Source organism: Pantoea sp. MT58, assembly GCF_014495885.1.
GTDB lineage: Bacteria > Pseudomonadota > Gammaproteobacteria > Enterobacterales > Enterobacteriaceae > Pantoea > Pantoea eucalypti.
The window spans coordinates 2,345,197-2,402,867 of sequence record NZ_CP061083.1 but is presented as its reverse complement, the minus strand read 5'-3'; the positions used below and the strand labels follow the sequence as shown (position 1 = coordinate 2,402,867).

Annotated in this window: 51 protein-coding genes (2 of these 51 only partly in view); 35 read left to right on the top strand and 16 right to left on the bottom strand. The window is 56.8% G+C overall.

The window, feature by feature from the left end:
* From IAI47_RS11370 to IAI47_RS11315, 12 genes are all read left to right on the top strand, one after another.
* Positions 1-479: the 3' end of a hypothetical protein gene (locus IAI47_RS11370; RefSeq protein ID WP_008926140.1), read on the top strand. 484 nt of this gene lie to the left of the window's left edge; the window shows 479 of its 963 coding nt (coding positions 485-963); its start codon lies off the left edge, out of view; it ends in the stop codon at positions 477-479.
* On the top strand, positions 479-1,060 hold the full coding sequence (locus IAI47_RS11365) for a hypothetical protein (protein ID WP_008926141.1): 582 nt from the start codon (positions 479-481) through the stop codon (positions 1,058-1,060). Before IAI47_RS11370 ends, IAI47_RS11365 begins: the two co-directional genes overlap by 1 nt.
* Positions 1,061-1,538: 478 nt before the next feature.
* Positions 1,539-1,751, top strand: a complete 213-nt coding sequence (locus IAI47_RS11360; RefSeq protein ID WP_008926142.1) for a hypothetical protein — start codon at positions 1,539-1,541, stop codon at positions 1,749-1,751.
* Between the two features lie 340 nt (positions 1,752-2,091).
* On the top strand, positions 2,092-3,099 hold the full coding sequence (dgcN, locus tag IAI47_RS11355; RefSeq protein WP_008926143.1) for an N-acetyltransferase DgcN: 1,008 nt from the start codon (positions 2,092-2,094) through the stop codon (positions 3,097-3,099).
* Between the two features lies 1 nt (position 3,100).
* A complete protein-coding gene (gene dgcA / locus IAI47_RS11350; RefSeq protein ID WP_008926144.1) occupies positions 3,101-4,066 on the top strand; it encodes an N-acetyl-D-Glu racemase DgcA in 966 nt (321 codons plus the stop codon).
* Positions 4,067-4,081: 15 nt separating this feature from the next.
* A complete protein-coding gene (locus IAI47_RS11345) occupies positions 4,082-5,944 on the top strand; it encodes an ABC transporter ATP-binding protein (protein ID WP_008926145.1) in 1,863 nt (620 codons plus the stop codon).
* 25 nt (positions 5,945-5,969) lie between these two features.
* Complete coding sequence (locus IAI47_RS11340; protein WP_008926146.1) at positions 5,970-7,511, top strand: glutathione ABC transporter substrate-binding protein; 1,542 nt, start codon at positions 5,970-5,972, stop codon at positions 7,509-7,511.
* A 79-nt stretch (positions 7,512-7,590) separates the two neighbouring features.
* Positions 7,591-8,523 (top strand): ABC transporter permease, encoded by a 933-nt coding sequence (locus tag IAI47_RS11335; protein WP_008926147.1) that lies wholly within the window; start codon positions 7,591-7,593, stop codon positions 8,521-8,523.
* Positions 8,520-9,404: an ABC transporter permease subunit gene (locus IAI47_RS11330; protein WP_008926148.1), complete on the top strand. Its 885-nt coding sequence runs from the start codon at positions 8,520-8,522 to the stop codon at positions 9,402-9,404. Before IAI47_RS11335 ends, IAI47_RS11330 begins: the two co-directional genes overlap by 4 nt.
* Positions 9,405-9,406: 2 nt before the next feature.
* Positions 9,407-10,450 (top strand): P1 family peptidase, encoded by a 1,044-nt coding sequence (locus IAI47_RS11325; RefSeq protein ID WP_008926149.1) that lies wholly within the window; start codon positions 9,407-9,409, stop codon positions 10,448-10,450.
* Positions 10,447-11,268, top strand: coding sequence for a M55 family metallopeptidase (locus IAI47_RS11320; protein ID WP_008926150.1), 822 nt, complete (start codon positions 10,447-10,449; stop codon positions 11,266-11,268). Before IAI47_RS11325 ends, IAI47_RS11320 begins: the two co-directional genes overlap by 4 nt.
* Positions 11,269-11,400: 132 nt before the next feature.
* A complete protein-coding gene (locus tag IAI47_RS11315) occupies positions 11,401-12,309 on the top strand; it encodes a LysR family transcriptional regulator (RefSeq protein ID WP_008926151.1) in 909 nt (302 codons plus the stop codon).
* A 247-nt stretch (positions 12,310-12,556) separates the two neighbouring features.
* On the opposite strand, the gene ychF is transcribed toward IAI47_RS11315, so the two are convergent.
* Positions 12,557-13,648 (bottom strand): redox-regulated ATPase YchF, encoded by a 1,092-nt coding sequence (gene ychF, locus IAI47_RS11310; protein WP_003850816.1) that lies wholly within the window; start codon positions 13,646-13,648, stop codon positions 12,557-12,559.
* Between the two features lie 108 nt (positions 13,649-13,756).
* Positions 13,757-14,344 carry an aminoacyl-tRNA hydrolase gene (gene pth, locus IAI47_RS11305; RefSeq protein WP_003850818.1) on the bottom strand — a complete coding sequence of 196 codons (588 nt, stop codon included), beginning with the start codon at positions 14,342-14,344 and terminating at the stop codon, positions 13,757-13,759.
* A gap of 255 nt (positions 14,345-14,599) precedes the next feature.
* Here pth and ychH point away from each other — a divergent pair, with 255 nt between their 5' ends.
* A complete protein-coding gene (ychH, locus tag IAI47_RS11300; RefSeq protein WP_008926152.1) occupies positions 14,600-14,875 on the top strand; it encodes a stress-induced protein YchH in 276 nt (91 codons plus the stop codon).
* Here ychH and IAI47_RS11295 read toward each other — a convergent pair.
* The 4 genes from IAI47_RS11295 to lolB all read right to left on the bottom strand — a co-directional run bounded on the left by IAI47_RS11295 (position 14,872) and on the right by lolB (position 18,799).
* Entirely contained in the window at positions 14,872-16,023 is a 1,152-nt protein-coding gene (locus IAI47_RS11295) for a GGDEF domain-containing protein (RefSeq protein ID WP_003850823.1), read from the bottom strand. The genes ychH and IAI47_RS11295 overlap by 4 nt on opposite strands.
* A 214-nt stretch (positions 16,024-16,237) precedes the next feature.
* Complete coding sequence (gene prs / locus IAI47_RS11290; protein ID WP_003850825.1) at positions 16,238-17,185, bottom strand: ribose-phosphate diphosphokinase; 948 nt, start codon at positions 17,183-17,185, stop codon at positions 16,238-16,240.
* A gap of 136 nt (positions 17,186-17,321) precedes the next feature.
* Complete coding sequence (ispE, locus tag IAI47_RS11285) at positions 17,322-18,179, bottom strand: 4-(cytidine 5'-diphospho)-2-C-methyl-D-erythritol kinase (protein ID WP_008926154.1); 858 nt, start codon at positions 18,177-18,179, stop codon at positions 17,322-17,324.
* Positions 18,176-18,799, bottom strand: coding sequence for a lipoprotein insertase outer membrane protein LolB (lolB, locus tag IAI47_RS11280; protein ID WP_008926155.1), 624 nt, complete (start codon positions 18,797-18,799; stop codon positions 18,176-18,178). The genes ispE and lolB overlap by 4 nt, the downstream gene beginning before the upstream one ends.
* 216 nt (positions 18,800-19,015) lie before the next feature.
* On the opposite strand from lolB, the gene hemA reads away from it, so the two are divergent.
* Genes hemA through kdsA form a run of 6 tightly spaced genes read left to right on the top strand, consistent with a single transcriptional unit; the run spans position 19,016 to position 24,337 of the window.
* Positions 19,016-20,272: a glutamyl-tRNA reductase gene (gene hemA, locus IAI47_RS11275; protein ID WP_003850831.1), complete on the top strand. Its 1,257-nt coding sequence runs from the start codon at positions 19,016-19,018 to the stop codon at positions 20,270-20,272.
* Positions 20,273-20,314: 42 nt separating this feature from the next.
* On the top strand, positions 20,315-21,397 hold the full coding sequence (prfA, locus tag IAI47_RS11270; protein ID WP_003850832.1) for a peptide chain release factor 1: 1,083 nt from the start codon (positions 20,315-20,317) through the stop codon (positions 21,395-21,397).
* Positions 21,397-22,227 (top strand): peptide chain release factor N(5)-glutamine methyltransferase, encoded by an 831-nt coding sequence (gene prmC / locus IAI47_RS11265; protein WP_003850834.1) that lies wholly within the window; start codon positions 21,397-21,399, stop codon positions 22,225-22,227. Before prfA ends, prmC begins: the two co-directional genes overlap by 1 nt.
* A 26-nt stretch (positions 22,228-22,253) precedes the next feature.
* The gene (locus IAI47_RS11260) at positions 22,254-22,646 is read left to right on the top strand and encodes a SirB2 family protein (RefSeq protein WP_003850837.1); all 393 of its coding nucleotides are present in this window, start codon (positions 22,254-22,256) and stop codon (positions 22,644-22,646) included.
* Between the two features lies 1 nt (position 22,647).
* Positions 22,648-23,457, top strand: coding sequence for an invasion regulator SirB1 (sirB1, locus tag IAI47_RS11255; RefSeq protein WP_003850839.1), 810 nt, complete (start codon positions 22,648-22,650; stop codon positions 23,455-23,457).
* 25 nt (positions 23,458-23,482) lie between these two features.
* Positions 23,483-24,337 (top strand): 3-deoxy-8-phosphooctulonate synthase, encoded by an 855-nt coding sequence (kdsA, locus tag IAI47_RS11250; RefSeq protein WP_008926157.1) that lies wholly within the window; start codon positions 23,483-23,485, stop codon positions 24,335-24,337.
* Positions 24,338-24,397: 60 nt separating this feature from the next.
* Here the strand turns inward: kdsA and chaA are convergent, their stop codons facing one another.
* On the bottom strand, positions 24,398-25,489 hold the full coding sequence (gene chaA / locus IAI47_RS11245) for a sodium-potassium/proton antiporter ChaA (RefSeq protein ID WP_003850842.1): 1,092 nt from the start codon (positions 25,487-25,489) through the stop codon (positions 24,398-24,400).
* A gap of 386 nt (positions 25,490-25,875) precedes the next feature.
* Between chaA and chaB the strand changes: the two genes are divergently transcribed.
* Positions 25,876-26,106, top strand: a complete 231-nt coding sequence (chaB, locus tag IAI47_RS11240; RefSeq protein WP_003850845.1) for a putative cation transport regulator ChaB — start codon at positions 25,876-25,878, stop codon at positions 26,104-26,106.
* A gap of 226 nt (positions 26,107-26,332) precedes the next feature.
* Positions 26,333-27,007, top strand: a complete 675-nt coding sequence (locus IAI47_RS11235; RefSeq protein ID WP_003850848.1) for a gamma-glutamylcyclotransferase — start codon at positions 26,333-26,335, stop codon at positions 27,005-27,007.
* Positions 27,008-27,092: 85 nt separating this feature from the next.
* Here the strand turns inward: IAI47_RS11235 and IAI47_RS11230 are convergent, their stop codons facing one another.
* The 8 genes from IAI47_RS11230 to IAI47_RS11195 all read right to left on the bottom strand — a co-directional run bounded on the left by IAI47_RS11230 (position 27,093) and on the right by IAI47_RS11195 (position 36,102).
* Positions 27,093-28,523 (bottom strand): serine/threonine-protein kinase, encoded by a 1,431-nt coding sequence (locus tag IAI47_RS11230; protein ID WP_008926159.1) that lies wholly within the window; start codon positions 28,521-28,523, stop codon positions 27,093-27,095.
* 44 nt (positions 28,524-28,567) lie between these two features.
* Positions 28,568-29,521, bottom strand: a complete 954-nt coding sequence (locus tag IAI47_RS11225) for a hypothetical protein (RefSeq protein WP_003853126.1) — start codon at positions 29,519-29,521, stop codon at positions 28,568-28,570.
* A 14-nt stretch (positions 29,522-29,535) separates the two neighbouring features.
* Positions 29,536-30,312: a PP2C family serine/threonine-protein phosphatase gene (locus tag IAI47_RS11220; protein WP_003853125.1), complete on the bottom strand. Its 777-nt coding sequence runs from the start codon at positions 30,310-30,312 to the stop codon at positions 29,536-29,538.
* Complete coding sequence (tagH, locus tag IAI47_RS11215; protein WP_003853124.1) at positions 30,309-31,445, bottom strand: type VI secretion system-associated FHA domain protein TagH; 1,137 nt, start codon at positions 31,443-31,445, stop codon at positions 30,309-30,311. The genes IAI47_RS11220 and tagH overlap by 4 nt, the downstream gene beginning before the upstream one ends.
* A gap of 36 nt (positions 31,446-31,481) precedes the next feature.
* Positions 31,482-32,180: a type VI secretion system-associated protein TagF gene (gene tagF / locus IAI47_RS11210; RefSeq protein WP_003853123.1), complete on the bottom strand. Its 699-nt coding sequence runs from the start codon at positions 32,178-32,180 to the stop codon at positions 31,482-31,484.
* A 13-nt stretch (positions 32,181-32,193) separates the two neighbouring features.
* Entirely contained in the window at positions 32,194-34,308 is a 2,115-nt protein-coding gene (tssM, locus tag IAI47_RS11205; RefSeq protein WP_003853121.1) for a type VI secretion system membrane subunit TssM, read from the bottom strand.
* Complete coding sequence (gene icmH / locus IAI47_RS11200; protein ID WP_003853120.1) at positions 34,308-35,525, bottom strand: type IVB secretion system protein IcmH/DotU; 1,218 nt, start codon at positions 35,523-35,525, stop codon at positions 34,308-34,310. Before icmH ends, tssM begins: the two co-directional genes overlap by 1 nt.
* An 85-nt stretch (positions 35,526-35,610) precedes the next feature.
* The gene (locus IAI47_RS11195) at positions 35,611-36,102 is read right to left on the bottom strand and encodes an SH3 domain-containing protein (protein WP_181162208.1); all 492 of its coding nucleotides are present in this window, start codon (positions 36,100-36,102) and stop codon (positions 35,611-35,613) included.
* A 488-nt stretch (positions 36,103-36,590) separates the two neighbouring features.
* Between IAI47_RS11195 and IAI47_RS11190 the strand changes: the two genes are divergently transcribed.
* From IAI47_RS11190 to cobA, 7 genes are all read left to right on the top strand, one after another.
* Positions 36,591-37,805, top strand: coding sequence for a nitrate regulatory protein (locus tag IAI47_RS11190; RefSeq protein WP_008926160.1), 1,215 nt, complete (start codon positions 36,591-36,593; stop codon positions 37,803-37,805).
* Between the two features lie 262 nt (positions 37,806-38,067).
* Positions 38,068-39,318 (top strand): CmpA/NrtA family ABC transporter substrate-binding protein, encoded by a 1,251-nt coding sequence (locus tag IAI47_RS11185; RefSeq protein ID WP_033743252.1) that lies wholly within the window; start codon positions 38,068-38,070, stop codon positions 39,316-39,318.
* 11 nt (positions 39,319-39,329) lie between these two features.
* The gene (gene ntrB / locus IAI47_RS11180) at positions 39,330-40,202 is read left to right on the top strand and encodes a nitrate ABC transporter permease (protein WP_008926162.1); all 873 of its coding nucleotides are present in this window, start codon (positions 39,330-39,332) and stop codon (positions 40,200-40,202) included.
* A gap of 10 nt (positions 40,203-40,212) precedes the next feature.
* Positions 40,213-41,004 carry an ABC transporter ATP-binding protein gene (locus IAI47_RS11175; protein ID WP_008926163.1) on the top strand — a complete coding sequence of 264 codons (792 nt, stop codon included), beginning with the start codon at positions 40,213-40,215 and terminating at the stop codon, positions 41,002-41,004.
* Positions 41,005-41,014: 10 nt separating this feature from the next.
* On the top strand, positions 41,015-45,079 hold the full coding sequence (gene nirB, locus IAI47_RS11170) for a nitrite reductase large subunit NirB (protein WP_008926164.1): 4,065 nt from the start codon (positions 41,015-41,017) through the stop codon (positions 45,077-45,079).
* The gene (locus IAI47_RS11165; protein WP_008926165.1) at positions 45,076-47,694 is read left to right on the top strand and encodes a nitrate reductase; all 2,619 of its coding nucleotides are present in this window, start codon (positions 45,076-45,078) and stop codon (positions 47,692-47,694) included. Before nirB ends, IAI47_RS11165 begins: the two co-directional genes overlap by 4 nt.
* Positions 47,694-48,533 (top strand): uroporphyrinogen-III C-methyltransferase, encoded by an 840-nt coding sequence (gene cobA / locus IAI47_RS11160; RefSeq protein ID WP_008926166.1) that lies wholly within the window; start codon positions 47,694-47,696, stop codon positions 48,531-48,533. Before IAI47_RS11165 ends, cobA begins: the two co-directional genes overlap by 1 nt.
* A gap of 696 nt (positions 48,534-49,229) precedes the next feature.
* Here the strand turns inward: cobA and IAI47_RS11155 are convergent.
* A complete protein-coding gene (locus IAI47_RS11155) occupies positions 49,230-50,042 on the bottom strand; it encodes a DeoR/GlpR family DNA-binding transcription regulator (protein ID WP_008926167.1) in 813 nt (270 codons plus the stop codon).
* 352 nt (positions 50,043-50,394) lie between these two features.
* On the opposite strand from IAI47_RS11155, the gene IAI47_RS11150 reads away from it, so the two are divergent.
* The 7 genes from IAI47_RS11150 to IAI47_RS11120 all read left to right on the top strand — a co-directional run.
* A complete protein-coding gene (locus IAI47_RS11150) occupies positions 50,395-51,192 on the top strand; it encodes a GolD/DthD family dehydrogenase (RefSeq protein WP_003848378.1) in 798 nt (265 codons plus the stop codon).
* A gap of 55 nt (positions 51,193-51,247) precedes the next feature.
* On the top strand, positions 51,248-52,183 hold the full coding sequence (locus IAI47_RS11145; protein WP_003848377.1) for a D-ribose ABC transporter substrate-binding protein: 936 nt from the start codon (positions 51,248-51,250) through the stop codon (positions 52,181-52,183).
* Positions 52,184-52,228: 45 nt separating this feature from the next.
* Complete coding sequence (locus IAI47_RS11140) at positions 52,229-52,840, top strand: DUF2291 family protein (RefSeq protein WP_003848375.1); 612 nt, start codon at positions 52,229-52,231, stop codon at positions 52,838-52,840.
* A gap of 10 nt (positions 52,841-52,850) precedes the next feature.
* On the top strand, positions 52,851-54,383 hold the full coding sequence (locus IAI47_RS11135) for a sugar ABC transporter ATP-binding protein (protein ID WP_003848372.1): 1,533 nt from the start codon (positions 52,851-52,853) through the stop codon (positions 54,381-54,383).
* Positions 54,384-54,535: 152 nt separating this feature from the next.
* The gene (locus IAI47_RS11130) at positions 54,536-55,603 is read left to right on the top strand and encodes an ABC transporter permease (RefSeq protein ID WP_008926168.1); all 1,068 of its coding nucleotides are present in this window, start codon (positions 54,536-54,538) and stop codon (positions 55,601-55,603) included.
* Between the two features lie 11 nt (positions 55,604-55,614).
* The gene (locus IAI47_RS11125; RefSeq protein WP_003848368.1) at positions 55,615-56,412 is read left to right on the top strand and encodes an SDR family oxidoreductase; all 798 of its coding nucleotides are present in this window, start codon (positions 55,615-55,617) and stop codon (positions 56,410-56,412) included.
* Between the two features lie 174 nt (positions 56,413-56,586).
* Positions 56,587-57,671 carry the 5' portion of a YchO/YchP family invasin gene (locus tag IAI47_RS11120; protein WP_181405298.1) on the top strand. The gene runs 349 nt beyond the window's last position, so the window shows 1,085 of its 1,434 coding nt (coding positions 1-1,085); it begins with the start codon at positions 56,587-56,589; its stop codon lies beyond the right edge, outside the window.

The following is a 57,671-nucleotide window of genomic DNA, read 5'->3' as shown; positions in this document are numbered from 1 at the left end:
GGGTTTATGATCTCGTCGAAAACGGTGGTGAAAACGTCGCGTGGCTGGACTCTCAGGAGTGGTACGTTGCCACTTCAACGTCTCTTGACCTTATTTCACTTGCCAGTGTGGGCGGTGCATTAAAAGAAGCCCTGGCAACATGGCGAGCGATGAAATCGGTCTCTTCTTTAAAAGCTACGGAGTGGCTCAGGAACTATCCAAGGCAGGACAGGGCGCGGCTTACTGAATTAATCATCAAGGCACAAAACCCGGGTATAACTAATAAAGAGCTCAAAGCCGCCATCCGTGCAGGACTTTATCCAAAACGTTTCCCTGTAGAGCCGGTGCAAAAAGAACTTGTTAAGCAACTCGCACAGGTCGTCACCAGTGCAGCGGCTGTGGCTGGCAGTGCTGTCAGTGGTATCATTGCTGCTCCAGGTAACGTCCCGCGCACCGGACGCTACATCGTGGGAACAATCCAGTCACTGGCGGTAATTTAATGCAATTTTTATCATGGCTTATTGGACGTAATATCACTGAACTCCTGCAACAGGGGCGCGAAATAGATCAGGCAATCGCACGGCAGGATGATTCCATACTTGCCCGATCTACTTCAGAGCTTGAGCGCTATTTTAAACAGCCTTCTGAGGCGCTGCCCCGGCAAAATGGCTTCCCCGTTGCAATTGTGCTGATGCTGTTACTGGTTGCATTTGCATTTAATCTGCTGACATTTCTGCACGCTTTACCTCCTCTGAGTCCACAGATACACGCGTTGAGTTTTTTTGTTCCCTCAATTGTTGTTATTGGCGCGATACTCACGTCCAGTTACCTGCTTGCGCGAGGCCATACAGCGGGTGTGGCGGGACTGGCTTATGTCTGTGCAATGTTGCTTATATCGACTGTTTTACTCCTGAGCTACAGCGTTGTTACTGCTAGCCACTCGGGCCTGTGGCTGATTCTGGCACTCGCTGCTTTAGTGGGTGCTCGCTGGGTACTGAATGGGCAGGGTTTCGTCCTGTTTGCCATTTACTGCCGGACACAACGCCTTGCCAGCGTCGCCCGGCAGCGTCGCATGAAATAACCCATACGGGTCTGTAGGGCTGTTATCGCGGAATACCCCTTCCGCGAATCTTTTCTTTTTTTCTATCAGACCTGTCGTTGATAGATTTCGATAATGAGGATTGCCATGCAAAATTCAGGTTTCTTCGGCGCGACTTCGATTACAGTAACGTCCTGAGCCTTGAAAATCGTGATGATATACGTTCAGCCAGACATGATAGAAATACGATAACGGCAGTTGGTTATTGTCGCAGGAAGGTGCGCAGGCAGTTAAGGAACAACGACTCTGGTATAGCGCAGGCAACCCGCTGAATTGCGAGTCCACCCAGCGAAAATCAGTAGTTCAGCAGAACCTGCGTATTCTATATGGCATGAGACGGGTGCAAATAATTTTTGGCCGCCTGGCGTATATACTTTTGGGTGAATTCCAGATGAAATTATAGATCACAAAGTCAGTAAATGAATTTTTTATTAATATAGTTTAAAGAAAGGAGTAAATGATGGGAAAGACTATATTTAGTGGCTACGGCATGTTTATTACCCAAGAGGATGGAAAGTATTTTATCAACTATGATGCTGGTGGGATTTCTAATAAAGATGTTAAGTCTGAGATAAGCGAAGAAGAGTTTAATAAAGCCAGGCTATGCGAACAAGACGCTTATGAAGTAATCATTCGCACTCAAGTTAGAGATAAAATAAACTGCCAGCAGTGAGCTGATTATTTTGTGATTTCACTAACTCCAAAGGCGGCAAAACTATGTTTCTGTAGTTCGACTTTTCAAATCTACCAGTGGCATTAAGTGCTGGATAAACCATTTCCTCCCCTTGCCCATATCCATCCCTTCTCCCCGAATACAATCTTTTTCCTATGACCCACCCCTTGCTTGAACCCATTCCCTGTGCCAAACCCCCTGAAAAACCCACCCATCATCACTATTCCCTCTGGCTATAACCTGCTGTTATACCCTCCTGCTAAACAAGCATTCGTCACCTTTCAGAACGCATGAAATAGTGGTTTCAGAACCTGATCTTTTGGCTGAAACGAGAGACAACATGCTAATCCCACAACCCTATTTACTCTTTCTTGGCGATGTTACCGATCCCCTCGCGGCAAAAACGGCGCGCGGTATTCATATCTGGCGGCCGGAGCAGTGCGTTGGCGAAATTAAACTGCCGGGCTGCACGGTCAGTCTGGGTCTGGATGAACTGGATATTCCCGGCGCCAAAGCACGTGGCGCGAAAACGCTGGTACTAGGCACAGCTAATGCCGGCGGCTATCTGCCTGCACACTGGCTGGAAACGATTAAAAGTGCCATTCAGGCAGGCATGAATGTGGCCAGTGGTCTGCACCATCGGCTGGTGGACGAACCGGAACTGGTCGCGCTTGCGCAGGTTGCTGGTGTTGCGCTGTTTGACCTGCGTCATATGCGTCCGGCGCTCAGTGTGGGCAGCGGTAAGAAGCGTTCAGGTAAGCGGATACTGACGGTGGGTACGGACTGCTCAGTGGGCAAGATGTACACCTCTCTGGCGCTGGAAGCGGCGATGCGCGCGCGCGGTATGAAAGCCGATTTCCGTGCCACGGGGCAGACCGGTATTCTGGTCGCAGGGGAGGGTATTGCTGTGGATGCGGTCATCGCTGACTTTATTGCCGGTGCCGCAGAAGCGCTGTCACCGGCGAATGACGAGGACCACTGGGATATCGTTGAAGGGCAGGGCTCATTGTTCCATCCCTCCTATGCGGGCGTGAGTATGGGGCTGATGCACGGTGCGCAACCACACTGGCTGGTGATGTGTCATGAAATGGGACGTCCCCATATGCGTCATTTGCCACACCAGCCCATGGTCAGCCTGCAGGCGTGCGTGGAAGCCAATCTGCGTGCCGCGCAGGTGACCAGTGAGTCGGTTCAGCTCGCTGGCTTTGCAATCAACACCTCCAATTACAGTGAAGAAGAGGCGCTCGCTTATTGCGCCGAAATCAGCGCTGAGTTCGGCTTACCGGCCACGGATCCGGTGCGCTTTGGTATTGATGAGATCGCCGCACTGCTTCAGGAGCGTGGCTGAAATGCGACAGTTGCAGATTGAGGTGGTGGAGCTGCCGCTGGCGCGACCCTTTGCTATCGCACGCGGTACCCGAACCGCCGTGACGGTCATCCGGGTCACACTGGAGCAGGAGGGTTTCATCGGGCAGGGCGAATGTACCCCGACGGCGCGTTACGATGAGTCGCCGGAGAGCGTTCAGGCCATGCTCGAAGCCGTTCGTACTGAGGTAGAGTCGGGCCTGAGCCGTCATGATCTGCAACACCGTTTACCCGCCGGTTCAGCGCGCAACGTGCTGGACTGTGCGCTGTGGCGACTGGATGCCGCCCGGGCGAATCAGACGCTGTGGAAAATGAGTGCGTGCTCTCAGCCTGAGTCAGTCATTACGGCAGAAACCCTTAGCCTGGATACGCAGGAAAATATGGCTCTCGCGGCGGCGGATGCCGTGTTACGTGGCGCCATCCTGCTCAAAATTAAGCTCGACCGCAGTGAGATTCTGGAAAAAGTGGCGGCGATTCGTGCGGCGGCACCGCATGCCACGCTCATTATCGATGCCAATGAAGCCTGGTCGGGGCTGGACCTTGAAAGCCTGCTGGTGGCATTGAAGGCCTTCAATATTGCGATGGTCGAGCAACCCCTTCCCGCTGGACAGGATCATGACCTGCAACGCTTTAAGCATCCCATACCGGTCTGTGCCGATGAAAACTGCCATACGCGGGCGGATATTGCCGGATTACGCGATCGTTACGAAATGATCAACATCAAGCTGGATAAGTGCGGTGGCCTGACGGAAGCGCTGGCGATGGCGGATGAAGCCCGGACGCTGAATATGCGCATCATGGTCGGTTGCATGCTGGGCTCGTCACTGGCCATGGAAGCGGCATTGCCCGTCGCGGTTAACGCAGAGTTCGTCGATCTGGATGGCCCCATCTGGCTTGCCGCCGACAGTTCTCCTTTTTTGAGCTACTCCGAAGGCCGCATCTGGCTATAACTCTGCGAGGCGACGATGACGGACACACAACGTACTTCTCCTGCAACCCGCGCTGCCTTGCCATCCCCCGTGCTGGCGATTCAGGATCTCAGCGTCTCGTTTCATGGACGCAGTGGTGAAAATCAGGCACTCAAAGGCATCAGTTTTGCCATTCATCCGGGTGAAATTGTCGCTGTCGTGGGCGAAAGCGGCTCCGGTAAATCGGTCACGTCGCTGGCTGTGATGGGCCTGCTGGCAAATAACGGCTGTATCGATCGCGGCAGTATGCAGTTTTGCGACCGGAGCGGAAACGTGCATGCCTTAGAAACGCTGGATGACGCTCAGCGCCGCACACTGCGTGGCCGTGAAATGGCGATGATCTTTCAGGAGCCCATGACGTCGCTGAATCCGGTGCTGCGCGTTGATGATCAGCTTACAGAGGCATTACGCGATCACCATCTGTGTGACAAAAAGCAGGCCCATGCGCGCGTGCGTGAACTGCTGCGACAGGTGCGAATCGCCGATGTGGATCGCGTCATGAAAAGCTATCCGCACTCGCTGTCAGGCGGCATGCGGCAGCGTGTGATGATTGCGCAGGCCCTTGCCTGTGACCCGCAACTCCTGATTGCTGATGAGCCGACCACTGCGCTGGATGTCACCGTTCAGGCGCGCATTCTTCATATTCTGCGTGACCTGCAACGCGAGAAACAGATGGCGGTGCTGTTTATCACCCATGATATGGGCGTGGTAGCGGAAATCGCCGATCGCGTGGTGGTCATGCTGCGTGGCGAAGTGGTTGAACAGGGAACCGTATCTGAGATTTTTGCCGGCCCAAAGCACGCTTATACTCAGGCGTTACTGGCGGCAGTGCCAAAACTCGGCGATATGCGGGAACACGTGTGGCCGCAACGCTTTCCTCTGCCGGGTGCGCGCGAGGCTGTGCAAAGCGAACAGCAAACCGCTCGCTATGACGTTGCGCCGCTGCTGGATGTGCGCGGCCTGAAAGTCTATTACCCGATCCGCAGCGGCATCTTTTCAAGCCTTACGCATCATGTGCATGCAGTGGAACAGATTGATTTCAGTCTGTGGCCCGGTGAAACCCTGGCCATCGTGGGTGAAAGCGGCTGCGGCAAATCGACCACCGGACGGGCGCTGATGCGCCTCATCAACAGTGAAGCTGAAAGCATTCATTTTGAAGGAAAGGAAATCTCTGACCTGAAAGAGGCCGCGTTCCAGCCGCTGCGCCGTGAAATCCAGATGGTGTTTCAGGATCCTTATGCCTCACTGAATCCCCGCCTGACAGTGGGTTTTACCATTGCCGAGCCGTTACTGTTACATGGCATGGTCTCTTCACTGGAACAGGCTTCCCCACAGATTGATGCGTTGCTGAAGAGCGTCGGTCTCCTGCCAGAGCATGCACGTCGTTATCCGCACGAATTCTCGGGTGGTCAGCGTCAGCGTATTGCCATTGCCCGCGCTATGGCGCTGAAACCGAAAGTGATTATTGCGGATGAGGCGGTATCGGCGCTGGATGTCTCAATTCAGGCGCAGGTGGTCAATCTGATGATGGACCTGCAGCAGCAAACGGGCGTGGCATGGATTTTCATCTCTCACGATATGGCGGTCGTGGAGCGTATTGCGAATCGCGTCGCGGTGATGTACCTCGGCCAGATTGTGGAGCTGGGACCACGTCAGTCGGTCTTTAATCAGCCGCAACATCCCTATACCCAACGTCTGCTGGCCTCCGTGCCGGTTGCCGATCCAGAGAACCGTCAGCCCCGTCTTTTCGATGACAGCGAAATTCCCTCGCCGTTGCGTAAGGTGGGTGAAACGGTCACTAAACCCCGTTATCGCCAGGTTGCGCCCCAGCACTGGGTCGCTGACGGCATTGCATTGTAATTATCCTCAACGACCAGGAGAATCTATGAAAACGCTGTTTCGCCGTACTTCGCTAGCCCTCGCATTGACGACGACGCTGGTCATGACTGCGCAGGCACAGGATCTGCGCATTTCAATGTATGCCGATATCACGGGGCTGGATCCACATGACACCTCAGATAATGTCAGCTACTCGGTGCAGAGCGGCATCTTTGAGCGGTTGTTTCAGTTTGATCCCACGATGAAGCTGCAGCCCTGGCTGGCGACCGGTTATACCTCTAATGACAGTGCAACCGAATTTACGCTGACGCTGCGCAAAGGTGTCACTTTCCAGGACGGTACCCCGTTGGATGCCGAAGCCGTCAAAGCGAACCTTGATCGTCTGGCAGATCAGAAAAAAGGGCTGAAGCGTAATAGCCTCTACAAAATGATCGATAAGGTCACGGTAATGGCACCCGACCAGGTAAAAATCGATCTGAATCAGTCGTTCGGGGCCTTTATCAACACGCTGGCGCATCCTTCGGCGGTGATGTGGAGTCCATCCATTCTTAAGCAATACCCGGACGAAGCGCAGTTGCGACTGCATCCGGTCGGCACCGGTCCGTTTAAATTTGTTAACTGGACACCGGGCAAAGCGGTCACGCTGGCGAAGTATGACGGTTACTGGCAGAAGGGATGGCCTAAAGTTGACCATGTCATCTTCTCGCCGAGTCCGGAAGATGCGACACGCGTCGCCGCATTAAAATCGGGGCAGGTGGATGCCATCTGGCCACTGCCTTCAGACCTGATCGCCGCCGTGAAACAGGACAGCCATCTCTCCATTCAGCGCGATCCGAGCATTTATCTCTATTACATGGCGATCAACACGCAGCACAAGCCGCTGGCGGATGTTCGGGTGCGTCAGGCCATCAACTATGCGATTGACCGTAATCTGTGGCTGAAAGTGGCCTTTGCCGGTCTGGGTAAACCTGCCACATCCGCTATACCGGAAGGCGTACAGTTCTACCAGAAACAAACCGATCCTGAGTACAGTTATGCGCCGGACAAGGCCAAAGCTTTGCTGAAAGCGGCAGGCTATCCGAATGGTCTTGATCTTAAGCTCTGGGTGACCAATGCCACGGCCAGCGTGCGTGCCGCTCAGGTGCTGAAAGCGCAACTGACCACGGCAGGCATTCGGGCCACGGTGACGCCGATGGATTCCGGCACGCGCAACGCTAAGTTGTGGGGTGTACAGGACCCGAAAAAGGCCGAGTTTGACCTCTATTATGGTGGCTGGTCGACCTCAACAGGCGATGCCGACTGGGCGCTGCGTCCGCTGTTTGCCACCGAATCCTGGGTGCCGACCTCCTATAACGTCTCCTACTTCAGTAATCCTGACGCAGACAAAGCGATTGCAGCCGGGCTGGCGACGGCCGATCCGGCAAAGCGCGGCATTGCCTATGCACAGGCGCAAAAGGTCTTGTGGAAAGAAGCGCCGGTGGCGTTCCTTGGTACGCCAGATAACCTGGTGGGCAAGCGTAGCACCCTGAGCGGCGTTTCAATGCTGCCTGATGGCAATTTCCTGTTCACTCAGGCGTCCTTTAAATAAGACGGTTCTTCTCTCGTCACCACTCTGGATCGGGGCGGAGACGTGAGGAGGCCAGTCACACCTCATTTCAGGGAATGGCATGTTTGCATACATCATTCGCCGATTACTGGAGATGATCCCGGTTTTGCTGGTGGTCTCGTTGCTGGTATTCGGTTTTATCAAGCTCATGCCGGGCGACCCGGCGCGCGCTTATGCCGGACCGGATGCGCCCATCGAGGCCATCGAGGCGGCGCGTCAGCATCTCGGGCTTAACGATCCGCTGCCGCAGCAGTACCTCCACTGGATCGGCAGCCTGTTGCAGGGCGATCTGGGCACCACCTATCGCACTCAGCAACCGGTGCGGGAGGTGATTCGACAGGGCTTTATGCCGACGCTGTGGCTGGCCTTAGCAGGTTTTACCTGGTCCGTTATTCTCGGGTTGTTATTCGGCGTGATGGCGGCCCTGAAACGGGGAAGATGGCAGGACTGGACGCTGATGAGCGTGGCGGTAGGCGTTATTTCGATGCCCGCCTTCTGGCTGGGGCTGTTGCTTATTCAGTTCGTCGCGATGCCTTTTGGGCTGTTTTCGGTCAGCGGTTTTAACCAGGCCAGCGATATTGTCCTGCCCGCCATCACGCTGGGTTCGTCGGTTGCGGCGGTCATGGCGCGCTTTACCCGTTCGGCCTTTCTTGAGGTGGCGCAGGAAGATTACGTGCGCACCGCCAAAGCCAAAGGACTGCGTAACCGGCTGGTAACGTGGAAGCATGTGATGCGCAATGCGCTCATTCCGGTGATTACCATGCTGGGTCTGCAGTTCGGTTTTCTGCTGGGTGGCTCCATCGTCGTCGAGAGTGTTTTCAACTGGCCAGGGTTAGGCTGGTTATTGATTGAGTCGATCAAAGCGCAGGATCAGCCGGTGATTCAGGCACTCGTGATGTTGTTCGTGTTTGAATTTATTGTGATTAATCTGCTGGTCGATCTGCTTTACGCGGTAGTTAACCCAGCCATTCGCCTGCGACAGGAGCCGAAATGAGTAGTCAATTGCTGACTGACAACCCGCCTCAGATCATTCGTTCGCCGTGGCGTGATTTCCTGCATGCCTTCGTGCGTAACCCTCTGGCACTGGTCTCAGGCGGCTTTGTGCTGCTGTTGATTGTGGTGGCGATCTTTGCGCCCTGGCTGGCGCCCTGGGATCCTATGGCCCCGGACTGGATGGCGTTATCGTCACCGCCAACGGCGGCACACTGGATGGGGACCGATGAACTGGGGCGCGACCTGCTTAGTCGCATTATCTATGGCGCGCGTATTTCGCTCTATATCGGCGTGCTGTCGGTGACGATCGGCATGCTGGTCGGGGTCATGTTCGGGTTACTGGCGGGCTATTACGGCGGTTGGGTTGATATGTTGATCATGCGCGGTGCCGACGTCTTATTCGCGTTTCCCGGCATGTTGCTGGCCATTGCGGTGGTGGCGCTGCTGGGGACGGGCCTTAACAATGTCATTATCGCGGTCGCGGTATTCAGCGTGCCGGTATTTGCCCGCATCGTGCGGGCATCGACGCTCTCTCTGAAGCAGGCTGCCTATGTTGAAGCCGTACGCTGTGCCGGTGCGCCAGACCGCGTGATTATTCTGCGGCATATTCTGCCCGGCACGCTCTCCAGCGTAATTGTCTATTTTACCATGCGCATTGGTACCAGTATTCTGACTGCGGCGGGCCTGAGTTTTATCGGACTGGGTCCGGAGCCAGACGTGCCGGAATGGGGCAATATTCTGGCGATGAGCCGCAGCATGATGATGGCCGGATCCTGGCACATGAGCGTATTTCCAGGGCTGGCGATTTTTATCACCGTGCTGGCATTCAATCTGCTTGGCGACGCGTTGCGCGATACACTCGATCCCAAACTCAAAGGCTGACGATGGATTACCAACAACTACAGCGCGATCTGCTGCTTGATCGCTGGCGTAACCTGCGTCAGCTTGGGCAGCCACGAAGCGCCTGCGGACCCACTAATCGCATCAGCGATGTTGCGGGCGTGCGTGTCGGACATTACACGCTGAATGAAGGCGAAAAGCAGACTGGCGTCACCGCTATCCTGCCGCCGGGCGATAATCTGTTTCTCACACCGCTGCCGTGTGGGGCTGAGGTGCTGAACGGCTTTGCGAAACCCGTCGGACTGGTTCAGATAGAGGAACTTGGCGTGCTTCAGACGCCGATTCTGCTCAGTAACACGCTGGCGGTTGGCACGCTGTTTACCGCGCTGGTGCGCGATGCCATCCGTTGTAACCCGGAACTGGGTAGGACGTTGCCCACGGTGAACCCACTGGTGCTGGAGTGCAACGATGGCTGGCTGAATGATATCCAGGCGCTGGCAATCAGTGAGGATATGGCTAAGGCGGCGCTGCAGACGGCCTCCGCAGACTTCGCGCGTGGCAGCGTCGGCGCGGGACGCGGGATGAGCTGTTTCAGTCTGAAAGGGGGCATCGGAACCGCCTCACGGGTAATTCCTTCACTCAACGCCACGCTTGGCGTGCTGGTATTGGCCAATTTCGGCGCGCTGGAGGCACTCACACTGGATGGCGTCCGGGCGGGCGAGATGATTGCGCCGCTGCTCGCCGGAGAGGCGCCGCAGCGTGATGCCGGCTCTGTCATCATCATCATGGCAACAGATGCCCCGCTGGACACACGGCAGCTAAAGCGCATCGCGAAGCGAGCCGGTGCCGGTCTTGGAAGGCTGGGCAGTTACTGGGGACACGGCTCGGGCGATATTGCCGTGGCGTTTTCCACGCAACCGCTGCCACTGCCGCCACAGGACGACACGCTGGAGCCGCTGTTTGCTGCCGCAGCGGATGCAACGGAACAGGCTGTACTCGATGCCTTGTTGAGCGCAGAGGCTGTTACTGGCTTTCGCGGTCATCATCGTCCCTCACTGACGCAGATTCTGGATAAATTAACCTCATGAAAATTTTTATCTCGGCCGACATTGAAGGTATCGCGGGGGTCATGCGCCCGGAGCAATGTTCACCCGGCCACCCGGAGCATCAGATCGCCCGTGGTCTGATGGAGCAGGAAGTGAATGCCGCGATTGCGGGTGCGTTTGCGGGTGGGGCAACCGAAGTGGTGGTTGCAGACAGCCATGCTCAGATGACCAATTTGCGTGCGGAAAATATCGATCCCCGCGCCCGACTGGTGCAGGGCAAACCCCGCTGCCTGTCGATGGTGGAGGGGATAGAACAGCAGACGTTCGACGGGCTGTTTCTGGTGGGATTTCACAGCGCAGCAGGTGAATCTGGCGTACTGGCGCATACCATTAACGGTCGGGCATTCTGGCGTATCCATATTAATGATGTGGTGATGGGCGAAACCGATATTTATGCGGCTGCCGCTGCTGAACAGGGCACGCCATTGCTGCTGGTCACGGGTGACGATCAGTTACAGAGCTGGATAGCGGAATATTACCCAGCGGTCGATTACGTCTGTGTAAAGCGCGCCATTTCGCATACCTGCGCGGAATCGGTCAGTCCGCAGGCGGCACAGCATGCGATCGCTGCCGCGGCAAGTGCCGCACTGCAACATCTCCATCAGGTGAGCACAACCCGCCTGACGGCACCTTACACGATGCGGCTTCAGGCCACTAAACCTGTACTGGCCGATCTGTTCAGTCTTATCCCCGGCGTCACGCGCCTTGATGCCGTTACCGTGGCGTATCAGGCGGAGAAAATGGAAACGTTGATCAGCTTACTCAGTGCATTCTCCTATCTGGCGAGTACGCAGTCGTAGCAACTTTATGCCGGGGCTGCACTGATTTTGCGGTACAGTTTTTGCTGCAGGATAATGATTGCTCTCACTCTCCGCCGGTACAGCTGGTTGAAGAGGCCTCCGTGTCCGGTATTCCATCCAGGGTAAATCATCATGCGGCTCCGCCATATAGAAGTCTTTCAGGCCATCGTACAGACCGGCAGCATCAGCGCAGCGGCGCGCCTGCTGAATGTGTCGCAGCCGAATATCAGCCGTGTGCTGAATCACGCTGAACAGCAGCTGGGATTTGCGCTGTTTGAGCGACGGCTACAGGGAATGAGTGTGACGGCAGAAGGGCGACGTCTGCTGCCTGAAATAGAGGATCTCTGCCAGCGCCTGCAATCCATTACCCAGCTCACCGAACAGCTAAGGCGTGGCGAAGGGCAACTCGTTCGCGTTGGCGCCGCTCACGCGTTTGGTCAGATGGTGATGGCTCCCGCGCTGGTCACCTGGCGGCAACAGATGGCCTCGGTCAGTGTGGAACTGGTCACCGAGCACTTCAGTACCTTATGCCAGATGATTCTGGAGAATCAGCTCGATTTTGCGCTGGTTTTTGGTCAGCAGGTCGATGCGGATCTCCTGGCCGAGCCTCTGTTTCAGTCCTCCATGGTGGCGCTGCTACCGCTCAATCATCACTGGCATGAACCCGTTACGCTGGAGTGGTTGTGCAACAATAATTTACTGATGATGCAGGCTCAGGATCCGCTTGGACGCGTACTTCACCGTGCGCTGCGCGATAAGAAACTGAACCCCGCTGTGTCATTGTCGATTAAAACCTATTCGGTCATTGCAGATATGGTGCTGGCAGGCGGCGGCACGGGCGTCGTGGATCTTTTCACCGCCTGCCGCTATGCCGAACAGTTAAAGCTGCTGCCCATAGCACAACCTCTGCCGTTTGAAGTGATGCTGATCAGCCGCCGTGACCAGCCGCAGTCGCAGTCCACTCTGCAACTTAAGCAGGTCATCCGTAACAGGCTGTGGGAGATCGCCCGGCAGTGTGAGGCGCAGTTTATCCGTGGCTGAACAGGTGCCGTTTCAGGTGAAGAGAAGGGGAAGAGGGTGCGCTCAGGTAGCTTTAGATTCTTTTGGCGGGTTTTGCAGAAGAAGGAGAGGCGCTAAAGCAGTAAACTTTTAGGTCATGATTCCAGCGTTGCGGGAATCTGCTGACAGACACTACTGTGAGAGCGTTAAAAAGAAAAACCCACGCTATTGCGTAGGTTTTAGCGAGTCTGTCAGGTTTTATGGGGTTGCTAAAACCGCATGAAAAAAATCAGACGTTGAACAGGAAGTTCATCACATCGCCATCTTTCACGATGTACTCTTTACCTTCTGAACGCATCTTGCCGGCTTCTTTCGCACCTTGCTCGCCTTTATAGGCGATAAAGTCTTCAAACGCGATGGTCTGGGCGCGGATAAAACCTTTCTCAAAGTCGGTATGGATTTTACCGGCTGCCTGTGGGGCTGTTGCGCCAACCGGGATGGTCCATGCACGCACTTCTTTCACGCCAGCGGTGAAGTAGGTCTGCAGGTTCAGCAGCGAGTAACCGGCGCGGATCACGCGGTTCAGGCCCGGCTCTTCCAGTCCCAGTTCGGCCATGAACTCGTCACGGTCTTCATCTTCCAGCTCAGCAATGTCAGACTCAACAGCGGCACACACAGGCACCACCACAGAACCTTCTGCTTCGGCGATAGCGCGCACCTGATCCAGGTACGGGTTGTTCTCGAAACCATCTTCATTGACGTTAGCAATGTACATGGTGGGTTTCAGGGTCAGGAAGCTCAGATAGCGGATGGCCGCTTTGTCGTCTGCATCCAGATCCAGTGAACGCAGCATGCCTGCTTCAGAAAGATGCGGCAGGCATTTTTCCAGTGCAGCCAGCTCGGCTTTGGCATCTTTGTCGCCGCCTTTGGCTTTCTTCTGCACACGCTGAATCGCACGTTCACAGGTCTCAAGATCGGACAGGGCCAGTTCGGTGTTGATCACATCAATATCTTCAGCCGGGTTCACTTTACCCGCCACGTGGATGATGTTGTCGTTTTCAAAGCAGCGCACCACGTGGCCGATCGCTTCGGTTTCGCGGATGTTGGTCAGGAACTGGTTGCCCAGGCCTTCACCTTTTGACGCGCCTTTCACCAGGCCCGCGATATCGACGAATTCCATGGTAGTCGGCACCACGCGCTGTGGCTTAACAATCTCAGAAAGCTGGTCGAGACGCAGGTCAGGCATTGGCACCACACCGGTGTTTGGCTCAATGGTGCAGAAAGGGAAGTTAGCCGCTTCGATGCCCGCTTTGGTCAGCGCGTTGAACAGAGTGGATTTACCGACGTTCGGCAGGCCCACGATACCGCATTTGAATCCCATGGTTTGATACCCTTTATAACTGGATGGACAGTGCGTCAGGCGACGGACTGTCGGAGACGAATAGAAAAATTTCGCGCATTATACACGGAATCACGACGATTCGGGCGTTTAAGCAGGCTTGAAGGCGTGCAGCCGATTCATCGCCTTGATGCGATCCTCTTTCAGCCACAGTTCGGTGCAGCGCACCGCTTCATCAATGGCATCATCAATCAGCTTCTGCTCACTGGCAGGCGGCTTGCCCAGTACAAATCCGGTTACCTTATTACGATCGCCGGGATGCCCGATGCCGATGCGGAGCCGATGAAAATTGTTGTTGTTGCCCAGTTTGCTGATGATGTCTTTCAGACCGTTGTGACCGCCATGCCCGCCGCCTTGTTTAAACTTGGCTACGCCGGGTGGCAGATCAAGTTCATCGTGTGCCACCAGAATCTCTTCCGGCGCGATGCGATAAAAGGTCGCCATCGCCGCAACCGCTTTACCGCTCAGGTTCATAAAGGTGGTCGGCACCAGCAGGCGCACATCCTCTCCGGCGATCATCAGGCGGGCGGTGTAGCCATAGAATTTGCCTTCCTCTTTCAGTGACTGATTGTGGCGCTCAGCCAGTAAATCCAGATACCAGGCACCCGCATTGTGGCGCGTGGCGGCATATTCAGCGCCCGGATTGGCAAGGCCCACAATCAGTTTAATGCTGCTCACAATGATTATCCTGCTGTTATTGCGAAAGGGCGTTAGTTTACTTCGCCACAGCCAGGATGACAAAGCACAAGCGCCGAAATGGTTCAGTGAAGTGATTAATCATTTTCTATCTAAATCAACAGGCTGGACTCAGGGCCAGGGAATGCTTTATGACTGATGTGTGATCCAGTCCGCAACGTAATCTTTACCCATTGCCTAAACTTATGGCACTTAACATTGTGTGCGGTCATTTTCTCATAAGGATGGGGGTGCAGCATGAAATACCAACACTGCCGTGTAGCAGGTAACAGCTTGATGGTACTGGGATTAGTGACAATGGTGCTGGGCGTCGGCTTCTCAATTATTAATCAGCTCCCCTCACTTGATCTGCCACAACTTCTGGCTCAGGGGGCGATTTTAGGCATCTTTATTGGTGCGCTGCTATGGCTGGTGGGCGCCGGTCTGAGTGGTCGTGAAAAGGTAGAAGATCGTTATTACTGGCTGCGTCACTATGACAAACGCTGCCGCAGATCGCACAACTCACATCATTAAGTGAGTGCAGCCGGGACCGGATGCTGCGCAGTGCAGTTCCGGCCACTGGCTTTCGCGTGATAAAGCGCCGCATCTGCCAGTGCCAGTAAATCCTCAAAGCCCTGATGCGGTTGGGTCAGCGTTGCGAATCCAATGCTGACTGAATAGGTAATCTCATTGGGCTGTGACTTACAAACCGCCAGTCGTGTCGCTTCACACCAGGCTTCCGTCTCCTTTGCTCCGGCCGGGATTATCGCCGCAAACTCCTCTCCACCCAGCCTTGCAAAGCGCCCGTCAGCAGGCATCAGCTCTCTGACAATGCCGCAAAAGTGGATCAAAATCTGGTCACCCTGCTGATGCCCATACCGATCATTAATGCTCTTGAAGTGATCAAGATCGAACAGGATTGCACTATAAGGCCGGTTCTGACGGCGGCAATGCGCCACAATTTTTTCTGCTTCGTTAAATAAAGCACGGCGATTCCAGGCGCTGGTCAGCGGATCGTGCAGGGAAGTGTGTTTCAACACGCTCTGCATCCGCTCATTCACCATGGCCAGAATGGTAAATGTCAGGCCAATGACAAACAGAATGGACTCCAGAATCACGTAAACCGAGAAGTCCGATCCGCCAATGGCACCATGCCTGGTACTGGCAATGGCGCTATCCAGAAAAATGCGCGCCAGATGAAACAGCAGGTGAATCCACAGCAGCAACTGTGCAGGCCAGAAAGTCGATTTTAGCGAGTCACGAGCCAGCCAGACCAGTTGAATAAATGCTGCGGTATAGGCCATACAGGCGATACACAGCACAAATACTCGCCTGGGCAAGCTGTAATAGAAGGCCGGAAAGCAGCAGAGGAGTGCCCAGAGCAGCGCGCCCAGCAGCCAGTGGGTACCGATGGGTTTGCCACTCAAGCGCCGCAACGCATTTAACAATCCGCCATAAGCCAGCATCACTAAAACATTGCCCACCGCAATCGGCAGAAAATGCAGACCACTGCTGCGCAGGCTACTTAAGAACACGGAAATCAGGGTAAATATCAGCGACAGGCAGGTGAAGCCCAGAACGCGGTCATACTGCGATCCAATCCAGGCAAAGACCATGATGATGCTCAGAAACCCCAGTACATAAAGCTCGCAAATAAATAAGGTATAGATATCGAGGTTCATGAGGGCCGGGTTCTTATTAAAATTGCGTTGCAAATTACCACTTAACGGCATCGGGCAGAAGCGGGGAACGCAGCGTTTTACTAAAAGAGTGAGTGGCGTTGAAAATAGGGGATAGTGGGGAAATTTATCGCGGAAAAATCAGAAAAAGAAGTGCGTTAGTCGGGCGACTGGCTGGCTTAAAAAAACCGGGCACAGGGCCCGGTTCCGCGAAGAATTAATGCTCGAACATCGCCGAGATCGATTCTTCGTTACTGATGCGGCGAATCGCTTCGGCCAGCATGCCAGATAAAGTCAGCGTGCGCACATTCGGCAGTGACTTAATCTCGTCAGACAGTGGGATGGTATCGCAGACGATCACCTGGTCCAGAACGGATTTACGCAGGTTTTCAACCGCATTGCCGGAGAAGATCGGGTGCGTCGCGTAAGCAAACACGCGTTTAGCACCACGCTCTTTCAGCGCTTCAGCCGCTTTGCACAGCGTGCCGCCGGTGTCGATCATGTCGTCGACCAGCACACAGTCGCGGCCAGCAACGTCACCAATAATGTGCATCACCTGAGAAACGTTCGCGCGAGGGCGGCGTTTATCAATGATAGCCATATCGGTGTCGTTCAGCAGTTTAGCGATAGCACGGGCACGTACTACGCCACCAATATCGGGAGAAACAACAATCGGGTTTTCCAGACCGATCTGCATCATATCTTCCAGCAGGATCGGACTGCCAAATACGTTATCAACCGGGACGTCGAAGAAGCCCTGGATCTGCTCGGCGTGCAGGTCAACCGTCAGAACACGGTCAACACCGACGCTGGAAAGGAAGTCTGCCACTACTTTTGCGGTGATTGGCACACGCGCGGAACGCACGCGGCGATCCTGACGGGCATAACCAAAGTAGGGAATGACTGCGGTAATACGACCAGCAGAAGCACGACGCAGCGCGTCGACCATCACAACCAGTTCCATCAGATTATCGTTGGTGGGGGCACAGGTGGACTGGATGATGAAAATATCACCACCGCGTACATTTTCGTTAATCTGTACGCTCACTTCACCATCACTGAAACGTCCTACAGCGGCGTCTCCCAGGCTGGTGTAAAGGCGGTTGGCAATACGTTGTGCTAGTTCCGGGGTGGCGTTACCAGCAAATAGCTTCATATCAGGCACGAGAAGAACCTCAGGCTTTGCGTCCAGAGAATGAACGGCATGACAGTAACCGGCGCGTACAGTCATGTGCGTTCACACGGGTGTGTTGATGCGAAACGTGCAGTGTCTGGAACGTGGTGACACTGTCACGCAATCGCTAATCGCCTCGCAGGGTACGCTGTAGCGGCGAAACATTTACGCCCCGGGCTACAAATCCGCGCACCCCATTCGGGGCAAGCTCCAGCACCTGACGGGCAGCAGACTCAGTGTCGAATTCAGCAAACACACAAGCGCCCGTGCCAGTCAGGCGTGACGGCGCGTATTCTAGCAGCCAGGAAACAAGCTCATCAACCTTACGAAAACGTTTTCTTACCACTGCTTCACAATCATTGGTGAAGGGTGCAGCTAAAAGCGTCGATAAACTGCGCGATGGGGTATCACGCGTCAGTTCGGGGTCGTTGAATACCACTGGTGTGCTGATGTTCACGCCGGGATGAGCGACAAGATACCACTTTTCTTCCGGCTCTGCGGGCTGAAGTTGTTCACCCACTCCCTGCGCAAAAGCCGCGAAGCCGTGCACAAACACCGGCACATCCGCGCCCAGTTTCACGCCAATTGCTGCCAGCTCATCCGGTGTGAAGCCGGTTTGCCACAGATGATTCAGCGCCACCAGTACGGTAGCAGCATCCGATGAACCTCCACCGAGGCCGCCCCCCATGGGCAGATGCTTCTCAATGGCGATCTGTGCGCCAGCACGAGCAGGCAGGCAATGCTTATTCAGGGCTGCCTGTTTCAGCCTATTTGCGGCGCGCACAATCAGGTTATCTGCATCCGCGACGCCTGCCACCGGCGTTAACAGCTTAATGGAATCGCTGTCATCAACGGTAATCTGCAACTGGTCACCGTAATCCAGAAACTGAAACAGCGTCTGCAGGTTGTGATAGCCGTCGGGACGACGGCCAGTGATGTAGAGAAAAAGATTCAGTTTTGCCGGGGCAGGCCAGTGGGTGATCATTGAACGGTCCAGCCGTCCATACGCAGTTTAATTCGCTGATCACCCTCTTTCAGCTCCAGGCTGGACGGCAGCGGTGGGGTAACTTTGCTATCGTAACCCGCAATAGACACCTGCCAGTTCTGGCCGTCGCGGCTGTAGTTCAGGCTGCTTAGCTGATAGTTCTCGTTAAGCTGATAATCGGTGGCATCGCCAGGCAGACCCATCATCCACTGGCGCAGGTTTGCCAGCGGAATGTTCATGCCAGTAAGTTGCGAAATCATCTTCTGTGCATCATTGCTGACGTAACGCTTGCCTTTGTTATCGACGATCTGCACCACCGAGCCCTGTGCATCAAGCTGCAGTTCGGTACTGCCCAGTGGATTGGTCAGCAGCAGGCGATAGCGATCAGGCGCGGTCTGTTGCCAGTTGAAGCGGGCATAGACTTTCTGCTTGTCAGAGAGGTAGGCAAAGGCACCGCGGGTCTGATAGTGCGTAACCTTTGAGACCGCCTGCTGATGCTGTTGCCACTGTGGCGCGGTAACGCTGGGGCCCGGGCCTTGCGGTTTGTTGACGCTACAGGCCGCCAGCAGGACGCTGGCAAGGGGCAAAAGGCGCAACAGATTGCGTGGTGTATTAAGCATCAAGTGGTCATCTCCTCGGACACATGTATTTTTCGTAACGGATAACGCTAACCGTCCCGGTTTTAACCGTCAATGCTGTTATGCAGCAAATTGCGCACGATCGGGTTAATCTTATTACAGTCATAGCCTTTGTATGGCTTTTCTTGATCTGCCGCATCTTGTAGAATGCGCATCACAAAACCCTGACATTATTGGGACATCCCAACTAAAACCGCCATGACGCTGCTCGCTCTCGGAATCAATCACAAGACAGCCCCCATTGCTCTGCGCGAACGCGTCTCGTTCGGGCCGGAGACGCTTGAGCAGGCGTTAAACAGCCTGTTATCACAGCCCATGGTGCAGAGCGGCGTGGTGTTGTCCACCTGTAACCGGACTGAACTTTACCTGAGTGTAGAGCAACAGGCCGACTTACAGGCGCGTCTGGTGAGCTGGTTATGTAATTATCATCAGCTGGATGAAGAGGATGTACGCAACAGCCTCTACTGGCATCAGGATAACGAGGCGGTCAGCCATCTGATGCGCGTCGCCAGCGGACTCGACTCCCTGGTACTCGGTGAACCCCAGATCCTCGGTCAGGTAAAAAAAGCGTTTGCTGACTCCTCGCGCGGTCAGGCACTGAGCAGTGAACTGGAGCGCATGTTCCAGAAAACCTTCTCTGTGGCCAAACGCGTGCGCACAGAAACCGATATCGGTGCTAACGCGGTCTCGGTGGCGTTTGCCGCCTGTACGCTGGCCCGCCAGATCTTCGAATCTCTCTCTTCCGTCAATGTACTGCTGGTCGGCGCAGGCGAAACCATTGAGCTGGTGGCGCGTCATCTGCGTGAGCATCAGGTCAAAAATCTCATCATCGCCAACCGTACCCGCGAGCGCGCTGAAACGCTGGCGGCGGAAGTGGGTGCGGAAGTGATCACGCTGGCGGAGATCGATGCCCGTCTGGCTGAAGCCGACATCATTATTTCGTCAACCTCCAGTCCGTTACCGATTATCGGCAAGGGAATGATGGAGCGCGCCCTGAAAGCGCGCCGCAACAAACCGATGCTGCTGGTCGATATTGCGGTGCCGCGCGACGTAGAGCCGGAGGTGGGCGATCTGCCTAACGCTTATCTCTACAGCGTGGATGACCTGCAGGCGATCATCGAACAGAACCTGGCGCAGCGCAAAGCGGCCGCGGTTCAGGCCGAAAGCATCGTGGTTCAGGAAAGCAGCGAATTCATGGCGTGGCTGCGCTCACAGGGCGCGGTGAATACGATCCGTGAATATCGTTCTCAGGCGGATGAAATCCGCGCTGAGCTGGAAGGCCGTGCGCTGCAGGCGCTGCAGCAGGGTGCCGATCCGCAGAAAGTCATGCAGGAACTGGCGCACAAGCTGACCAACCGTTTAATACATGCTCCAACCAAATCACTTCAGCAGGCCGCCCGCGATGGCGATAATGAACGCCTGCAGATTTTACGCGACAGCCTGGGTCTCGATTAGGTACACCGCTGTCGCCACCTGTTACGGGAATCCCACATTTAAATGAAGACCTCTATAGTTGCCAAACTGGAAGCCCTGCAGGAGCGCCACGAAGAAGTGGAAGCGATGCTGGGCGATGCTGGCGTGATCGCCGATCAGGAGCGTTTCCGTGCGCTGTCACGCGAATATGCCCAACTGACCGATGTGACCCGTTGCTTCCGCGACTGGCAGCAGGTACAGGAAGATATCGAAACGGCGCAGCAGATGCTCGACGACCCTGAAATGCGTGATATGGCGCAGGAAGAGTTGCAGGAAGCGCGTGAGAAAAATGACGTGCTGGAGCAGCAGTTGCAGGTTCTGTTACTGCCGAAAGATCCCGATGATGAGCGCGCCTGCTTTATTGAAGTGCGCGCCGGCACCGGCGGCGACGAAGCCGCGATCTTCGCCGGCGATCTGTTCCGTATGTACAGCCGCTATGCCGAAGCGCGTCGCTGGCGCGTGGAGATCATCAGCGCCAACGAAGGCGAGCATGGCGGTTACAAAGAAGTCATTGCTCGCGTGACCGGCGACGGTGCCTATGGGCGCCTGAAGTTTGAGTCAGGCGGCCACCGTGTGCAGCGTGTACCGGAGACCGAATCTCAGGGCCGTATCCATACCTCAGCCTGTACCGTTGCCGTGATGCCGGAAATCCCGGAAGCGGAACTGCCGGAGATCAATGCCGGTGACCTGAAAATCGATACTTTCCGTTCTTCTGGTGCAGGCGGTCAGCACGTTAACACCACCGACTCCGCGATTCGTATTACCCACCTGCCCACCGGCATCGTGGTGGAGTGCCAGGACGAACGTTCACAGCATAAAAACAAAGCTAAAGCGCTGGCGGTGCTGGGTTCGCGTATTCACGCGGCAGAGATGGCCCGCCGTCACGCCGCTGAAGCCAGCACCCGCCGCAACCTGCTGGGCAGCGGCGATCGCTCTGACCGCAACCGTACCTATAACTTCCCGCAGGGCCGCGTGACCGATCACCGTATCAACCTGACGATCTACCGTCTGGATGAAGTGATGGAAGGCAAACTTGACAGCCTGATCGAGCCGATTGTGCAGGAATACCAGGCGGATCAGCTGGCGGCGCTGGCTGGTCAGGATTAATGGATTTTCGTCACTGGCTGAAACAGGCGGTTGCCACGCTATGTGGTGGTGACAGTCCGAAGCGTGACGCTGAGATCCTGTTGGGTTACGTGACCGGCAAGTCACGCAGCTGGTTAATTGCCTTTGATGAAACGGTGCTCAGCGATGAACAGCTGGCGCAGCTGAATAGCCTGCTGGCGCGTCGTGCCCGGGGTGAACCGGTGGCGCATCTGGTGGGAGAGCGCGAGTTCTGGTCGCTGCCCTTGCGCGTCACTGACGCCACGCTGATTCCGCGTCCGGATACCGAACTGCTGGTTGAACAGGCGCTGGCGCATCTGCCCGCGACACCTTCGACCATTCTGGATATGGGCACCGGCACCGGAGCGATTGCGCTGGCGCTGGCCAGCGAGCGGCCCGACTGTCAGGTGACCGGCGTGGATCGCATTCAGGCCGCCGTTGAGCTGGCAGGCAGTAATGCGCAGCAGCTCAGCCTCAGCAACACTCGCTTTCTGCTCAGTCACTGGTTCCAGGCTCTCACGCCGCAGCGCTTTAGTCTCATCGTCAGCAATCCGCCCTATATTGATGCCAGCGATAGTCATCTGGAGCAGGGTGACGTGCGTTTCGAACCGCGCAGCGCGCTGGTGGCCGATGAGGCGGGACTGGCGGATCTGCGCACGCTGATCGAGCAGGCACCTGCGTGGCTGCTACCCGGCGGCTGGCTGCTGCTGGAGCATGGCTGGCAGCAGGGCGAAGCGGTGGCTACGCTGATGCGGCAGAATGGCTATCACGCCGTTGAAACCGTCAACGATTACGGTGGCAATCCACGAGTCACCTTAGGTCAGTTCCCCTAATAAAAGCGCTTTAAAAAGGATTTATAATGGTCGCCTTTTATCCTCTGATTAAAAATCTGCACATCTTAACCGTCGTGCTGACCGTGACGCTGTTCCTGCTGCGGTTTTACTGGCTGCGCTGTGGTTCGGCAATGATGACGAAACGCTGGGTCCGCATTCTGCCGCACATTAATGACACGCTGTTACTGGTGACCGGCGTCTCGCTGGTGATGATTACTCACTTCTATCCCTTCACGCCGCAAGGAAGCTGGCTGACGGAGAAGCTTTTAGCGGTTATCATCTACATCGCCTTAGGATTTGTGGCATTGAGTCGCCGTCCACGCACTGATCGCACCCGCTGGATCGCTTTTCTGGTGGCGTTACTCGCCCTGGTGACCATCATTACGCTGGCGCTGACTAAAATGCCGTTATGGGGATAGTATGACCTCGACCGAACAATTAGATTTCAGCCAGACACCGCTGTGTGAAGCGGTGATTGGCGCTACGCTTGCCATCCGCGCCGATTTTCCGGCGTTGTCGGTGGAAGCGCAGCTTGCGGCGTTAGTCGCCGAAGCGCGTGACTATGTCAGCCACGCTGAAGATGCGGATATGCAGCTGGAAAAGCTGCTTGAGCTGTTTTATCGCCAGTGGGGATTTCGCGGCGCCAGCGGTGTCTACAAGCTTTCTGATGCGCTCTGGATCGACAATGTGCTGAAGACGCGTCAGGGCACGGCAGTGTCACTGGGCGTTATCCTGCTACATATTGCCGCCGAGCTGGAACTGCCGCTGATGCCGGTGATTTTCCCGACGCAGTTGATTCTGCGTGCGGACTGGATTGATGGCGACAAGTGGATGATCAATCCGTTCAATGGCGAAACCCTTGACCGGCACACGCTGGAAGTGTGGCTCAAAGGCAACATCAGCCCGACCGCGCGTCTGTATGATGATGACCTCGACGAAGCGAAGACCGTCACCGTGATGCGCAAAATGCTCGACACGCTGAAAGCGGCATTGATGGAAGAGCAGAAGATGGAACTGGCACTGAACGTCAGTCAGGTGCTGTTGCGTATCGATCCGGATGATCCCTATGAAATTCGCGACCGCGGTTTGATCTACGCGCAGCTGGAGTGCGAACATATCGCGCTGAATGATTTAACTTACTTCGTTGAGCAGTGTCCTGAAGACCCGGTCAGCGAAATGATCAAAGTTCAGATTCACGCAATCGAACAAAAACAGGTCACGCTGCACTAAGCGGACCCACTGAAAAGGAAAGGGCATGACACAGAAAGTCGTGAGTATTGGCGATATCAACGTCGCAAACGATCTGCCATTTGTACTGTTTGGCGGGATGAACGTGCTGGAGTCACGCGACCTGGCGATGCGCATCTGCGAACACTACGTCAACGTCACCACGAAACTCGGTATCCCTTACGTCTTTAAGGCGTCGTTTGATAAAGCGAACCGCTCCTCAATTCACTCTTATCGTGGCCCGGGCCTGGAAGAAGGGATGAAGATTTTCCAGGAGCTGAAGCAGGCTTTCGGCGTGAAGATCATCACCGATGTTCATGAAGCGTCACAGGCGCAGCCCGTGTCTGAAGTGGTGGATGTGATTCAGTTGCCAGCTTTCCTGGCGCGTCAGACTGATCTGGTAGAAGCGATGGCAAAAACCGGCGCAGTTATCAACGTTAAGAAGCCACAGTTTGTCAGCCCGGGTCAGATGGGCAACATCGTTGATAAGTTCGCTGAAGGTGGCAACGAGCAGGTTATCCTGTGCGATCGCGGCAGCAACTTTGGCTATGACAATCTGGTTGTCGATATGCTCGGCTTTAACGTGATGAAGAAAGTCACCAAAAACAGCCCGGTGATTTTCGATGTGACCCATGCGCTGCAGACGCGCGATCCGTTCGGTGCAGCATCAGGCGGTCGTCGTGCTCAGGTGGCTGAGCTGGCGCGTGCCGGTATGGCGGTCGGCATTGCCGGTCTGTTTATCGAAGCGCATCCGGATCCGGAACACGCCCTGTGTGATGGCCCATCCGCGTTGCCGCTGGATAAGCTGGAGCCATTCCTGGTGCAGATGAAAGCGATTGACGATCTGGTGAAAAGCTTCCCGGAACTCGATACCAGCAAATAAGTTTGCTGAAAAAAAAAGAGCGATTACTCGCTCTTTTTTTTCGTCTGAAGCCCGCTGCCGTTACAGCATGATGGTCATCAGATATCCGATAAACAACGCCAGATGGGCGGCACCGTTCAATACATTGGTGCGTCCGGTCGAGAAGGAGAGCTGACAGAGAATCAGCGACGCCATCATAATCACCATCTGTGGCGGCTCCAGACCGAATATCAGCTCCTGTCCGGTCAGGGTGGCGATAATGGTTACTGCCGGTACCGTCAGGGAGATAGTCGCCAGCACCGAACCAAAGAACAGGTTCATGGCGCGCTGTACCTGATTCATCAGCACAGCCTTAATTGCGCCGAGCCCTTCCGGCGAGAGGATAAGCAACGCCACCAGGAAGCCGGTAAACTGTGCCGGTGCATTCAGGTCTGTCAGCAGGCTTTCCAGCGTATTGGCGTTCATCTTGGTCACGGCAATGACCGCAATCAAATGCACGATCAGCCAGATAGTGTGCCAGACGCTGCTGTGCGCCGAAGGTTTACCATGATGCGGATCCCCATCGTCACTCTCATCTTCATGCTCATAAACAAACAGGCTCTGGTGGGTTTTGGTCTGAATCAGCAGGAAAACGCCATACATTGCGGCTGAAATTGCCGCGATGAGCAGGGCCTGGGTGACAGAGAAATTACCGCCCGGCAGCGCGTTGGGAAATACCAGCACCAGAATCGCGAGGGGAAAGATAGCGATCAGATATTGTTTCACGCCCGCCAGATTGACGTACTGCGTCGCAAACTTATTACCGCCCAGCAGCAGCGCAAAGCCGACCAGCCCGCCGGTCACAATCATCACAATCGAATAAAGCGTATCGCGCATCAGGCCGGGTGCGGCATCGCCTGTCGCCATCAGCGCCGAGATCAGACTCACTTCCAGAATGACGACAGAGAGGCTCAGAATCAGTGAGCCATAGGGTTCGCCCAGCCGGTGGGCCAGCACATCTGCATGTCTCACCACGCTAAACGCGCTGCTCAGAATGGCAATCAATGCCACTAAGTTGATACCGACGACAACGGGAAATGCGGTGTTAGCACCAAAAAAATAGAGTATACCCAGCGTGATAAGGGGAAATATCAGCGAGAATTCCTTGTGACGAGTTTTTTCATGTGAAGGCATTCACCATCCTCTCTGGTTAATGATTATCCGGACACAGCGGGGGCTGCTGTTAGAAATATAATCAGTTTTAGGGCAGTGCGCAGTTTATCTTTTCACCGGCCCTGACAGGAGAAATTTACTGGTTTTTACTTAAGTGCAATAACCTTTTGAAATGATATTAACCTGATGTTATCTGGAATATTGCAATATTAATCAGGATACAACAAGTTTGACCTATGCACCTATCCTGACGATATATGTCACAAAAATGGCATTTTAATCTAAATTTCAGGGATGGGCTCATATTTTTAAACTGAAGTGACGATAAGTACAGGTTTGCGTTTTTTTACTGTTGCGCCAGGCTTAACCAGAAACACTAAACCGCGACGATAAACAGAGGAAAAATTATGCCTTACGATAAACGAACCGACTTACCCGACAACGTTAAGCACGTGCTTCCTGCGCATGCGCAGGATATCTATCAGCAGGCATTTAACAGTGCGTGGGATCAATATAAAGAGGCGGAAGATCGACGCGGCGATGATTCGCGGGAAGAAGTGGCGCATAAGGTCGCCTGGTCAGCCGTGAAAAAAGAGTATGAAAAAGGGAATGACGATAAGTGGCATCCTAAAGCGTAATCGCCTTGCTAGTCTGTTCACGTCAAAGGGCCAGGATTATCCAGCCCTTTTTTTCGACTTCGCTATCAGGTTTATCTGGTTTTTTTTAACCTGCGACCGGAATCACGCTTGAAACCCCGCGCGTAAATAGATTAATGTCAATTTAATGAACGAAACGCAGCGCCGTTTTGGAGATCATGTTACAGGAGCACTTTCGCAGGACGCCGATGACGTTGAGGAGGTCGCATTGCTTACCCGGGAATTTCTATTAAAAGCGGATTGTAAAACATCATTCGGGGATATCGATGAGACGCTACTCTGGAGTTGCGAGCAGCGCGCCGCCTCGCTGGCCGCCACGCTGGCCTGCCGTCCCGATCACAGCCCTGTCTGGATCTTTGGTTACGGCTCACTGATGTGGAACCCGATTTTTGAGGCGGATGAAGTTGCATCCGGTTCGCTGGAGGGCTGGCATCGTGCTTTCTGCCTGCGGCTGATCGCGGGACGTGGCACTGCCACGCATCCGGGGCGCATGCTGGCGCTGAAACAGGGTGGCCGCACAACCGGACTGGCATTTCGTCTGCCGGAAGCGCGCTTACATGAAGAGCTGGCGCTGCTGTGGAAGCGTGAGATGATCACCGGCTGCTATTTACCGACCTGGTGCGAATTACAGCTGGAGGATGGCCGCAGCGTGACTGCGCTGACCTTTATTATGGATCCACGTCATCCGCTTTATGAATCGGACTCCTGCCCGGAGGCGATTGCGCCGCTCATTGCTGCGGCCAGCGGCCCGCTGGGTTCGAATGCGCAGTATCTGTTTGCACTGGAAGAGGAACTCACCCGTCGTGGCATGGAGGAAGAGAGCCTGAGCCGGCTGGCGCATCAGGTGCGGACGCTGCAGCAATCCTGTCTCAAACAGGCCTGAATCAGGCCACAGGCGAATCAGCAGCGCAGAAGCCGCATAGAAAAGGGCGCGACACTGTCGCGCCCTTTTACGATCGATCCGGGGATTACTTGCCCGGATTGATAAGCCAGGTTCCAGGCTTATCAATGGTCAGGGATTGGGTATGCGTCTCACTGCCATTTTGAACGTCTATTTTGTACTGCCCGGCCGCCAGATTCAGCGCGGCAAATCCGCTGCTGCCAGGCTTCACCTCGACCTGCTGTCCGTTGAGCACTACGCTTTCACCGCTTTCCAGCTTCAGATAGACCGTCGCCAGCGCGGCAGGAACGGCTGCGGCTGGCGGCGTCGATGCAGGTGCCGGGTGCGTCACGGCTGAGCTGTTGCTGACCACATCTGGCATTGCCGTGTGGCGATTAGCCAGCCAGATGGCGACGACCACTGCCAGGATAGCCACGGCCGCCAGACTCAGCAAGACAGGTGACAATTTGCGCACCGCACGCGGGGTAACAGGCTCCGCTGCGGCTGCAGCATGATTCATCGCCATCACAACCGGCGGAGTCGCCTCAACGACCTCTTCGATCGGCATAACCGGCGGCTCGCCCGGCACCGGGAAACTGTTGACCACGGCCTCAACATCACTGACCGGCAGATCAATCAGCGCGGCAAAGGCGTCGATGGTTTGCGGGCGATCGCCAGGTTTCATTGCCAGCGCGCAGTCAATGGCGTGCAGCAGCGGCAGCGAGTAGCCTTCCGGCTGGCGTTCCACCAGCGGCTGATAATTATCTTCAATGCAGCGCACCACGCTCACCGGCGGGGGATTACCGGTAATCAGGCTATGCAGCACCGCGCCCAGGGCGTAGATATCCGTCCAGGGTCCCTGTTCAACCTCACCCTCTTCGCTGTACTGTTCGATGGGCGCAAAGCCAGGCTTAAGCATGATCTCCGTTTCGTCAGAGAGGTTGCCGATCTCCTTACGCGCCGAGCCGAAGTCCAGCAGTACGGGCAGCTGATTCTCCTGAAGCTGAATGTTGTCGAGTGAGATATCGCGATGCAGATAGCCAGCCTGATGAATCGTGCTGATAGCACCCAGCAGCGGCGGCAGCAGACGGCGGATCCAGGCTTCAGAAATCGACGCCGGGCTGGTAACCTGCCACTCTTTGAGCGTCATGCCACTGTAGTAGAGCGTGCCCATATAGGCCGTGCCGTTCTGCTCCCAGAAGCGCAGCACGTGCAGCAGTCCCGGATGATTAAATCGGGCCAGCAGACGCGCCTCCTGAATAAAGCTGTTCAGTCCGGCATTAAACAGTTTCTGAAAACGCTCTCCGCGCAGTTCCAGTGACAAATCGGCGGCACGAACCGCCAGCGACACCGGCATATACTCTTTTATAGCAATTGTGCGTTCGAGCTGGTGATCCCAGGCGCGATAGACAATGCCGAAGCCACCGCCTCCGATGACTTCCTTGATCTCAAACTCATTAAAACGGTAGCCGTCAGGCAGGGCATTCGGAACAGTTTTCGTATTATCATTTGCCGACATAGTGAACTCTCTGTACACGGCCTGATTGCCAGGCTGCGCGGTAATTAATTGATGTTACGCCAGGCACCAATGGCAGGATCAACCAGATCCGCGTGCAGGGTGTCGATAAGTAACACATTCACTTTTTGCTGTGGCATGAAATAGGGCGCCCACTGGCTGCGCAAGGTATCGACTCGCGATTTCACCGCGTCAGCATTCTGCTGCGCAGCATTCTTATCCATTTTAATCAACAGTGCGCCATTGAAGCGCCAGACATGTTGTCGTGCATCAAAGGGCAGGACCAGCCAGCTATCTGAGGCGTCCGGGCGGGTCACAATCATGCGCTGATTATTAGCGGCGATGACCTCAAGCTTGCTGTCCGGAATCGCCAGGTTGGCGATGGGATAGCCCTGATAGAAGGTGACAGCGACCGGCGTGGGATGTTCCGGGGTCACCAGCGTCAGCTCACTCTTGCCCTCAGCCCAGCCATCCGGCGAGCAGTGCTGCTTGCTGACGTCCGGTATAAACAGCGTCTGAGCATTTTCATTCCAGGCGGTGCGGAAGTGACAGCCGCTGGGGAGATCAAAATGTTGCAGCGGCGTGCTATTGGCAGGCCGTGACAGGTCAAGTGGTGCGGCGTTGCTGTCACTGGCGCTAACGGTGGCATCCGCCATCACAATAGGGCGCCAGTTCTGCAACTTGCTTGCGCTGCCGCTGGCCATGACGCCACCTTCTTTGTTGGTCATCTGCCAGGGCAGTTCATCCAGTAATCCGCACTGATTGGCGAGCAGGGTGCCGACGCGCGGTAAAAAGGTGGTCAGCACGGCGGAATCCTTACTTTTACCGGAGACGATGCGCAGCGGCAGCGTCTCTTTACACCAGTCGTCGGGCGCTTTGCTCACCACATTATCGATGTAGACCTCCAGCGCCAGGCTGGGGGAGTAGACCACCCGATAATTTTCAGCCTGGGCATTAAAGGCAATCAGCAGGGTGATGATGCCGGGCAACCACAGTTTCATAAGGATCCTTGGAATCAAAAACGAGGCGGCAGAAAGCGCGCCGAATCAGCCAGTGAATAAAGCAATGTTGCTTCTTCTGGCTCACCAATCCAGACCGCCAGTGCGCTGAGATTATCTTTCTTCACGTTGCGGCTCACCGCCTGTTCCATCAAAGCCAGCCACTCTTCACACGCATTCACCATGCGCAGCGCCTGTTCCATTTCATCACTGGTCAGATTCAGCCAGAAGCCGTCGGTACAAACCAGAAAAGCATCGCCATCTTCCAGCGCAATCTCTTCTGAAAAGCTCACTAAGCGAGACGGCTCAGCGCCGAGCGCATTATAGAGTAAATTACTGTTAATACCGGTATTTTCATAGCCTGCATCTTTCAGTTGCTGGGCCAGACTGTGATCCCGTGTTACCTCATGAAGCGCGCCGCGGCGGAAGTGGTAAACCCGGCTGTCACCTGCATGCGCCCACCATGCACGTTGTTTATGGCGGTCAATAAACAGGGCCGCCAGCGTCGTACTCATGCGTGAATATTTCGGATTTTTACCCTGTGCCTCGTGCAGCGCCAGGCGGCACTGCTCAATCGCCTGACGGGTCATTTCCGGCGTAAAACCGTCATGCGCCTCTATCTGGCTGAGCAGGGTGTCGCGCACCAGCTGCGCCGCGATCTCCCCGCCAGGCAAACCGGCTACGCCATCGCAGACCACAAAACAGGCCTTATGCTCATCCAGCGCTGTGCCGGTGCGATCCTGATTTTCATCGCGTAAGCCCTGCTGGCAGCGGCTGGCAAAAACAATTTTCATGTTTCATCTACCCGCGTCTGCGAGTCCTTGTACTGATTCACCTCCATGTCATAGGCATGAAGAAAGGCCTCGCCAAACAGCGTGTGGAAATCATCTTCAATCTCCCCGGCAGTTCGCTGGTAATTACGCATGAAGTAGTCCCACAGCGCCGCCTTTTTGACGGTGGAAAATGGCAGCTTTGATACCACGCCATCGGCACGCGCCTGCTCTTCCAGACGCTGTGGATTAAAGGATTGCAGCATTGCCGCAATAATGGCGCGGATACCGGCAATCATGCCCAGCTGGTGGGCCTGCAAATCGACCAGTGCATCACGTACCGCCTGTTCCGGCGGCATAAAACCGGGCATCTGGCTCTGGTACATCTGCATCAATACAGTTTTACCGGAGGGCAGGATCTTGAACGGATTATTGGCTTCGTTCAGGATCATCGTCATGTCTGCTTTTACGCCACGCTTGAGAATGGATCGCGACGAGAGCAGTGCCACGGTGCCCTGAGAAAACAGGCTCAGCATCCGGCCAGTAATCCGCATCTGCTCTTCGTCAATCGGTGTGGCATGCACATTGCTGAGCCCCATGCCGTCCAGCAGTGCGGCGATGAGCCGATCCTGATCCACCGGCTGTGTCATGAACGCTTTCTGCGGCTCACTGGCCTGCGGATCGATGGCCAGACGCGCATCGTTGTGGCGCTCGTGGCGTAAAGGAGGAGAATCGTTGACCAGCAGCCGATCCTCAACCTCATGATGTTCGTGAATGCCCAGCGGGTTTGCAGGCTCGGCGCTGTCACCAGCAAACAGCGCCAGGGGATCGTTTCGCGCGTCATTGCAGGCGGGATCACGCACTTCCAGGGCATAGTCACCGATGCGCAACGCATCGCCATGCTTCAGAAGCACCTGCATGCCGCGCCCCAGGGCGATGCCGTTATGTTCTACCGGCGTCACGCTGCCCTGATTGGTCAGGCGACACTCTCCGTCATGTGACAGGTGAACCAGTGCCTGCAGACGCGAAATAGCCCGCGTCTCATCAGGCAGCACCAGATCGTTGTCCTGACTGCGGCCAATGGTGCCCCCAGGCGGTTGAAACGCAACGCTTTTGACCGGAAAATCCGCGGTGCTTTGCACAATGGTAAATTGCATGAGTTATCCCAGATTAAACAGCAAACGCATCCGGCCTCACTCGAACATCGGAGGATAGAGGCCATTACGTCCCGGCAGTGAACCTGCCGCCGGGTTGAACAGTAACGAAAACAGTTGCGCAGTGAGATTGCCGCTGTGCTTGTGGGTCGCATGGACAAACCCATCACTACGATTACTCCACCAGTAGCTCATGTGCTGCTGAGGGTCAAAGCGTTCAGCCACTTCACGCCAGCTCAGCGTGCAGGGCAGATCCTGAAAGCCGAGCACATCCATAATTTCAGAAGGCTTTCTGGCGGGAACCAGCAGCGGCGGCAATGCCTGAATCTGCTGCTCTAACTGCTCACCATCCAGCGGGGTCTGAACAGCCTGTAGCAGCGTCGCGCCCAGATCCTGAAACCAGTCACCAGAGATGGTCAGTTGGGCCGGATGCCACTGCGCCAGTGAAAAGCTGTGCAGTGCCAGAAGCGGCCAGGCGCGTCCAACACGGTCACAGGAGGGCAGTAAACAGCCCATCTGTATCTGGGGTCGGGTCGCGGTCACCGGCAGGACAAAATTCCACACTGGCGCATGAAGGAAGTTCGCGCTACTGGACCACGCCTGCTGATGCCAGTGCATCAATCCCTGCTGGAACCAGTGATTCCAGGGGCTAATCTGTTGCTCGCTCAGCCGACGGTGCAAAAAGTCACCAGTCGATGGCAGTTTGCCATACCAGCCGGGGGCGATGTAAGCAGCCATATTCACCTCACCGTTACTCGCTTTGCGAGTGTGATGGCGGGGCCTGGTGCAGCGGCGTAACCGCCAGCATGTCACCTTTCTGGCCCGCAATGTTCAGATTCTCCGCCAGCTTACGCATCATTAATGCATTATCCCGTGCATAAGGCGATGACTGAATCTGTTGGTCCAGCAACTGGCTCAGGTGCCAGTCGAGCTGCTGCAGATCGCGGGCGCTTACTGTGTCGGGCAGTGAACGCTGTAAATTTTGCAGCAGCCAGGCCCGCAAAAATTCGCCATCGTAGTTTCGCGGCTGATAAAGCATCTGATAGGCGCGCAGCGCATTGCGGCTGTAAGCGTTATCATCACCGGGATCGTTACGCAGAATGTTAGTGATCTGCTGTGCTACCCGCGGCAGCAATAAAGACTTAAGCGCATTTTGATAAAGCACCCAGGCGGCATCGCTAACCTGACTACCGCGATATAAACCCGCCCGCATGGTAAGCGGTGGATTATCGAGAGAAAAACGTTCTGAGAGCGGTAGCTTTACCAGGTTGTTCAGAAAGGGTAGCAGATCAAAAATATTATCAGCAGGCTGATGAATCACCTGCTGACTCTGCTCGCGTATCGCCGGTACCCGCGCGGCAACCTGTTGCAGATAATGTTGATTCTGATAGTAGCTGAGGCTCCAAAGGCTGGAGGCGATCAGAAGTGCACCGGCCAGTACGCCATAGCCAATCCAGTGGAACAGCTGATTACGGTACTCCCAGCGACGATTACTGCCCGCCAGACCGCTTTCTTTGAAAATCAGATCGCTGAGCAGGTCACGAATAAAGAAGCTCTGGCCTTTGTTGCCCGGAATCGGACTGTTGCGGTTAACACTGTCCCAGGCCGCAATGGAGTGGTCGCCCGCCTGACGTAACTGCAGTTTGCGGCTCAGTTCTCCCATCACCCGGTCAAACGGCAGGCCTTCCTGCGTGCCACTGGTGAAAAACAGGCCACGCGGGCTCCAGGCGACCGCATCCTGATGCTCAGAAAAAACGATATCCAGATATTCGTTCAGGAGTGGACGCAGTGAGGCAAACTCCTGCGGGAAAAGGAAGCACTCTGCACGCGCGTTCAGATCGCGCTCCTGGGTCATCTGTCCTGACAGATGCTGCTGGAGATTCTCTTCCAGCCGCTGGAACTGCTCGCCAAAATTGCGGTGCCAGTCATCTTTGTGCGGCTTACCCGAATCCCAGTTAAAGGTGAAGCCCCAGATAGCGTCACGCCGCGCTTTATCCATAGAGCCAAAGTAGCTCATAAAACCTTTCAGCAGGTCGGTTTTAGTGACCATCACATAGACCGGGAAGTGAATGCCGGTCTGCTGATGCAGTTCCGCCATCCGCTCGCGCAGCGCGCTGGCCTGGGCGAAACGCGCCTCGGCGGAATCACTCAGCAGATCGGCAACGCTGATGGTCATGATGACACCGTTGATCGGCTGACGGGTGCGATAGCGTTTCAGCAGATTGATAAAGCTGTGCCACTCCGCAGCATCGCGCACGCGCTGGCTTTCCTGCAACGCATACCGTCCGGCGGTATCGATCAGCACTGCACTGTCAGTAAACCACCAGTCGCAGTTGCGGGTGCCGCCAACGCCACGAATCGCCTGCTGGCCCAGGGTGTCAGTGAGTGGAAACTCAAGACCGGCATTAAACAGCGCGGTGGTTTTACCGGCACCGGGCGCGCCCATCACCAGATACCAGGGGAGCTGGTAGAGATAATTGGCGTTAAAGCGAGACAGTAAACTGCCGCTGTGACGGCGTCCAAACTGCGTGCGTTTCAGCTGCAACGCGGCTTCGCTGAAGCGCTGGTTGAGCCGCTCATCTGTCATCTGACGCTCGGCAGGATCGTCGTTATCCGACAGCTGAAGTTGGGTCAGTAAGCGACTGTTAAACCAGGCACGATAAAGCGACGGAATGAGTTGAAACAGGATCCAGAGAAAATAGAGCGCACCTACGGTGAGCTGGCGGGGCAGAACCGGTTCCAGGGGGCGTGACTGGCCCCATGACCAGAACGGGCCGAGCATCCAGACCAGGCAGCTCAGCGCCGTAACGCCAATAAAACTCCACAGCAGGCGATGTGTTAACAGCAGGCGAAGTGAGGCGCGCATTATTGTGCTCCTTGATGATTACTGAGCGTTTCAGGCGCGGCAAACAGGGTAATTTCAACGCGACGGTTGCGGGTCCGGTTTTCGCTGCTGTCATTAGGCAGCAGCGGATCGCTATCGCCACGGCCTTCAGAGCGAACGGTATGACCGTCGTTCAGCTGAACCTGTAACAGCTGAGTGATCGTGCGGGCGCGGGCAAAGGAAAACTCATAGCTGGAGGCAAAGCGGCTGTTATCCACCGGATGATCGTCGGTAAACACCGAGACCAGGATGGTCCCTTTGACATCTTTCATCGCGTTTGAGACGCGGGCCAGCAGCGCCCGGCCCACCGGATTGATCACCGTACCTTGCTCAGCAAACAGTTTGTCCGCCGGAATAATCACTTTGCTGCCAAAGGCGCCGTCACTGACTTCAAGCTGTCCGGCCGCAATCACATCATTCAGGCGCTGACGGAGGTCCAGCAATGCCTGTGGCGAAGAGGGTCGGCGGCCCGCGGTAATTTGCGGCAGGGGGGTCTGATAGATGGCGCGCAGCAGGGGTTCGGCGGCATTGCCAAGCCGCCAGTTTAGTCCACTGTAGATCAGGCAGCCAATCAGCGCGACCAGCATGGCACAGGCCCAGAGCGGTACCATGGGACGGGCAAGAGTGCTCACCAGCGGATGAACTTCTACCAGTGGCGGTTGCGGCGTCTGGCGCTGAGCGCGCGTTTCATCAATCAGGCTTTTCAGGCGATTACGGATGCCGTCGCACTGGTTGCGACCATTTTCGCTGCCGCGATAGCGGCCCTCATAGCCCAGTAGCAGGCAGTACTGCACGACTTCCAGCAGCCAGAGATGCTGCTGCGGGCTCTGTGAAATGCGTGACAGTAGCTGAAAGAATTTTTCACCGCCCCAGCTTTCATTGTGGAAGGTGACCAGCATGCCGTTGCCAGACCAGACCCCGCGCGTGCCCCATGGGGTCTGCGCCGCGGCTTCATCCAGCGCAGTGCAGATGCAGTAACGCGCGCCGATAATCATCTCAAAAGGCAGCCCTGCCTGTTTACAGCGTTGTTCAAACTGGCGGATTTCATCGATCAGAGACTGGCGCAGACCCGCAGGGTCGTCATGTGTGGCTGCCTGACGAATTTGTACTACCGCGTTCAGTAGTGGCGCCGCAGCCTGAAGTAATAGATTCTCATTGCCTGAGGGGGGCGCCTCACGCGCAGGGGATTCCACAGTCATTAATTAGTGATCTTCCAGCCAATGGCTAATCCCTGTACCCACAGCCCGGGACGGTGCTGCAGGCAATATGCGCCGGATTTCATATTCAGTCTAAGATCCAGGTCGCGGTATCGTTAGTCCGACAGGCTTTGCTGTCACCGCCAACGGCTACGCAGACCTGCTTGGTTTTGCGGGGACGGGGACGGTCGCTCTGCACGGTCGCATCATAACGATCGCTCGCGACGCCTGCTTTTAGCGGCACATAGCCGATCAGTGGACCGTCAGCCTGGTCGGCAATGGCCAGCCAGCTGTGTTCCACATTACCCAATACTTCAAAGGGTTTACCCGTTTCGAGATAACGAACGACTTTGCCGCCGTAGTCAGGCGAGGTCATCACTGATGCACCATAGAGCGCGCGCCAGGTCTGGTTAACGGGTTCAAATTCAGTCGGTGCCGCGACAGCGTGTCGATGGACCAGTTTGACGCCGTTAATTTCGCTGGTGACCAGCGTATCGTCAGTGACGGGCGGCGGCGGGGCCTTACAGCCTGCCAGGGTAAGGACCGCCAGCAGTGTTAACGCAAGACTCTTTTTCACCATGTTCCTCGTGATCTCATCAAAGTAACTGCATGTTGCCGGACCCGATGTCATGAGGCGCTGTTTGTCGCGCCGCATCGTGCCAAAATTCTGTGTTCCAAAAAAAGGTCAGTTTACATCGGGATAGTAACGCTTTTAGTCTACCTAAGACTTTTGAGAATTCAAACCATTGCACCCACTGCCGATGCGTGATAGTGGGCACTTTACGTGCGGGTTTTGAAGCCAGAAAAGCGCCAGCAGATATGATAGTTAAAGCTAACTGAATTATCGCGGCAACAAACTGCCTGAGAACAGTGCCGCGCATTCTGACATGCAATTAATCCGATTGGAAACTATTAAGTTTTACTAATAACTTGTTGTCGAAAAATTTTATCGATTTGCGTTAAGAATATTATCAAAATCAGAATTTACGCCCTGTTCTGGTCCGCGTTTTTTACCGAAAGCGGCACGCCTTTTGCTTCTCAAAGCTTTTAACCGCACAGAGGTGAGCAATGGGTAATGCCATGACATGGCTGCAGGCATCGCGTGATAGCGATATTGCCAGTCTGCAACGGTTGCTTGAGACAGGTGAGTTGATAACCGCTATCAGTGAACTGGTTCATCGACTGCAGCGGGAACGTGGCGCAAACAACCTCTGGATCTGCTCAAATGGCGCGCTCTTCAGCGCCGAACGTCACGCCCGTCAGCAGGAGGTCAGTGCCAGCCTGCAGCATTTTTACCGGGCGCTACCGCCCGCCGTTGCGCAGCCTGGCTTTAGCCGCTTTTGCAATCTGATTGCTTCGGCCCTGCAGGCGCTGGACGGATTACCCGCGCTGCGTGAGCAGATCAGCCAGCGAGAGCATGATCAGGCTGCAGCGATGTCCGCGTTTAATCAGGTTATTCGCACCTTACTTAATCTGGTCTTTGAAGCCGCCGACACGGCAAGCTATCCCGCGATTTCCCGTGCGCTTATCGCGCTGTTCAGTTTTATGCAGGGCAAAGAGCTGGCCGGGCAGGAACGGGCAATCGGAGCTGCGGGCTTTGCGGCGCGTCATTTCACACCCGATCAGCGTAGCCAGCTGGTGGCCCTGATTGCGGCCCAGGAGCAGAGTTTTGCCACTTTCCAGGAATTTGCTGACAGCGCGACCTGCAAACGCTGGCAGCCGCTGTCTCAGGCCAGCCGGGACATTGAACGTCTGCGGCGCATCGCCTGTACCGGAGGGCCCTGTGATGAGACCGGCGCACTCCACTGGTTTTCCCTGCTCTCCAGGCGGCTCGATCAGATGAAAACCCTTGAGGATGCCCTGACGGCTACGCTGATGCAGCGCTGTCGTGAAGCGATTGATCAGGCGCACCAACAGCCGATGTTCACGATGGCACAGGGCGACAGCAACTTTTCGCTTTATGTCTCCGGCGCTGACTGGCTGCATGGTGCAGCTGCGCTCAACAGTGACGGCCTTGCCCCGCAGCTCGGGCGCTCGGTGCTGTCGCTGATTGGTGAACAGTCGCAGCGTTTGCAGCAGCAGACGAATGAGCTGGCGTCAATGCGTGCCTCACTCGACGAACGTCGGGTGATCGATCAGGCCAAGCACTGGCTGATGCAGCAGCAGGGTTTCACCGAAGAGGCGGCCTGGCAGGCGCTGCGCAAAAGTGCGATGAATCAGAATAAGCGGGTACTGGAGATCGCGCAGGCGGTGCTGGCGGTGGCGAAGACTCTGAGCACCTAACCCGGATGAGGTAGCTGCACAGCGTTTGTGCGTGATCTGCGTCAGAAACGTGCAAAAACGGTTAATTTATCACCAGTCTCTTCCCGCAGATCGGCATTCACGCAGCTTCGGCGATCTGGCACACCCTTTGCTTTAACCTTACAGAGAGTACGCATTGCTCCCGCCAATGGCGGTGGGGTCAGTGCTTTGGATAAAGGCGTCCATCCGCAGGCTTCGGCTTGTCGGAGGACGCCTTTTTTTATTTCTGTTCAGGGGCAACATGATGAGCAAAACGCCATTTTCACTGACACGACGTCAGGCGCTGATCTCCGGTGCTGCACTGGGTGCGGCCTGGATCGTTCCGGGATTACGAAATGCAGTCTGGGCGGCAGGTTCTGATGCGCCAGAAAAGCCGCAGGTGCGGGTGGGCTTTATTCCGCTTACTGACTGTGCGCCCGTGGTCATGGCGTCGGTCAAAGGCTTCGACAAGAAGTATGGCCTGACGCTGGCGGTCAGCAAAGAGGCGAGCTGGGCGGCGGTGCGCGACAAGCTGACCTCCGGTGAACTGGATGCGGCGCATGTGCTCTACGGCATGATCTACGCACTGCAGCTGGGTGTGGCGGGACCGCAGCACGACATGGCGAACCTGATGACGCTCAATCACAACGGCCAGGCGATCACCCTCTCGAACCAGCTGAAAGCCAGTGGCGTCACCGATGCGGTCAGCCTGAAAAAAGCCGTGGATGGCAGTCCCAAAGGCAGCCTGACTTTCGCACATACCTTTCCCACCAGCACGCACGCTATGTGGCTCTACTACTGGCTGGCTAATGCCGGCATTCATCCGTTTAACGATGTGCGCACCGTGGTCGTGCCGCCGCCGCAGATGGTGATGAACATGAAGATTGGCAACATGAGCGGCTTCTGCGTCGGTGAGCCGTGGAACCAGCGTGCCATCAGCGACAACATCGGTTTCACCGCCGCCACCAGCCAGCAGATCTGGCCGGAGCATCCGGAAAAAGTGCTCGGCACCCGCGCGCAGTGGGTGAAAGAGAATCCTAATACGGCCCGCGCGCTGACCGCCGCGGTGCTGGAGGCGGCGCGCTGGATTGATGCCTCAGACGATAACCGCCGTGAAACCGCGCAGGTGTTAGCCGGGCGGGCCTGGATCAACACCAAAGTGGAGACGCTACAGGGGCGAATGCTCGGCCAGTATCAGAACGGGTTGGGGCAGTCCTGGCAGGACGCGCACCCGATGCGCTTCTTCGACAACGGCAACGTCAGTTTTCCTTGGCTCTCCGACGGCATGTGGTTCCTGACGCAGATGAAACGCTGGGGCCTGCTCGCCAGCGATCCCGACTACCTTACCGTGGCCCGCCAGATCAACCGTATCGACATCTACAAACAGGCCGCCAGCGCAGTCGGGCAGATTGCACTGCCCGCCAGCGAGATGCGCAGCAGCACCCTGATCGACGGCAAAGTCTGGGATGGCAGCAATCCTGCCGCCTACGCCGCCAGTTTCGCTATCAAACGTTAAGAGAGGTTGTTATGAGAACTGACGCGCGCGCGGTGGCTCAGCCGGAGCAAACCCCCGACAGTGCCACCGTAATTCCGTTACAGGTCACCCCGAAAGCCGCCGTTCGTCCGGCACGTCTGCGTCCGTTTTTGCAGCGCTGCATTCCGGCTGCGGGCGGCCTGCTGCTGATGTTGCTGGTGTGGCAGATCGCCGCCTTGTTTGAACCCTCGTTTCCTTCGCCTTACGCGACCTGGCAGGCTGCACAGGTTCTGTTCGCTGACCCGTTCTACAGCAATGGCCCCAACGATCAGGGCATCGGCTGGAATGTAATGGCCTCGCTGCAGCGCGTCGCCATCGGCTTCGGCCTCGCCGCGCTGGTGGGCATTCCGGCCGGTTTTCTGCTGGGACGCTTTACCTTTATGGCGCGGATGTTCAATCCGATTATCGCTCTGCTGCGCCCGGTCAGCCCGCTGGCCTGGCTGCCGATTGGACTGCTGCTGTTTCAGCGCGCCGAGCCGGCCGCCAGCTGGACCATTTTCATCTGTTCAATCTGGCCAATGATCATCAACACCGCCGAAGGGGTGCAGCGCATTCCGCAGGATTACCTCAACGTCGCGCGGGTGTTACAGCTCTCTGAATGGACGGTGATGCGCCGGATTCTGCTGCCCGCCGTGCTGCCTGCGGTGCTCACCGGCGTACGTCTCTCTATCGGCATCGCATGGCTGGTGATCGTCGCCGCCGAAATGCTGACCGGTGGTCTGGGCATCGGTTTCTGGATCTGGAACGAGTGGAACAACCTCAACGTGGCAAACATTCTGATCGCCATTCTGATTATCGGCGTGGTCGGGCTGCTGCTGGAGCAGGGTCTGATGCTGCTGGTGCGTCGTTTCAGCTGGGAAAAATAAGGAGAACATCATGCAGCAACACATTATTCGCGTTCAGCAGGTGAGCCAGCGTTTCAATACCGCCAGCGGCGAGTTCCTGGCCCTGGACAACGTCAGTTTTGATATCCGCGAAGGCGAAACCCTGAGCCTTATTGGCCATTCGGGCTGCGGCAAATCGACCCTGCTGAACCTGATTGCCGGATTAACCCGTCCCAGCAGCGGCGTACTGCTGTGTGATAACCGCGAAATCACCGGACCGGGTCCGGAGCGTGCGGTGGTGTTTCAGAACCATTCGCTGCTGCCGTGGCTGACGGCATTTCAGAACGTTGAACTGGCGGTGCAGCAGGTGTTTAAAGGGCGTTTCAGCAAAGCGGAGATGCGCGACTGGATCGAACACAACCTCAATCGGGTACAGATGAGCCACGCCATGCACAAGCGGCCTGGCGAAATCTCGGGTGGCATGAAGCAGCGCGTTGGCATTGCGCGTGCCCTGGCGATGAAGCCGCGCGTGCTGCTGCTGGATGAGCCGTTTGGCGCGCTGGATGCGTTAACCCGCGCCCACCTGCAGGACAGCGTGATGCGTATCCAGCAGGAGCTGAATACCACTATCGTGCTAATCACCCATGACGTGGATGAAGCGGTGCTGCTCTCCGACCGGGTACTGATGATGACTAACGGCCCGGCAGCACAGGTCGGCGAAATCCTGACTGTTGATCTGCCGCGTCCGCGCTCGCGGGTGGCGCTGGCGGATGAGCCGCGCTACCACCAGCTGCGCCAGAAAGTGCTGCATTTTCTTTATGAAAAACAGACCACGGCGGCATAAGGAGCAGACCATGAGGCAACGGTTGCTGGTGATAGGTAATGGCATGGCGGGGATGCAGATGGTGGAGAGCCTGCTGCAACGTGCGCCGCAGCGTTACGCCATCACGGTCATTGGCCGCGAGCCGCACGGCAACTACAACCGCGTGCTGTTGTCGCCGGTGCTGGCCGGTGAAAAATCCTTCAGTGACACCCTGATCCACGATCAGGCGTGGTATCAGCGGCACGGCGTCACGCTCCTGAACGGTGAAACCGTCCTGCAGGTCGATCTTGCCGCGCGTACTGTGCAGACCGATCGGCGCCAGCTCAGCTGGGATCAACTGGTGTTTGCCACCGGTTCGCAGCCTCGTCTGCCCGCGATTCCTGGCATCGATGCGGATTGCGTCCGGGTTTTTCGCAGCATTGCTGACGTCCGGCAACTGCTGGCAGGTCAGGGACCGGTGGTGGTGTTGGGCGGCGGCTTTCTGGGTATTGAAGCGGCAGCAGCACTCCGCGCCCGTGGCCGTGATGTCACGCTGGTCCACCACAAACCCTGGCTGCTGGATCGCCAGCTGGATGCAAAAGCGGGCGAGCTCTTGCTGACGGCATTAGCGCAGCGCGGCATCCGCTGTGAACTCAACAGCGGACTTGTGGCGATTGACGAGACGGGCGTGACGCTGACCAGCGGCCACCACGTTGCCGCCACACAGGTGGTCATCGCCATCGGCGTTCAGCCCGGGATAACGCTGGCGCAGGCGGCGGGTCTGCCGTGTCAGCGCGGCATTCTGGTGGATGGTCAGCTGCGCAGTGCCATTCCTGGAGTTTACGCGGTGGGTGAGTGCTGTGAAATCGCGGGCGAAACCTTTGGTCTGGTCGCACCCTGCCTGGCGCAGGCACAGATTCTGGCGGCGCAACTGGCCGGATCGCCGCTGGCGGATTTTGTCAGCCAGCCGCTGGCGACACGCCTCAAAGTGAGTGGCATTTCACTGTTCAGCGCGGGCGACGTCAGTGAGGCGCCCTCTATCAGCAGTTTTGACCCGATCTCTGGCGACTATCGCCGTCTTTTTCTTCGTCATGGCCGCCTCTGTGGCGTGCTGCTTTCTGGCGACACCCGGCAAGGGCCTGCGCTGATGGAGCGTCTTCAGCACGCCGAACCTGTCACGTTCGCTGCCCTGTTCGATCACGATCAACCTGAACCGCAGCCACAGGCTGCAGAGAGTCCTGAAATGAGTAAACCGGTTTTAGCCGTGGTGGGTCACGGCATGGTCAGTCACCATTTTCTTGAGCAGCTGGTTGCCCGCGAAATGCATCAGCACTATCACATCGTGGTTTATGGCGAGGAGCGCCAGCAGGCTTACGATCGGGTGCATCTGTCGGACTATTTCAACGGCAAAACGGCCGACGACCTGTCGCTGGTCGACGGGGACTTCTTTGCCCGGCACGGTATCGAACTGCGGAGTGGCTATTCGGTTGTCGCGATCGACCGCCAGCAGCGCAGCCTGCGTGACAGCACGGGCAGTGAACTGGCCTGGGATAAGCTGGTGCTGGCGACTGGCTCACGCGCGTTTGTCCCCCCGGTGCCGGGCCACGACGGCGATCGCTGCTTTGTCTATCGCACGCTGGACGACCTTGATGCCATTGCCACCTGCGCCCGCCATAGCCAGCGCGGCATCGTGATTGGCGGCGGCCTGCTGGGTCTGGAGGCGGCGAATGCGCTGCGGCAGCTCGGGGTCGAAACGCACGTGGTGGAGTTTGCGCCGCGCCTGATGGCGGTGCAGCTTGATGAGGGCGGTGCGCTGATGCTGCGTCAGAAGATCGATGCGCTGGGCGTGACGGTTCACACCTCGAAACAGACCGAACTGATTGAGCGACAGCCTGACGGCAGCGTGGTGCTGCGCTTTGCCGACGGCAGCAGTTTACCCGGCGATCTGGTGCTGTTTTCCGCCGGTATCCGGCCGCGCGATGAGCTGGCGCGTGAGGCGGGTCTGACGCTGGGACCGCGCGGCGGCATTGAGATTAACGATCGCTGCCAGACCAGCGATGACGACGTGTTTGCCATCGGCGAATGCGCGCTGTGGAACGGTCAGATCTTTGGCCTGGTCGCGCCGGGTTATCAGATGGCGCGGGTGCTGGCCGGACATCTGGCGGCTGAACCCACCGCATTCAGCGGTGCAGACATGAGCACTAAGCTGAAACTACTGGGCGTGGAGGTCGCCTCGTTTGGTGACGCTCACGGCCGCACGCCGGGCAGCCAGCACTATCACTGGACCGACGGGCCAAAAGGCATCTACAAGAAAATCGTGGTCTCTGCGGAGGGCACCCGGCTGCTGGGCGGCGTGCTGGTGGGTGACAGTAGCGATTACGCCACGCTGTTGCAGATGATGCTTAATGACTTACCGCTGCCTGCCGCACCGGAAAGCCTGATTCTGCCTGCACTTGCCGGTGCGCCAAAAGCGCCAGGCGTCGCGGCGTTGCCGGACAGCGCCCAGGTCTGCTCCTGCCACAACGTCAGCAAGGGCGATATCTGCGCGGCGGTGAAAGGGGGCTGCGGTGAGATGAGCAGCATCAGGAGCTGCACCAAAGCGGCCACCGGCTGTGGCGGCTGTGCGGCGCTGGTGAAGCAGGTGATGGAGTTTCAGCTGGAAAATCTCGGCGTTGAGGTGAAAAAAGATGTCTGCGACCACTTCGGCTATTCACGCCAGGAGCTGTATCACCTGGTGCGGGCTGGCGAGTTTAAAACCTTCGATGCGCTGCTGGCATCGCACGGTCGGGGGAACGGCTGTGAAGTGTGCAAGCCGCTGGTGGCGTCATTGCTCGCCTCCTGCTGGAATGATTATCTGCTGAAACCGGCGCATCTGCCGCTGCAGGACACCAACGACCGCTACTTCGCCAACATCCAGAAAGATGGCACCTATTCCGTGGTGCCGCGCGTTCCGGCGGGTGAGATCACGCCGCAGGGGCTGATCGCCATTGGCGAGGTGGCGGCGCGTTACGACCTCTACACAAAAATCACCGGCGGTCAGCGTATCGACCTGTTAGGTGCGCGGCTCGACCAGTTGCCGGATATCTGGCAGACGCTGCTGGAAGCGGGTTTTGAAACCGGTCACGCCTACGGCAAATCGCTGCGAACGGTGAAGTCCTGTGTGGGATCAACCTGGTGCCGCTACGGCGTGCAGGATTCGACCGCCTTCGCCATTGCGCTGGAGAACCGCTACAAGGGGCTGCGCGCACCGCACAAGATCAAGATGGCGGTTTCGGGCTGTACCCGAGAGTGTGCAGAAGCGCAGAGCAAAGATATCGGAGTGATCGCCACTGAAAAGGGATGGAACCTCTACGTCTGCGGGAATGGCGGGATGAAGCCGCGCCATGCTGATCTGTTCGCCAGCGATCTCGACGACGCGACGCTGCTGCGCTATGTCGATCGCCTGCTGATGTTTTACATCCGTACCGCCGATCGGCTGCAGCGTACCAGTGTCTGGATGGACAATCTGGAAGGTGGTCTGGATTATCTGCGGCAGGTCGTGATTGAGGATAGCCTCGGGCTGGGCGCGACGCTGGAGCAGGAGATGCAGCGGGTGGTTGACGCGTACCAGTGTGAGTGGCAGACCACGCTGGCGGACCCGTCGAGACTTGCGCTGTTTACGCCGACGATCAACAGCGACCAGCCTGATGAATCGCTGTACTACAGCCGGGTACGCGGTCAGCGTCAGCCTGAATCCGTACCTGCGCGTCCGCTGCTGCAACTGCCCGCTGAGCCCTGGAGTGCAATCTGCGCACTGGAGGCGATTCCGCCGGAGGCAGGGATTGGCGCACGACTTGGCAGTGAGCGTGTCGCGCTGTTCCGTCTGGGTGACGCGCTGTTTGCGCTGGAAGATCGCGAACCTGGCAGCGACGCCAGCGTGCTGTCGCGCGGGATCCTGGGCGATGTCGGCGGTGAGCCGGTGGTGATCTCTCCGCTTTACAAGCAGCGGATACGGTTGCGTGACGGCCAGAGTCTGGATAATCCGCAGCACCAGCTGCGCTGCTGGCCGGTGAAGCTCGAAGCGGGGCAGATCTGGCTGGCAAATCGTCCGCTCAATCAGCTGGCGCAGGCATCATGAACAGCACCTGTCCCTATTGCGGCGTCGGCTGTGGCGTCTGCGTCACGCCGCAGGGACCTCATCAGGCAACCGTGACTGGCGACCCGCAGCATCCGGCCAATGCGGGCCGGTTGTGCGTTAAGGGGGCGGCGCTGGGTGAGACGCTGACGTCGCAGGGGCGTCTGCTGACCGCCGAAGTTAACGGCCAGCCGGTCAGCCTTGATGCGGCGCTGGATGCGGCGGCGGCGGGATTGCGTGCGGTGATCGATCAATATGGTCCGCAGGCAGTGGCATTTTATGGCTCCGGCCAGCTGCTGACAGAGGATTACTACGTCGCCAATAAGCTGATGAAAGGCTACATCGGTGCCGCCAACATCGATACCAATTCACGGCTCTGTATGGCGTCGGCGGTGGTCGGCTATAAGCGGGCGCTGGGAGCCGATGCGGTGCCCTGCTGCTATGAGGATCTGGAGCAGACCGATCTGGTGTTACTGGTTGGCTCCAATGCTGCCTGGGCGCATCCTGTGGTCTGGCAGCGGCTGATGCAGGCAAAGCAGCAACGACCTGCAATGCAAATTGTGGTGATTGACCCGCGCCGCACGGCAAGTTGTGACCAGGCCGATCTCCACCTGCCGCTCCGGCCCGGCAGTGATTCGGCGTTGTTCTCCGGTCTGCTGCACTGGCTGGCTCAGCACGATGGCCTTGATAGCAGCATGTTGCCTCACCTTAATGGCGTGAATGAAACGCTGGCCGCTGCTGCGCAGTGGGATGTGGCGCGGGTGGCTGATACCTGTGATTTAACGGAGCAGCAGGTCGCGCATTTTTTCCAGCTGTTCAGCCAGCATGAGCGTGTACTTACGCTGTGGTGTATGGGGATTAATCAGTCCGTCACCGGCAGCGACAATAACCAGGCGATTCTTAATCTGCATCTGCTGACGGGTAAAATAGGGCGCGTGGGCTGCGGACCTTTTTCGCTGACCGGACAGCCGAATGCGATGGGCGGACGTGAAGTGGGTGGCCTGGCAAATCAGCTGGCGGCGCACATGAGTTTTACGGCAGCAGAATGCGATCGGGTGCAGCGCTTCTGGCGCAGCCCGACGATTGCCCGCGAGCCGGGGCTGACCGCACTGGACCTTTTCAGGGCAATTGCGGCAGGCGAGGTGAAAGCGGTGTGGATTATGGGCACTAATCCGGCGGTGTCGATGCCGGAGGGGAATCGCGTAGAGCAGGCGCTGGCGGCCTGCCCGCTGGTGATTGTGTCGGATGTGATGGCGCAGACCGATACCAGCGCCTTTGCCGATATTCTGCTGCCGGCCCAGGGATGGGGTGAGAAGAACGGCACGGTGACAAATTCAGAACGGTGTATTTCGCGTCAGCGCGCTTTTGCCGCCGCGCCAGGTGATGCACGGCCTGACTGGTGGCTGCTGGCGCAGGTGGCGCAGCGGCTGGGCTTTGGTGAGGGCTTCAACTGGCAGCATCCGTCGGAGATTTTCCGCGAGCATGCCGCGCTGTCGGGCTTTGAAAATCATGGCCAGCGCGCGTTTGATATCAGCGGGCTGGCGCAGTTGAGTCAGGCTGAATGGGATGCACTGCGTCCGGTGCAGTGGCCGGTGAACTGTAATTTTCCACAGGGTTGCGCCCGACTGTTTGGCGATCGCCGCTTTTTCCATCCGGACGGTAAAGCCCGTCTGCTTGTCCCGGCCACGCCTCTCCTGCCGCGGCGAGATTCTGCTTACCCGCTGCTGATGAATAGCGGTCGGGTGCGCGATCAGTGGCATACCATGACGCGTACCGGGCTGGTGCCGCGTCTGATGCAGCATTGCGATGAGCCCTTTGTGGCGCTGCATCCTGCTGACGCCGCGCAGTATGGCGTGACGGTGGGCGTTCTGGCGCGGGTGCAGTCTGCGCAGGGCTGGATCAGCGCCCGGGTGCGTATTGATGCGGGGATGCGGCGCGGCGAGTTGTTTGTGCCGATGCACTGGAACCGGCAGTTCAGTCAGCAGAGTCACGTCGATATGCTGATCGCCGGCCAGGCCTGTTCGTTTTCAGGGCAGCCTGCGCTGAAGCAGACGCCGGTACGGATTCGTCCTCTGGCGGTGACCTGGCAGGGCTGGTTCTGGCAGCGTGAGATTGCGCCGCTCGCGGGATTACGTTACTGGTCGCGCGCGCCTTATCCGGCAGTGCAGCGCTATGCCGTGGCGGGTGCGGGATCGCCGCAGGCGTGGCTGGCAGAGCAGATTGATCTGTCAGGCTGTGACGTGCAGGTCGCCACTGGCAGCGGCGCTGATTACCGGTTGCTGGCATGGCGCGACGGTGCATTGCAGCTGGCGTTTTATGCCGGTAGCGCCTTGCCGTCGCTGGATAGTGCGTTTGTTGCGGCGGCGTTTGCGGATGCGCCGCAGGATGCAGCCGGGCGGCACAGCGTGCTGGCGGGGCAGGCGATGCAGCGGCGTGCAGCGGGACGGATTATCTGTAGCTGTATGTCGGTGGGTGAGCAGACGATTTTGCAGGCGATGGCGCAGGGGTGTCGCACTACTCAGGCGTTAGGCGAGAAGCTAAAGTGCGGCACACAGTGCGGCTCCTGTATTCCGGAGCTGAAGCAGTTATTGCTGTCCGATGTGGTTGTGGAGGAATGATGACGCGAGCAATTGATTCTCTGGATAAGTTACTGGCTCCGGCCGGTGTGACAAAGCCGCAGGGTGCAGTATGGCTGGTGGGTGCAGGCCCTGGCGATGTGGAGTTGCTGACGGTGAAAGCATTGCGTTTACTGCAGCGGGCTGAGGTGGTGGTGTATGACCGGCTGGTGAGTGAAGCGGTGATGGCAGAGGTGCCGGAGAGTGCGTTATGCATTGATGTGGGTAAGCAGCCGGGGCAGCATGGGCTGAAGCAGGCGCAGATTAATCAGTTGCTGGTGGATCTGGCGCGTAGCGGGCGCAATGTGATCCGCCTGAAGGGAGGCGACCCGTTTATTTTTGGGCGGGGTGGCGAGGAGATGGTGAGCCTGCAGGAGGCCGGGATTCGCTGTGAGGTGGTGCCAGGGATTACCGCGGCGGTGGGCTGTGCGGCGGCCAGCGGCATTCCGTTGACGCACCGGGATTGTGCGCAGTCGTTGCGGTTGATTACCGGGCATGGGCGGAGTGGCGAGCCGCAGCTGGATGCGGCTGCGTTGTCGGCAGAGAATCAGACACTGGTGTTTTATATGGGGTTGAGCTGGAGTGCGTCGATCAGTGCGCAGTTGCAGGCGCAGGGACGGGATGCGGAGACGCCGGTGGCGATTATTGAGAAGGGAACCCGGCCGGATCAGCGGGTGCTGATTACCACATTGGGTGGGCTGGCGGAGACGGTCGCGCGGGATCAGCCGGTGTCGCCGTCGCTGCTGGTGGTGGGTGAGGTGGTGCGGTTTTATCGGGCGGATTTGCAGGTTCGGGGTGGGGGAGTTGGGGAGAGATGCGTTGCGGAGGAAAGGCCTGCCTGATCGCAAAGGGATCCTGCATCCCTGCGGATTGTTCGGGTGAGCAGGCTGGGAGGGTTTGATGAGCGGGTGAGCGGGTGAGCCGGTGCGTCGTGCAGGAAAAGCCTGCCTGATCGCAAAGGGATCCCGCATCCATGCGGATTGGGCTCGCCCTTCCTGGCTCGCACACTTTGCTCTTCAGGCAGGCCTTACCTGCACTGTTGGCGATGGTGCGGCGTTTTGCTGGAGCAGGTCTGCGAGTATGCTGGATTGTTCGGGTGAGCAGGCTGGGAGGGTTTGGTGAGCCGGTGCGTCGTGCAGGAAAGGCCTGCCTGATCGCAAAGGGATCCCGCATCCCTGCGGATTGGGCTCGCCCTCCCTGGCTCGCACACGTTGCTCTTCAGGCAGGCCTTACCTGCACTGCTGGCGATGGTGCGGGGTTTTGCTGATGCAGGTCTGCGAGTATGCGGGATTGTTTGGGTGAGCCGGTGCGGCGTGCAGGAAAGGCCTGCCTGATCGCAAAGGGATCCCGCATCCCTGCGGATTGGGCTCGCCTTCCCTGGCTCGCACACGTTGCTCTTCAGGCAGGCCTTACCTGCACTGTTGGTGATGGTGCGGGGTTTTTAGTGGCTAACTGAAATGTCCGCGCTTACCTGTGCCTCACATTTTCGGGTCTCACCGCTCTGGAATCACTCACTTTAGCGGGGTACGAATTTTAAATTACATCGCCCGCTTCAGCGGCAGTGGGGCCACCAGCACTTTTACGCCCAGAGCTTCAAACGCTTTGACCTGCGCGGAGCTGATGCCGCTGTCGGTGATCAGGTAGTGGATGTTGCTCCAGTCACAGGGGAGCGCGAACATGGATACCTTGTCGATTTTGCTGGAGTCCGCCACCACATACACTGTGCTGGCGGATTTGATCATCGCCAGTTTTACTTTGATATCCGTTTCACTGGGGAAACTCAGGCCCAGACGCGGCGAGATGCAGGCGGTCGCCAGGAAGAGTTTTTCAGCCAGCACGTTTTCAAAAAAGCTGGCCGCTTTCTCGCCTGAGGTGGAGAGCGTCGGAAATTTAAAGGTGCCGCCGGTCAGCAGGATATTGATCCCCGGCTCGCCACCCAGTTTCAGGGCGATATTGACTGCCGTGGTCACCACTGACAGACGGCGGATGTGGCTGATGGCGTCAGTAATCGCGGTGGTCGTGGTACCGGAATCGAAAATCACCGTGTCGCCATTTTCGATATGCTGCGCCGCCAGCCGGCCAATTGCCTCTTTCTCTTCCAGATGGGTCTGCCGCTCCAGCAGCATCGCCCCGGTATTCTGCTTGCCCGTCATCAGCGTTGCGCCACCGTGGTAGCGCTGCACAAAGCCCTGTTTCTGCAGCATGCGCAGGTCGCTGCGTAATGTGGCTTCGGTCAGGCCAAAGGTCTCCGTCAGTGCTTTGACCGTGACCGTGCCATCCTCACGGATCATCTCCAGAATTTTCTCGCGGCGTTGCTGCATGTCAGCGAACTGCTCACTTTTGCTTTTCAATCGAAATGCTCCCTTTTCCAATAACCTGAGAGGTCGGGCAAACAAAGTCTCTGTGGCTGAGTTTAACGCGCCATTTTTATGAATGCGAGATAGCCAGATAGGTCATTGGTTTTCGAACGAAAATTAGCAATCCGCATGTTATTGAATCTCTCAGGCTTTCCCGATTGCAGCAGTGCGGCTTTATTTCGTGACTGGAAGCCAGATCACGTCTTTTCAATCAGATAAGCGGCTTTGAGAGGCAGATGGTCGAAATTTGATCTGCTCCACACATCATTTCTTTTCGATAGCATATATTTTTGTTCGAAAATGAATGAATCAACCGCATCAGCAAAAATCTGAGGGGAAGAGTGGGATGAGTGGCGAATATGACGTAAACCTGCGCTACGGCGTAGATACCGCAATGAATCTGGCTGACAAAGTGGCGGTAGTGACCGGTGGTCTGGGCGGTATCGCCATGGCGACGAATGGCATGTTGCTGGAGAAGGGTGCGCGTCTGGCTCTGCTCTATCCGCCGTTTGAAGCGGAGAAGGTTGCCAGTCTGCAGGCGGAGTTTGCGGCCGATCGGGTGCAGTTTGTCTGCTGTGATGTCACCGATCCCGCATCGGTGGAAGAGGCGTTTGACGCGGTCGTTTCACATTATGGCCGCATCGATATCCTGGTGAACTGCGCGGGCTACGTGATGCTGCAACCCGTGATTGAAACCGATTTTGCCGAGTGGCAGAAGCAGATCGCGGTGAATCTTACCGGGCCTTTTCTCTGCTCGCAGGCAGCTGCAAAGCTGATGATCCGTGCCGGTGCGGGCGGCAAAATTATTAATATCGCCTCTCAGGCGGCGTCCATCGCTATCGATAACCATGTCGCCTACACCTCCGCCAAAGCAGGTCTGCTGGGCATGACCAAAGTGATGGCCAAAGAGTTTGCGCCGCATCGCATCAACGTGAACACCCTGTCGCCCACCGTGGTGCTGACGCCTATGGGCGAGAAAGCCTGGCGCGGCGAAAAGGGCGAGCAGATGAAAAAACTGATTCCGCTGGGCCGCTTTGCCTATACCGATGAAATTGCCGCCGCCGTTCTGTTCTTCGCCAGTAACGGCAGCGACATGATTACCGGTGCCGATTTAATGATCGATGGTGGATTCACTATCTGGTAATGCCAGCCCAACATCCGGGACTTCATACCCTGCCATAACGATAAGAGAGAACATCATGAAAAAACGTACCCTGCTTTGCACTGCCGTGGCTGCCTGTCTGGTTTCGCAGGCGGCGTTTGCCGCCGAAAAAGGCACCATTATGATTCTGGTTAACTCACTCGATAATCCCTACTACGCCTCCGAAGCCAAAGGCGCCAATCTCAAAGCGCAGGAACTGGGTTACAAGACCACGGTGCTGTCGCATGGCGAAGATGTGAAGAAGCAGAGCGAACTGATTGATGCCGCTATCGGTAAGAAAGTGCAGGGTATCGTACTGGATAACGCCGACTCCACCGCCAGCGTGGCGGCAATTAAAAAGGCCAAAGATGCCGGCATTCCGGTGGTTTTAATCAACCGTGAAATCCCGGTCGATGACGTGGCACTGGCGCAGATTACCCACAATAACTTCCAGGCAGGTTCCGATGTGGCCAACGTCTTTGTTGAGAAGATGGGCGAAAAGGGCAAATACGCCGAGCTGGCCTGCAACCTGGCCGACAATAACTGCGTCACCCGTTCAAAGTCATTCCATCAGGTACTGGATCAATATCCTGATATGCAGAGCGTGGCGCGTCAGGATGCGAAGGGCACGCTGATCGACGGTAAGCGCATTATGGACAGTATTCTGCAGGCGCATCCGGATGTAAAAGGGGTGATCTGCGGCAACGGGCCGGTTGCGCTGGGCGCGATCGCTGCGCTCAAGGCGGCCGGTCGCAACGATGTGATTGTGGTGGGCATTGATGGCAGTAACGATGAACGCGATGCAGTGAAAGCGGGCACGCTGAAAGCCACCGTGATGTTGCAGGCCCAGGCGATTGCCGCCGAAGGTGTCACCGATCTCGATAATTTCATTCAGAAGGGCGTGAAGCCGGAAAAACAGCGTGTGATGTTCCGCGGCATTCTGATTACCCCGGAAAATGCCAAAAACGTCCAGGACTTCAACTACAAGTCGTAACTAAACGCTGCCGCGCCTGCGTAAGCGGGCGCCAGGGAGAAGAAGATGTCCCGAAGAGTCTGGCTGACGCTGGTGGTCTTACTGTTAAGCGGCTGCAAAATTGTGTCGCAGCAGGAGCTGGCTGACCTGAAAAATCCACCCAATCCAAAAATGGCTAACATCGACCAGCTGTGGCAGCAAAAACTGGTGCCGCAGGTCCAGGCAGAGGCGAAACCGCTGGCGACACTGATGAAGTCGCTGCAGTCTGCCAAAGACTTTGACAGCGCCTGTCAGACTTATGGCTATCGCAGTCAGGCTGAGAATCCCTGTGTCTTTAGCGTCTCGGTTCGCGGTGAGGTGACCGCGGTAAACACAACGTCGCGCAGCGGAAAAATGACGGTGAAAGACGAATCAGGTGACAGTGTCACTATTCAGACCGGGCCGATTATTCGCGGGACCGCGTTGCGCGATGCCTATAAAGGTGCGAGCTATCAGGACTTTAATGACCAGGTGCTGTTTGGTGACTACGGTAAGGCGATCAACCAGCACGCTTCCACCCTGATGCAGCAGTTCGCGCCGAAAGTGGGCGATAAAGTGAGTGTTTCCGGTGTGTTCAGTAGCTGGGATATTCCGCAGCAGTTGCCGGATATCACCCCGGCTGCGATTACCCGGCAATAAGGAGCGGCAGATGCAAAACCCTCAACCGCAACCGTCCGGCGACGTGATTATCGAAACGCGCAATGTGTCGCGCCTCTATCCCGGTGTGACTGCGCTCGATCAGGTCAGCTATCGGGTTTACCGCAACAAAGTGAATGTCCTGATTGGTGAGAACGGGGCCGGTAAGTCCACCATGATGAAGATGCTGGCGGGAGTGGAAACACCGTCGTCGGGTGAGATTTTGCTGGATGGCAAAGTGGTTTCACTCAATTCCACACATCAGGCGGAAAAACAGGGTATCAGCATCATTTTTCAGGAGCTAAACCTGTTTCCGAACATGAACGTAATGGACAACATTTTTATCGCCAATGAGTTTTTCCAGCGCGGTGTAATCAATGAAAAGTATCAATACGCGCTGGCGAAGTCGCTGCTTGACCGGCTGCAACTGGATGTCGATCCCTACGCGCCGCTGGGCGAGCTGGGCATTGGTCATCAGCAGCTGGTAGAGATCGCCCGCGCGCTGTCGAAGGATACCCGGGTGCTGATCATGGATGAGCCGACCAGCGCCCTGAGCCAGTCGGAAGTCAAAGTGCTGTTCAGCGTCATCGACCAGCTGAAGCGGCGCGGCGTCACCATCATCTACATCTCTCACCGGCTGGAAGAGCTGATGGAGATTGGCGACCACATCACCATTTTCCGCGATGGCCGCTTCATCAGTGAGCGTGAGGTGCGCGACGCCAGCGTGCCCTGGATCATCGCGCAGATGGTGGGTGATAAGAAAAAACAGTTCGACTATCAGCCTGCGCCACAAGGGGAAACGGTGCTGGAGGTCGAGGGTCTGACCGCGCTGCATCAGAACGGCGGCTACAAGCTGAATGAGGTCAGTTTTACCCTGCGCAAAGGCGAGGTGATTGGCATTTATGGACTGCTGGGGGCCGGACGTACTGAGTTGTTCAAGGGGCTGATTGGCCTGATGTCCTGTCAGTCGGGCCGGGTTCGGCTGGCCGGTAAAGATCTGGCGAAACGCAGTTTTCAGCAGCGGCTGAAAAGTGGCATCGCGCTGGTGCCTGAAGATCGCAAGGGCGAAGGGGTCATTGAACTGATGTCGGTGACGGCCAACATGACGCTTTCTGACTTCAGCCTGCGCGGTTTTCGCCGGGCGCTGGGGCTGCTGAATCCGGGCCGGGAGCATCAGCGGGTGAATGAGATGATCGGCCATCTGGCGATCAAAGTCAGCGATCCTGATCTGCCGGTGACGGCGCTGAGCGGCGGGAATCAGCAGAAGGTGGTGCTGGGGAAAGCGCTGATGACCGGACCGCAGGTGGTGTTACTCGATGAGCCAACGCGCGGCATTGATGTGGGCGCTAAAACCGACGTCTATCACCTGATTGGCAACCTGGCGCAACAGGGGCTGGCCGTGATGTTCTCATCGTCCGAACTGGATGAGGTCATGGCGCTGGCAGACCGCATTTTAGTGATGGCCGATGGCAGGATCACGGCCGATCTGCCGCGCGCAGCGGCGACGCGGGAACATCTGATCGCGGCATCAACCCCGCAGGATTAAGCGCCTTATTTTATTTGTCAGTCTGAAGCGGGGCAGTGCTCACCATCCTCACGTACTGCGTGTACGTTTCGGTTGTTATGCGCTGTCCCTGTCCCGACTGCCTGCAACGATTACGCGTACTGGAACAGGCTCTAAGCTGGCCGGAGAATGTCATGAACCAAAAATATCTGCTTTATATGTATTTGCTTAAAGCGCGCACTTTTATTGCATTGCTGATAGTGGTCGGCTTTTTCAGCGTGATGGTGCCAAACTTTCTGACGCCCTCCAACCTGTTGATCATGACGCAGCACGTGGCGATTACCGGACTGCTGGCGATTGGTATGACGCTGGTGATCCTCACCGGCGGTATCGACCTTTCGGTGGGCGCGGTCGCGGGGATTTGCGGCATGGTGGCGGGTGCGCTGCTGACCAATGGCATTCCGTTGTGGGGCGGCAATACGCTATTTCTCAACGTGCCTGAAGTCATTCTGGTGGTGGCCATCTTTGGCGTGCTGGTGGGGCTGATTAACGGCACGGTGATCACCCGTCTGGGCGTGGCGCCCTTTATCTGCACCCTGGGAATGATGTATGTGGCGCGCGGTGCAGCGTTGCTGTTCAACGACGGCGGCACCTACGCCAACCTGATAGGGCTGCCCGCACTGGGCAACACCGGTTTTGCGCTGCTTGGCTCCGGCACTGTACTGGGTGTTTATCTGCCTATCTGGCTGATGCTCGGCTTTTTACTGCTCGGCCTCTACCTGACACGCAAAACCCCGCTGGGTCGTTATATCTATGCCATCGGCGGCAATGAGTCCGCCGCACGTCTGGCGGGCGTACCGATTATCAAAGTAAAAGTCTTCGTCTACGCCTTTTCTGGCCTTTGCGCCGGTCTGGTCGGGCTGGTAGTGGCCTCGCAATTACAGACCGCACATCCGATGACCGGCAATATGTTTGAGATGGACGCCATTGGTGCCACGGTACTCGGCGGTACGGCGCTGGCAGGCGGCCGTGGGCGGGTTTCCGGCTCGATTATTGGCGCGTTTGTTATCGTCTTTCTGGCGGATGGCATGGTGATGATGGGCGTCAGCGATTTCTGGCAGATGGTCATTAAAGGCCTGGTGATTGTGACTGCGGTGGTGATCGACCAGTTCCAGCAACGTCTGCAAAGCAAAGTGGTGCTGCTGCGTCGCCATGATAAAAAGCAGCAGGCAGCGCCTCTCACTGATGTCCGTCACACATAACAGGAGCAATTATGAGCCGCGAACAACGTGGAAAAACAGTGGTGATTACCGGTGCCTGTCGCGGCATTGGTGCCGGGATTGCGGCGCGTTTCGCCCGCGACGGGGCCAGGCTGGTGATGGTGTCAAATGCTGACCGGGTCTTCACGACCGCCGACCAGATTCAGCAGCAATACGGCAGTGAGATTCTGGCGCTGCAGGTCGATGTCACGGATGAAGCGGCGGTGCAGCAGCTCTATCAGCAGGCATCTGAGCGCTTTGGTCAGATTGACGTCTCAATACAGAATGCGGGTGTGATCACCATCGACCGCTTTGACACCATGCCGAAGAGCGACTTTGAACGGATTCTGGCGGTTAATACGACCGGCGTCTGGCTCTGTTGTCGTGAAGCGGCAAAATATATGGTGCAGCAACGCAGCGGCAGCCTGATCAACACGTCATCCGGGCAGGGACGGCAGGGCTTTATCTACACGCCGCACTATGCCGCCAGCAAAATGGGCGTGATTGGCATTACCCAGAGTCTGGCGCTGGAGCTGGCGCCGTGGAATATCACCGTCAACGCTTTCTGTCCCGGCATCATCGAAAGTGAGATGTGGGATTACAACGATCGTGTCTGGGGTGAGATCCTCAGCAGCGAGGAGAAAACCTACGGCAAAGGTGAGCTGATGGCGGAGTGGGTTAAAAACATTCCGCTGAAGCGCGCCGGTCAGCCGGAAGACGTGGCGGGACTGGTGGCCTTTCTTGCCTCGGACGATGCGCGCTATATCACCGGGCAGACCATTAACGTGGATGGCGGGTTAATCTTCTCCTGACAGAGGCTTTTCTGCGTTGGGCCTGCGTTAAATGCAGGCCTTATTGAGTGCGGATTTTTCTGTTATATGCACAATTTGCCGCTGCTGTCCTGCATCACCGTCACAATATGTTAAGGTAAGTGCTAATGATTTGTCTTTAATTACAGCAACGAACTGATCAATGTGCCGGGTGACATGATACGGAAAACAGGAGTTCTCTCTTTGATTGCGCTGTCGCTGACTGCGACGCAGAGTGCTCGCGCTTTCCAGACTGAAACAGCGGTGTCCGAAACGCCCTTCGATGATCCGGCGCGCTACAGTGAATCGCTGCCGACGCTGGGCGGTGCCAGCGATCAGGATGAAGAGTGGAGCAAAAAGCTGGCGGCCGTGGCCAAAAGTATCGGTGAAGCCAGTAACAACAGCGACAGCAATGTCACGTTTGGTCAACAGGCGGGTGTCTGGGCGTTCAATCATCTGCGGGATGAAGTGGCGGGCCGGGTTGAGAGCGAAGGGCAGTCACTGCTTTCCCCATACGGCAACGCGCAGCTGGACCTGAAAGTCGATATGAACGGGAACTTCGCGGGCACCGGTGGCGATCTCTTTAGCGCCCTGTCCGATGAGAACAGCCTGCTCACCTTCAGCCAGCTTGGCCTGCACGATACCGATGATGGTCTGGTTGGCAACGCGGGGCTGGGACAACGCTGGGACGCGGGTGACTGGCTGCTGGGCTATAACGGTTTTATTGATCGCACCTTCAGCAGCGGCCTGCAACGTGCATCGGTGGGCACAGAGGCGTGGAGCGATTCGATGCGCTTTTCTGCCAACTACTATCAGCCGCTTTCCGGCTGGAAAAACCTGAATGATTCACAGCAGCAGCGCATGGCGCGCGGCTATGACATCACCAGCCAGAGCTATCTGCCTTTTTATCGCCAACTGGGTGTCTCGGTGAGCTATCAGCAATATCTGGGTGAGAATGTCGATCTGTTTAATAGCGGCAACCGTTATCACAACCCCTCCGCCATGTCGTTTGGCCTCTCCTACACGCCGGTGCCGCTGGTCACCTTTTCAGCCACTCACAAAGCCAGTAGCGCTGGTGAAAGCCAGGATCAGCTGGGGCTTAAACTCAATTATCGCTTCGGCGTGGCGCTGAGCCGTCAGCTTGATGCCGGTAATGTCGCAGAGGCGCGCTCCCTGCGCGGCAGCCGTTATGATACCGTGACCCGCAGTGATACGCCGGTGCTCTCATTCCGTCAGCGCAAAACGCTCTCCGTATTTCTGGC

What these genes read in the sequence shown, in the direction of transcription:
- sirB1 (WP_003850839.1), top strand. Translation starts at nt 22,648, where the DNA reads ATGACCTCGACCGAACAATTAGATTTCAGCCAGACACCGCTGTGTGAA.
- ychH (WP_008926152.1), top strand. Translation starts at nt 14,600, where the DNA reads ATGAAATACCAACACTGCCGTGTAGCAGGTAACAGCTTGATGGTACTG.
- dgcN (WP_008926143.1), top strand. Translation starts at nt 2,092, where the DNA reads ATGCTAATCCCACAACCCTATTTACTCTTTCTTGGCGATGTTACCGAT.
- IAI47_RS11175 (WP_008926163.1), top strand. Translation starts at nt 40,213, where the DNA reads ATGCAGCAACACATTATTCGCGTTCAGCAGGTGAGCCAGCGTTTCAAT.
- IAI47_RS11195 (WP_181162208.1), bottom strand. Translation starts at nt 36,102, where the DNA reads ATGGTGAAAAAGAGTCTTGCGTTAACACTGCTGGCGGTCCTTACCCTG.
- IAI47_RS11340 (WP_008926146.1), top strand. Translation starts at nt 5,970, where the DNA reads ATGAAAACGCTGTTTCGCCGTACTTCGCTAGCCCTCGCATTGACGACG.
- IAI47_RS11345 (WP_008926145.1), top strand. Translation starts at nt 4,082, where the DNA reads ATGACGGACACACAACGTACTTCTCCTGCAACCCGCGCTGCCTTGCCA.
- IAI47_RS11295 (WP_003850823.1), bottom strand. Translation starts at nt 16,023, where the DNA reads ATGAACCTCGATATCTATACCTTATTTATTTGCGAGCTTTATGTACTG.
- IAI47_RS11125 (WP_003848368.1), top strand. Translation starts at nt 55,615, where the DNA reads ATGAGCCGCGAACAACGTGGAAAAACAGTGGTGATTACCGGTGCCTGT.
- IAI47_RS11185 (WP_033743252.1), top strand. Translation starts at nt 38,068, where the DNA reads ATGAGCAAAACGCCATTTTCACTGACACGACGTCAGGCGCTGATCTCC.
- IAI47_RS11130 (WP_008926168.1), top strand. Translation starts at nt 54,536, where the DNA reads ATGAACCAAAAATATCTGCTTTATATGTATTTGCTTAAAGCGCGCACT.
- prfA (WP_003850832.1), top strand. Translation starts at nt 20,315, where the DNA reads ATGAAGACCTCTATAGTTGCCAAACTGGAAGCCCTGCAGGAGCGCCAC.
- IAI47_RS11230 (WP_008926159.1), bottom strand. Translation starts at nt 28,523, where the DNA reads ATGTCGGCAAATGATAATACGAAAACTGTTCCGAATGCCCTGCCTGAC.
- cobA (WP_008926166.1), top strand. Translation starts at nt 47,694, where the DNA reads ATGACGCGAGCAATTGATTCTCTGGATAAGTTACTGGCTCCGGCCGGT.
- tagF (WP_003853123.1), bottom strand. Translation starts at nt 32,180, where the DNA reads ATGGCTGCTTACATCGCCCCCGGCTGGTATGGCAAACTGCCATCGACT.
- IAI47_RS11315 (WP_008926151.1), top strand. Translation starts at nt 11,401, where the DNA reads ATGCGGCTCCGCCATATAGAAGTCTTTCAGGCCATCGTACAGACCGGC.
- IAI47_RS11335 (WP_008926147.1), top strand. Translation starts at nt 7,591, where the DNA reads ATGTTTGCATACATCATTCGCCGATTACTGGAGATGATCCCGGTTTTG.
- icmH (WP_003853120.1), bottom strand. Translation starts at nt 35,525, where the DNA reads ATGACTGTGGAATCCCCTGCGCGTGAGGCGCCCCCCTCAGGCAATGAG.
- IAI47_RS11260 (WP_003850837.1), top strand. Translation starts at nt 22,254, where the DNA reads ATGGTCGCCTTTTATCCTCTGATTAAAAATCTGCACATCTTAACCGTC.
- IAI47_RS11135 (WP_003848372.1), top strand. Translation starts at nt 52,851, where the DNA reads ATGCAAAACCCTCAACCGCAACCGTCCGGCGACGTGATTATCGAAACG.
- IAI47_RS11325 (WP_008926149.1), top strand. Translation starts at nt 9,407, where the DNA reads ATGGATTACCAACAACTACAGCGCGATCTGCTGCTTGATCGCTGGCGT.
- IAI47_RS11145 (WP_003848377.1), top strand. Translation starts at nt 51,248, where the DNA reads ATGAAAAAACGTACCCTGCTTTGCACTGCCGTGGCTGCCTGTCTGGTT.
- IAI47_RS11225 (WP_003853126.1), bottom strand. Translation starts at nt 29,521, where the DNA reads ATGAAACTGTGGTTGCCCGGCATCATCACCCTGCTGATTGCCTTTAAT.
- IAI47_RS11330 (WP_008926148.1), top strand. Translation starts at nt 8,520, where the DNA reads ATGAGTAGTCAATTGCTGACTGACAACCCGCCTCAGATCATTCGTTCG.
- tagH (WP_003853124.1), bottom strand. Translation starts at nt 31,445, where the DNA reads ATGCAATTTACCATTGTGCAAAGCACCGCGGATTTTCCGGTCAAAAGC.
- ychF (WP_003850816.1), bottom strand. Translation starts at nt 13,648, where the DNA reads ATGGGATTCAAATGCGGTATCGTGGGCCTGCCGAACGTCGGTAAATCC.
- IAI47_RS11140 (WP_003848375.1), top strand. Translation starts at nt 52,229, where the DNA reads ATGTCCCGAAGAGTCTGGCTGACGCTGGTGGTCTTACTGTTAAGCGGC.
- prmC (WP_003850834.1), top strand. Translation starts at nt 21,397, where the DNA reads ATGGATTTTCGTCACTGGCTGAAACAGGCGGTTGCCACGCTATGTGGT.
- dgcA (WP_008926144.1), top strand. Translation starts at nt 3,101, where the DNA reads ATGCGACAGTTGCAGATTGAGGTGGTGGAGCTGCCGCTGGCGCGACCC.
- chaB (WP_003850845.1), top strand. Translation starts at nt 25,876, where the DNA reads ATGCCTTACGATAAACGAACCGACTTACCCGACAACGTTAAGCACGTG.
- hemA (WP_003850831.1), top strand. Translation starts at nt 19,016, where the DNA reads ATGACGCTGCTCGCTCTCGGAATCAATCACAAGACAGCCCCCATTGCT.
- ntrB (WP_008926162.1), top strand. Translation starts at nt 39,330, where the DNA reads ATGAGAACTGACGCGCGCGCGGTGGCTCAGCCGGAGCAAACCCCCGAC.
- nirB (WP_008926164.1), top strand. Translation starts at nt 41,015, where the DNA reads ATGAGGCAACGGTTGCTGGTGATAGGTAATGGCATGGCGGGGATGCAG.
- IAI47_RS11165 (WP_008926165.1), top strand. Translation starts at nt 45,076, where the DNA reads ATGAACAGCACCTGTCCCTATTGCGGCGTCGGCTGTGGCGTCTGCGTC.
- IAI47_RS11150 (WP_003848378.1), top strand. Translation starts at nt 50,395, where the DNA reads ATGAGTGGCGAATATGACGTAAACCTGCGCTACGGCGTAGATACCGCA.
- tssM (WP_003853121.1), bottom strand. Translation starts at nt 34,308, where the DNA reads ATGCGCGCCTCACTTCGCCTGCTGTTAACACATCGCCTGCTGTGGAGT.
- IAI47_RS11365 (WP_008926141.1), top strand. Translation starts at nt 479, where the DNA reads ATGCAATTTTTATCATGGCTTATTGGACGTAATATCACTGAACTCCTG.
- kdsA (WP_008926157.1), top strand. Translation starts at nt 23,483, where the DNA reads ATGACACAGAAAGTCGTGAGTATTGGCGATATCAACGTCGCAAACGAT.
- lolB (WP_008926155.1), bottom strand. Translation starts at nt 18,799, where the DNA reads ATGCTTAATACACCACGCAATCTGTTGCGCCTTTTGCCCCTTGCCAGC.
- IAI47_RS11190 (WP_008926160.1), top strand. Translation starts at nt 36,591, where the DNA reads ATGGGTAATGCCATGACATGGCTGCAGGCATCGCGTGATAGCGATATT.
- IAI47_RS11220 (WP_003853125.1), bottom strand. Translation starts at nt 30,312, where the DNA reads ATGAAAATTGTTTTTGCCAGCCGCTGCCAGCAGGGCTTACGCGATGAA.
- ispE (WP_008926154.1), bottom strand. Translation starts at nt 18,179, where the DNA reads ATGATCACCCACTGGCCTGCCCCGGCAAAACTGAATCTTTTTCTCTAC.
- chaA (WP_003850842.1), bottom strand. Translation starts at nt 25,489, where the DNA reads ATGCCTTCACATGAAAAAACTCGTCACAAGGAATTCTCGCTGATATTT.
- IAI47_RS11360 (WP_008926142.1), top strand. Translation starts at nt 1,539, where the DNA reads ATGGGAAAGACTATATTTAGTGGCTACGGCATGTTTATTACCCAAGAG.
- IAI47_RS11320 (WP_008926150.1), top strand. Translation starts at nt 10,447, where the DNA reads ATGAAAATTTTTATCTCGGCCGACATTGAAGGTATCGCGGGGGTCATG.